Source organism: Catenulispora pinisilvae (assembly GCF_015356865.1).
GTDB classification, from domain to species: Bacteria; Actinomycetota; Actinomycetes; order Streptomycetales; family Catenulisporaceae; genus Catenulispora; species Catenulispora pinisilvae.
Window position 1 is genome coordinate 1 of the sequence record NZ_JAAFZA010000028.1, and the last position, 57671, is coordinate 57671.

The following is a 57671-nucleotide window of genomic DNA, read 5'->3' on the forward strand; positions in this document are numbered from 1 at the left end:
CCGCCCACCCGGCCCGGTCATGAATGCCGCCGACATCCCCGTCAGAACGAGCGAAGGAGAACCGGACCCATGCCAATGGACGCCGTGAGCGTATGGCCGCTGACCGGGCTGCGCCTGGTGACACAGAGCCTTGAGCTGCACTTCCCATCAAATGAGGACCTGCTGTCGCTGGCGGCCATCGCGGCCGGCGGAATCCACGATCCGGCGGTGCAGCCGTTCACCGCCGCCTGGACCGATCAGAACCCAGCGCAGATAGCCCTGGGAAACCTGCAGTTCCACTGGGCCAGGTGGGCATCGTGGACGGCCGAGGATTGGTCGCTGGGCTTCGTCGCCAAGCTGGACGGGAACGTAATCGGAACACAGTCAATTTCGGCAAAGCAATTCGCGGTGCTCCGCGAGGTGCGTAGCGGGTCATACCTGGGCCGGGCCTTCCAGGGCCGGGGTTTGGGGACGGAAATGCGCGCGGCGGTCCTTCACCTGGCCTTCGCCGGGCTGGGCGCGCACTACGCCGTGTCGTCGGCGTACACGGACAACGCGGCGTCGTTGGGGGTATCGCGACGACTCGGCTACCAGAATGACGGCATCGAACGTCACGTCGTACGCGGCCGACCCGCCGTTTCGCAGCGGTTGCGCCTCAGCCGGGACGATTGGGAGCGCTACCGAAACCTTCCGGTGGAGATCTACGGGCTTGAGGCATGCCTACCTCCGATGGGCCTGACTGACGATGGAGTGCCGAAGGATGACGAGCGCCTCGTGCCTTGACCTATCCAGTTCTTGAATTCGCACGATCTATCTCGTCAGTCGATCTTCCCTGCCGGTGGAGGACGCACGCCCCGCGTCCCTCGAGAGCCGAGACGAGGGGGTTCCCGGGCAGCGAACCGCTCCGGAACGGGTGTCGCTGGCCGCGGGATGGTTCCCGTCTAGCCGCAGGGGTGAGGGGCATGTCGTGGGGGCGCCGAGACTGCACCACGGTAGGATGTACCAGTTATGGCCAGGCAGGCCATGGTGATCGATTTTTATGGAAAGATCATCCAGAAGGGGATTCTAATGCTGTCGGCTGAGATCCGCGAGCGCTGGCTTCGCTTTTTCGAGCAGCGTGGTCACACGGTAGTCGAGTCGGCATCGCTCATTGCCGACGATCCGACGCTCCTGCTGATCAACGCCGGCATGGCCCCGTTCAAGCCCTATTTTCTGGGTGAGGTACCGGCACCGTACGCGCGGGCAACCAGCGTGCAGAAGTGCGTGCGGACGACGGACATCGAAGAAGTCGGCAAAACGACCAGGCATGGCTCGTTTTTCCAGATGTGCGGAAACTTCTCGTTTGGCGACTACTTCAAAGAAGAGGCAATTCCCCTCGCCTGGGAACTTCTGACCTCTTCGGTCGAGGACGGCGGCTACGGTCTCGATCCGGAGCGGCTGTGGATCACGGTCTACCTCACAGACGACGAGGCCGCGGACATCTGGCACAACGTCGTCGGTGTTCCGAAGGAGCGCATCCAGCGACTCGGCATGGAGGAGAACTTCTGGTCGATGGGCGTTCCTGGCCCGTGTGGACCGTGCTCCGAAATCAACTACGACCGCGGCCCGGCCTTCGGGCCCGAGGGAGGGCCGGCTGCGGACGTCGCAGGCGACCGGTACCTCGAAATCTGGAACCTCGTATTCATGCAAAACCTCCGAGGCGAAGGGCCCGCCAAGAAGGACTATCCGATCATCGGCGACCTCCCGATGAGGAACATCGACACGGGTCTGGGGCTCGAACGCCTGGCGACGCTGTTGCAGGGCGTCGACAACCTCTACGAGATCGACACCGCGCGGCCGATCCTCAACCGCGCAGCCGAGCTGACCGGGACCCAGTACGGTGCCGACCAGCACAACGACGTCGCGCTTCGTGTCGTTGCCGACCACGTCCGTACGGCCGTGATGCTGATCTCGGACGGTGTCACACCTGGGAACGAAGGCCGCGGGTACGTGTTGCGCCGGATGCTGCGCCGCGCCATCCGCAATCTTCGCCTGCTCGGCGCCGAGGACCCCACTATCCACGAGCTGGTCAAGACGACCATCGCCGTCATGGGCCCCCAGTACGGGGAGCTGGTGACCGACAGCGCACGCATCGACAAGGTCGCGGTCGCTGAGGAGTCTTCGTTCCTGCAGACGTTGCGGAGCGGCACCGCGATGTTCGACGTCGCCGCAGAGGAGACCAAGTCGGCCGGCGGGACAGTGTTGTCCGGAGACAAGGTGTTCCAGCTCCATGACACCTTCGGTTTCCCGGTGGACGTCACGCTGGAGATGGCTGCCGAACAGGGACTCACGGTCGACGAGGACGGGTTCCGTCGTCTCATGAAGGAGCAGCGGGAACGGGCCAAGGCTGACGCCCGGTCGAAGAAGACCGGTTACGTCGACGTCTCGGAATACCGTGCACTACTTGGGGAGGCCGGGGACTCCTCGTTCACCGGCTACGTCGACACGTCATCGGAGGGGACGGTTCGCGGTCTCCTTCGCGGCGGCTCACCTGTGCCAGCGGTGGTCGAGGGCCAGGAGGTCGAGATCGTCCTCGATCGCACGCCCTTCTATGCGGAAGGCGGTGGTCAGCTCGCGGACCACGGCGTCATCCAGCTTGGCAACGGCGCGCTAATCGAGGTCAACGACGTCCAGTCGCCGATCACCGGACTGATCGTCCACCGGGGCCGTGTCGTAAGTGGCGAGGTGTCGGTCGGCGCGCAAGCGCTTTCCAAGATCGACATCGAGCGGCGACAGGCGATCTCACGTGCCCACACCGCGACCCACCTGGTCCACAAGGCGTTCCGTGAGGCACTCGGTGAAAGCGCTGCCCAGGCCGGGAGCGAGAACTCACCGGGTCGGTTCCGGTTCGACTTCACCACGCCCGGTGCTGTCGCGCCATCGGTGCTCGCCGACGTCGAGCAGCGGGTCAACGAAGTCCTCATCGAAGACCTGGAAGTGCGCGCCGAGATCATGGGGATCAAGCAGGCGCGTGAGATCGGCGCGACGGCGATGTTCGGCGAGAAGTACGGCGAACAGGTGCGAGTGGTGTCCGTCGGAGACTTCTCCAAGGAGCTGTGCGGCGGCACCCACACCCGCAGGTCGGGTCAGCTCGGCGTCGTCAAGCTCCTGAGCACGGCGTCTATTGGTTCAGGCGTGCGTCGAGTTGAGGCTCTGGTCGGTGCCGATGCCTACCGTTACCTCGCGCTCGAGCACACGCTGATCTCGCAGCTCTCGGACGCGCTCAAGGTCCGGAGCGACGAACTGCCGGAAAAGGTGCAGTCGATCGTCGCCCGCCTCAAGGAGGTCGAGAAGGAGCTACAGGGGCTGCGTGCTGCTCAGATTCTGATCGTCGCCGGCGAACTGGCTGCTGCGCCAACCAACGTGAACGGCGTCGCGGTCGTAACCCACCACGTGCCGGAGGCGGAAAACGCTGACGACCTCCGAACGCTCGCACTCGATGTTCGCGGCCGCATCACGGGCCGCCCTGTTGTCGTCGCCGTCAGCGGCATCTCCTCCGGTCGCCCTGTCGTCGCGGTCACGGTCAACGACGCGGCCCGGGACCTCGGCATCAAGGCAGGCCAACTCGCCCGTCAGGCCGCGGCGATCCTCGGTGGTGGCGGCGGCGGAAAGGACGACATCGCGCAGGGCGGCGGAACCAACCCGCTGGCCGTGCCGGAGGCCCTTGTCGCGATCGAGCAGTCCGTGAGCGAGGCAGCAAACAGGTAGTGCGCGCGCGGGCCCCTCGTCGAGGGGCCCGCTGGACTTTCCGGCGTGATCAGCGCTTGTACAGCAGGCACTACCCTCGTCCACGTGACGGGGAGTTACAGATCGCCCGGCAGCTCATGATCACCAGTGATGCTTCGCTCCGCGAGGAGACGCCGAGACGGTTGAAATGCATGTGCTGCAGGTCGACTGCAATATCGATCAAGGTTCTGTGCAGCAGTCCCTGCTCCGATGCGGCGCGGAGCCGATCGCCGGCTGCGGCGAGTGCAGCAGTGTGAGGTCTTCCGGCCGTCAAGGCCCGCGTGGCGGACAGGGCGGTGGGCCACCGCTTGGTGAACGACGGCACCTGCTTGTCGGCCGACTGCGCGAGCTCTCGTTCGGTGATCGACATCTCGTTGGCGATCCTGGCGAACCGACGACTGTAGAGGACGTCGACCTCTCCGTCGGTGAGTCCCAGGCTCGACAGAAACCCCCACGCCGATGCGGCCGCAATGACCGGGTCTCGTAAGACGGCGGGGACCAGTTCGAGAGCGGCGATGCTGTCGTGCATGAAGACGTCATGGGCGATCTCCAGCCCATCGGGGCCGCCGTAGCGTTCGGCCTCCGGCTCGTAGTCTGCGGTCACGACAATCGCCGCGGTGTTTTCGGTACCGAATCTTATCGCTTCCAGCCTGGAGCGCAGCTCAGCGAACGCCGAAGCCGTGCACTGCATTCGCAGGCGCACATGTGTTCCTGGGGTGTCCGTGTCTGGCCGGGATGAACTACCCGTGCCGACGTCACGTTCGGCCTCGTCGGAGTAGCGCATGAAGAACCAACGGTCCACCGCTGAGGAAACGGGATCCGCGCTGATTGCGGCCGCTGACTCCTCAAGGAGTTCCGCTTCGCAGTCCTCGTCGAGGTAGATCTTGAGGTACCACCAGCGCCGTTCGTTGCGGTCAGCGATTTCCTGGTCCCCACTTCTCCAGTTCGCTTGCCACGAAGAGCGCGTCGAGGTCTCGGGGCTCGGTCAACGCTGCAAGCAACGGCTCGGGCAGGCCCCCTTCAGGCTCCTGAACGCCGTCGGGGGTGGCCCGCATGACCCGCGCAGTGTGGCGGGTGCAGTCCATGGACAGGTAGGCATAGGGCGGACACAGGCCGGTCATTAGATCATGTATCCCCGTTGCCGTCACCACAGTCCGGAGATCGGCCTCGATACCGTCGCGCTGGGTGAGTGACAGTTCGTCCTGCCCGAAGTCTACCCACCAGCTCGACGGCGCCGGAGCCGCGCCGCTCGCGTTCGGCGGGAGGTAGAGGTCCAGGCGCCATTTCAGACGCCATTCGCGCCAGCGTGACCTAGCCGCGTCGTTCGATTTATGGAGCAGGTCATGGACAAGTTGTTCAGTTATGTAACGGGTTGCGTACTGGCCGGCGGCCTCGGGGTCACTGCCGAGTAGGTTCAGGTCAGCGAAGGCCGGGATGCCGACCGCTGGGTCGTGGTGCCACTGCTGATAGCCGTCGAACGGCATCCGCATGGCGACGAATGGGACCGTCTGCCGGCGCGCAGCCCAGGATTCGCCGTCGCGCTCCAGGACGTCGCCCGGGTCGAGGTGCGTGCTGGTGACGCCCGGCACCGCATGGGCAAGGTCGGCTAGGAACCGTCTCGGAGACACCGGGAAGCCGTAGACGTTCTGCCATGCGGCTTTGTCGAATCTGATGCCGCCGGCGCTGGGGACCACCATCTGGGCCTGCGTGAGTCTCACGGTCTCGAACAGCCAGTCGTACGCACCGGCATCGAGCGTCTTGGAGCCGAGGCCGTCCCGCAGCTCGTATTGCAGGATGGGGCTGTACTGCGCGAGCAGGCAGTCGATCGTGCCCACGTGCTCCCGAAGGGTGCTGATGATCTCCTTGTCGATGACAGTGTCGATCAGGCTCCACAGGGTGGAGACGCCGTCTCGGACGACGAGCCCCAGCTCGGGCCAGCTCACGCACGACGGCGTCGCTATGATCTCGAGCTGCCCGGCTCGGGCCCTGGCCCACGGCACCAGGGGCCGCGTTCTCGTAAACCCCAGTTCGGAGAGCGCATGTTCGATCAGCGGCTCGCAGGCGGGGTGGAATACGACCGTGTCTCGATCAAGGGATGACAGGGTCCGTATGTCAAAGTGGTCGAAGTGTCGGTGGCTGATCACCAGGCAATTAATCGGTGGCAGCTTCGACAGGTCGATGGCGCGTTCGGGGTAGGAATGGCTCACACCGCTCTCGAAGGGGTCGAATGCGACGGGGTCTGTGAGGATCGTGCCGGCTGCGGTTTCGATGAGGAACGACGCGTGGCCCAGCGCTGTGATCTTGATGGCTGACCTCCCGGGTGAACGGAGGATAAGTGCAGATTCGGTCTAGGCGGCCACGGAGCAGGCGTCGTCTGACTCGAACTCGTAGACGGAGACGTGGTGCGTGCTTTGAGAGTTGAAGGGCTCGCGCTGCCAGCCTCCGAAGCGATCGCGAAGCCGCAGGCCCGCCAGCTGGCACATGAGGTCGAGCTCCGAGGGCCAGATGTATCGAAGATCCACCGGTCGGAGTTCGGTGCCGTCGGCGGAGATCCTGATGGACTGCGTCCGAATGACCTGTCGGACCGCGTCGTGCTTGGAGGTAAGGAGCCACACCTCGTCGTCGAGCAGGTGCTCAGTGCGCGTGGCCTGACTGCCGGTGTAGTGCTGGAACTCCGGCACGAACGCTTCGATGACGAGCAGACCACCGGGGCGCAGGTGGGTGGAGGCGTTGCGGACGCACTGCACCTGCTGTCGTTGCTCCAAGACCATGAACAGGGTGTTGAAGGCCAGGTAGACCACCGCGAAGTCGCCCGGGATCCTGTCGTTGACCATGTCTGCGAGCGACGTTGTGACCCGGTCGCCTCCAGGCCGCTCGCTCAGGTGGGTCAGCATCGCCGGCGACACGTCGACGCCGTGGACTTTCGTCCCCAGTGCCGCCAGCGGGATGGCGATTCGCCCGGTACCGACTCCGAGTTCCAGCGCGGCATTCTTTCCGGCCAGGGAGTGGAGGTGTTCTGCTGCGGCCTGAGCGTAGTCGTCAATGGGGTTGCGGCGGTCGTAGACCCCGGCCCACTGCTGCCCGTACTGTGCCGGATCCTTCATGTGTCACCTCGCCGTTCGGCGGCGGCGACCGGTTGTCGCTGCCAAGATGGTGTGTGCTCGTCGGGTCATCGGAGGAAAGGGGCATCGATGCCGGGTCAGGACCTCGGCAGGTCGCCCCGCCGACCCGCACCCGAGGGTTGGACGCACGACGATCTCCACTCGATGACGTTCACGGCCGCCGGCCGGCGACTCACTCTCTCCGAGCTCCTGGTCCAAGCTGCCGCCGCCATCGAGCGCGAGGCAGGGGCCGTTGACGCTGACACCGCGCGACTGATTGATGCGCTGCTGGGAGGCGGTGTTCCCGCGTTGCGGGCGGCCACCGGCGAGCTGGTCTGGCTGCAGTACGGAGTCACGTTCCCGCCCTCCTCCCGCGGCCGGGTCTACAGGGCGGTGCTGGACACGGCGGGGGATCTGCTCAGCGGAGGCGGCGCCGAAGAGTTTTTCTTCATGCACAAGCCCCCCGGCTTGCGCTTGAGATTCCAGGTCCACGTCGATCGGCGTCGCGCGCTCGACGAGCTGATCCGTGAGCGGCTTCTCGCCTGGCGAGAAGCCGACATGGTCACCGCCTGGGCCCCGGCGGTCTACGAGCCGGAAAGCCATCTGTTCGGCGGCCCCGTGTCGATGCGGAGCGTGCACCGCATCTTCACCGCCGACTCGCTCGCCTGGCTCAACTTCCACTGCCAGAGCCATGCGGTCGGCCCGTCGTGGGCGCTGTCGCTGCTCATGATCCGCGCGCTGTTCGACGGCCTGGGGATCTCCGGCTGGGAAGATCTCGACGTGTGGGACCGGCTGCGCTGGCAGGCAGGACGACGCCTTGACGGCGAGGTGCTCGCAGAGGCCGGGAAGCAGCTGGGCCCGAGCATCCACGGTACGTGGAACGACACGACACGGCTGCTGTCGTTGCTGGAGCCGGAGTCCCGCGGAATCGTCGAGACATATCAGGCAGCGGTAGCCGACGTGTGTCGCGGCTGGCAGGCTGAGTACTTCACGAGACCTAGCGCACATGTCGGGCCGCGAGAGGCCGCCGTATTCGTGATCGTCTTCCACTGGAATCGCGCCGATCTGTCCGCTGCGCGTCAAGCAGCTATCGCCGAAGTCCTCGCAGCCCGTCCGGGCACGCCTGCCCACATCTCGGCGCCTCATTGATCGCCGTCTCCGCTGCTGACCCACGTGCTGAGGGCTTCTGCGAGCGCGAGCTCCTGAACGAGGCCGACGGGGAGCGACGAGACCAGCCAGTGGAACTGGAGCCACACCGACTCCGGGAAGAAGAACCTGTCGTCGTCGGCGGACAGCCCAATCCGCAGGCCTGCCCCGGGCCGGGTACTGAGGGCCGCCCGGGCGAAGTCAGCCGCCTCCCTGACCTGCTCGACGCGCCGGGCTCGGACATCTGACGGCGTCGCGGTACTCGAACACTCCAGGTATTGGGAGAGGTATTTGAAGCCGTGGTCGCACAGCCTGCCCTTCTGCTCGCCGTCGAGCTCGAGTGCGTCAACGAGACGGATGAAGCACCCCGCTGCGAGCAGAGGTGCCGCGGTGCCGTCGGGGAACGCCGCGATGAGTGTGTCCGCCGCGTCGACGAGTTCCCGGCACAGCCGCATGCCGTCCGGGGCGAGCCGCTGGTTGAGCGGAGTGTGGCAGTGAAGGTCGAGCGGACTGTCATGGATCGAGACCTCGACCCGCTTGTCGTGGCCATCGTGATAGCGCCGATACCAGGTGTCCAAGCTGGATTCGCCGCCGACGATGAGATCGAGGAACGGACCGCCAGCCAGCGTATGCGTGTCGTCGCTGTGGTTCGAGATCTCGTCGAAGTAGGTGAATCGTGGCGCTTGCAGACGCTCCCGCGTGTAGCGCTCGCCGGCCTGGCTTCGTCGCGCCTGCGCGTGCGCCGCCTCCGTGGCGGCGTCGCCAGCGTCGACCAGGTACGCCCCGCCTGGAACGCTCCGTCCGAGCGCTACGAGATACTGGAACGAGTCGCGATCGCCGAGATACCCGAACCCCCGTACGGGCCGGACTCGCACCCTGACATAGCGCGGATAGCAGGACGGGATCATAGGTTCTCGACGCGCGTGTCTTCACTGTCGACGTAGTACTTCGACGCCCGCCATTCGCGGTCCGCCTCGTAGCCGAGCCTGACTCGCAGCGGTGTCACAGGCTGGCCGAATCGGTCGAGAAGCGACGCCCTGTACTCCTCGTCGAGCGCGAACAGGCGTCGTTGCAGAGGTGTCGGCGACTCGACTATCGCCGTGGGCAAGAACAGTTCGTAGTCGACCAGCATCGTCGTGTCCGCGAGCGGGGCGTAGCTCCACACGTACATGTAGCGGATCTCGTCGGTGGTGTTCTCGAAGGTGCAGTGCCAGATGAACCCGTTGCGGATGAGCAGGTCTCCGGCCCCGAGAGGCAGAGAAATCTCGTCGGGATGCCTGGTCTGGCACGATCGCCAGTGGGTCGCCTGGCCGCGGCCCGCGTTGATCAATTCCTTGACGGTGTCTCTCGTCGGGCGGTTCTGGCTGCCGGGTATGAGGCGCAGGCATCCGTTCTCCGGACTCGTTGGGGTCAGGTACCACGAGACCTCGACCCGACTGCCCAGGGACCGCTGCGGCTCCTGGTAGTCGGTATGCCAGTTGATCAGCGCCTTAATCCCCGGCGTGCGGTTAGCCCAGTTGGCCATCAGCACGCGGAAGTCCGGGCCGCCGAAGATCTCCGTCACGGCCTCGACCAGCGCGGGGCGCTCCAACAGGGCGAGGGTGCGCGCGTGGGAGTCGGCGACCGTGTATCGCGGGTCCAGACGTGAGAGCCGGACCCCGTCGGCATTGGAGAGGTCGACGTTGTTCATCGCGAGGCCCATCAGGTGGTCGCGATCATCGTCGTCGAACGGACACGGCACGACGACGTACCCATGCTCGTGGTAGTGCTTGAGCTGCTCGTCAGTCAGCATGATCGTCCCTTCGAGTCGGATGATATGAGGCATTGGAAGACGGCGGACGCGACACCTGACGGCGAGTCGACGACTTCTCGCCCCGGCTGGGGGAAGCGCTCCTCGACCAGCATCGTGCTGGATCCTCTGCGGACCGCCTGGTCAACCAGCCGGAGGAAGACGTCGGTCCCGAAGGGCGTATCGAAGTCAACGAACGTCGGCCGAGTGTCGCCGGCTGTGTAGACGAAAACCTCGGTCGGCAGTCCGGCGTCGCTGCGTATGGAATGGAGGGCGACGTGCCTCCGAGCGCCTGTCGCGTTCCGGCAGGGAGAGAACGTCTCGATGGGAATCGCCCATCGCTGCGGCGACAGCACCAAGCGGCCGACGGAGGTCCGAGGCATCCTCCCGCCTCGGAGCGCTTCCGAGGCCAGCCACCGCGGCGCCGTGATCACCGGCTCGGCAGCGAGGGCGAGGAACCGCAGGAAGTGCAACCTGCGGCTGAAGCTCGGGCTGAGCGGGCTCGACCAGGAGAACACAACCTCGGGGCCTTCATGGCCTCGGGTGATGACGAGCCGCTGCCTGGCGGAGTCCAGGCGAACGCTCAGTTCGCCGTACCTGATCAGCATCTCCGCAGGCATCGCAGGAGCCGGCTCGGACAGTGCCAACATGGGGCGTCCGTCCACGGCGACACGCGACAAGTTCTGCAACCGGGGCACTGCGTGGGACGCGAGGATCCCCGCCGAGACAACCGAAGTCGAACTGCCCGGCTCCCGGCCGTCGAGACAGTAGCGCTCGGCGGCAGCCCGCGCGTCCGGCCCTAGGCCGCTGACGGCGCGGAGATGCCGCGCGACCAGACGGCCGGAGAACGTCGCGGACTCGACGAAGACGTCCAGATGCCCGTCGTCGCTTCGACCGAGTCGGCAGACGGCGTCCATCACCGACTGGCACTGGCCGAGCACTGCGATGTCGTCGATATCAACTGGCTCGATGTCGAAGCTCGCCCGCCCGGACGCGGCGGCTTCCAGCAGCGAATTGTAGAACGCGCTGTACACAGCGTCGTCGAACGAAGGCTCCGGCCACACCAGATCGCTGTCCGGATGTATCGGCGAGTCTCCGGGATCGAGCAGGAATGACAGCGTCCGGTCAACGACGGTCCAGTCGTCGACGAGCATGGACTCCAGGCTCACCGGACGATCTTCGCCGTATTTTGCGCGGAAGAAGTCGATGAACGCGTGCCGCTTCCGATATGTGGGCGTCATCGGGTAGACCAGCGCCCCGAGGGCGAAGTACTGCTCCACCGCCTGTCGCACGCCTGCGAGATCATCACTTGATATGTCGCCTTGCACGCGGCGATAGGTGTCCACCGACACGCTCGCGCTGGCGATCTTGTCTGGTCCGATCGTCGCGGTGCTGAGTCGCCTGACAGCGGACAGCGCCGTGGCGACTGTCCCCACGGCGCTGTCGGTGATCGGCCGCGGGTACGCGTAGGACCGCCAGAAGCGTTCAGTCTCTCCGACCTGGATTGTCAGATCAGTGATGCTCTCGCTGGCTGCGTCGGCGACGGCTTCAGCCAAGGTGGTCCACGGATCGCCGTCGGCTGGGGTCACCAGGTCCTCTCGCATGAGGATCTGTTCGGCTACCAGCTTGCGCACGACGTCAGCAGCAGGGCCGGCGACGGCGTCGGAGTGCCGTGAGTCTGGATCTAGGATACTGGCAAGCACCTCGACCGCGGCCTGTGGCAGACGTATCCTTGCCAGGCTCTCGTGGACGTAAGAACCCTCGAGCCTCGATCGCCAGATCCGCAGTTGCTGGCCGTCGAGGATGGCGCTGACGTTGAGGTGCAGCCTGCGCTTGCCGTCGACGAGATACCGATCCAGCGGGCGCAGCTTCCGGATGAGCTCGTTGGCTAGCTCCTGATTCGGCAGGGCCGTTAGGTACGGCGTGGCGCCGACCCGAAGTCGGGTCTCATCTCCGCCGTGCAGAAGGAGCACGCCGGTGTCGGCAACGAACGCCAGCGGACAGCTCTTGTACACGCTGCGTGCCAGTAGGGCCCACAGTGTGCGAGCTAGCCGTCGTCGATCCTTCTGGAGGAGGTCGCCGTATGCGGATTTCGAGATCGTGGCGGTGAAGTCGGAACTGGCGTTCGCAATGATCAACTGGACCTGGGGGTCGTCGATCCTTTGGAACGCCGTCTGCTGAAGCTCCTGCTCGCAGGCATGGATCGTCTCGTGGAGCCGAGCGTCCAGAGCTGCCCGGCGCCTGGAGGCGTCGATCAGATTCCGGAATGCGCGGTGAGCAGCATCGTCGGATAGGAGAAGCCGGGGCGTTCCTCCGGCGGAGGTCCGGGCGATTGCTCGCTTCATCCAGGTCCGCAGACTCGCCCAATCCTGGGGCGAAAACGCGGAAGCGTGGACACCAAGGGTCCATTCGGCGTCCGCTTCGTCTGCGGCAAGGCGGCGCCTGTCTTCCATCAAGACCAGAACTTCTTCCGGCCAACGCAGTTCCGACAGCCACTCCGGGCGGCCTGCGGACAGCCTCAGGAACACCACCTCGGAGAGCCGTAGCTTGGTCCCCACGATCCGGCCACCCCCTTCCAGGTGCGGAAAATGACCCTCGGCCCCTGCGCGCAGGGGCCGAGGCCATGGCTCGGAACTAGTGGCAGGCCGTCGTTCCGGCCGCCTTGGTGTCGCGCCCGACCTTGTCGAACCGGGCGAGCACCTCCTCGACCTCCCAGTCGCCGACCTGCGAGGTGCTGGTGGTGTCCTGTGCTTCGGGCGTTACCTCGAGCTCGAGTGCGGTGTCCGCCATAACTCCTCCTTCGTCGAAGTGGTGCCGTGCGTACCGAGTCATTCCGACTCGTGTACCGAGCCCGGCGATCCCCGCCTTGGGCCGTCGTGGTGCGGACGGCATCACCAACGATTCGTAGCTGTTGGTGATCAATCGCGGGCTTTCGGTAGTATCAGTAGCCTGCGTTGTTACACTGTGGCACGCAAGTGCAACTGACAGATAGTTTGCGAAGCCTTTACCTTTTCCGGTGTCAGCCACCTCTCGGGCGGGCATGAGCAGACGGAGTGTAGTCGTGCCAATCAGCTCACGGGTCACGCAGAGGCAACTTGGTACGCGGCTACGCGCTTACCGAACGGAAGCCGGCTTGAGTATGCCGCAGGTAGCGGACGAACTGGGCTGGAACAAGGCGAAGGTCTCCCGGATCGAGCTGGCGAGGACGGGAATCACCCAGCGCGATCTGTTCTTGCTCATGGACCTGTACGACGTGCCTCAGGAGGGCCGCGAAGAGCTACGCCAGATGGCCCATGGTGGGCGAAGCGAACGATGGTGGCTGGCATACGGCGACTTTCTGACTCCGGCCTATGCCGACCAGATTGCCTGGGAGCACGAGGCCCGGCAGATGCTCGAGTACCAGCCCCTGCTGATGCCCAGCCTGGTCCAGACCCCCGAATACGCGCGCTCCGTCACCCTGGGGGGTGCCACGGTCCACGACCCTGACCAAGCCGACGCGCTGGTGGCGATCCGTCTGCGCCGCCAACAGCGGCTTTTCGCCGAGGAGGAGGAACCCCTGAGGCTCACTGCGATCATCACGGAGGCCGCGCTCATGTTCCGGTTCTGCGGCGTGGCCGTGCTCCGAGACCAGATGCAGCACCTCATTGACCTGGCCGTGAGACCGAACGTCACGATACTGGCCATTCCGTTCTCCGCCAAGCAGCGAGGAGCCTACGCCGGCGGCATGATCTGGTACGACTTCCCGAAACCCTCAAGCACTGCGATCGCCTTCCTGGAAACCGTCGGCACGAGCCTAATTCGAGACGGCGATCTTGAACTGCGGCGTGTCGGGCGAATCTTTGATCACCTTCGGGCCGCGGCCATGCCGCCGTCTGAGTCGGTCGAACTCATCGCGAGCAGGATGGAGAAGCTGAGTTGAGCAAGGAAGAGCTCTATGCCGCGTACGAGCTGCTGGAAAGCAGCCTCAAGTTCCAAAAGTCCACCTACAGCAGCGACACGGGGAGTTGTGTTGAGGTCGCCGACCTCCCCGACGGCGCGAAAGCACTACGAGACTCGGTATGCCCAAACCGACCAGCCCTGGTCTTCAGCGCTGACGAATGGGTGGCATTCGTCCACGGGGTCGCAGACGGTCAGTTCGACTAAGGATGGGCTCGGGTGGTGCGACGGAGCGGGCGGGCTGGTGGTTCGGGCCTGTCGAGCCGCCACGCACGCCAAGCGGACAGCACGCAGATCCGCAACCATCAGCACCATCGAACTCCTCATCGCAGACACCACCGGGCCCTTCTTGGAAATCGGCGCCGGCAACGGGGCATTGACCCGGCCGCTGGCCCGACTCGGACGGCAGGGCGGGCTGCCCGTGCGAGCATCGGCGTTGTCCCAAGATCGCGCGAGCGTGCGGGTGACCACTTCGTCGGCACGACCGGGAAGCAGTTGTCGAAATGCGAACGTGCCGTCCATCGCCATGGACCAGGACGCGTCCAGGGGTCCCGGTCATAGCACCGTACGCAACCTCACGTGCCGCGGTCCGCGAGCTTCACGCCGCAGCCGGCTCGCCGTATCTGGAGGCGCACATCGCCACACCACTCGAAGTCTGTGCGGGCCGCGACGTTAAGGGCCTGTACGCCGCCCAGACCGCGGGGCGCCTCACCGGCCTGACCGGCGTCGACGACCCCTACGAGATCCCCATCGAACCGGACCTGCGCACCCCTACGCACGAGCAGACAGTCAGCGAATCTGCGGACGCGCTGGTCGGATTGCTTGTTGAGCGCGGCTTCGCGTGACGATGATCACCATCGTGAACCTGAGCTATTGCTCGCGCAGAACGCGGCGCATCTTGCCGGTTGAGCGTTCCAGACTCTCTGGGGGGATGACGTTTTCGGTGCGCAGCACGATCTCCTCGATCTGGCTGGGAACGAGGTTGACTCCGCGCAGGATGATCATGTCGTCGCTGCGGCCAGTGACCTTTTTAATCCGGCGGAAGGCTGGTCGGGCGGTACCGGGAAGGACGCCGGTGCAGTAGCGGATGACCGCATCGCCTCCTTGGTAAGTGAGGTGAGGACCAGCTCGCCGTGTTTGCCGTCGGGCAGAGTTCTGCCGTGGTCGGGTCCATGATCTCGGGGTAGAAGCGATCGGGCTACCCCAGTAGTTCGCACAGTCGTGCGGCAACGTTCGCTGCATCGCCGGCATGATGGATCGTTGCGATCCCCAGCGCCTCCGCCGGGGGAAGGTTCGCTTCATGGTCGTCCACGAACACGCAGTCAGGGCCGGCGAGCCCGAGCAGCTCTAGCGTGCGCTCGTAGATCTGCGGAGCTGGCTTGCGGACTCCCTCGGTTTCCGACAGCACCACCACGTCGAAGAGGCCAAGCACGCCAAGCTCAGCGTATACATTGAACGGCTCAAGACCGAAGCTGTTGGACAACAGGGCGGTCTTCACCCCAGCTGCGCGGGCCTTCTCCGCTGCGGCCACCATGGCTGGCTCCACTGTCAGGTTTGCCAGCGCCCGGCGCATCAAGTCGGTCGGATCGATGCTGAGGAGTCGGCCGATCACCTGGTTCCAGTACTCCTGGGTAACGTCGCCGACTTCTAGTGCCGCGTACACGGCGACGCCTTCGGGGTGTTCGTTTAGCGCGTGGAAATACGCACCGGGCTCCAGCCCTTCCGAGCGCTCGAATGCCTCACCGTTACGGCGCATCGGCGTGGTCAAAACGCCGCCGAAGTCGAGTATGAGCCCGCGCTGTGCCACGATCGCAAACCCCAGTCTGAAGGTACGGTTGGAAACTCAAGTATCGCCCAGGTGGCCCGGAGGCGAGTTACGCTGAGGGCAGACACTGGTCCCGCCACGAAGAGGTCTGATGATGGCACCGCCGAGAGAGTTCACCGTCGGCGAGCGAATCGCCTACTTCCGCTTGAGAACTGGCCTGTCGCAGAAGGCGCTGGGTGAGCTGGTTGGTCGCACTGAAAACTGGATGTACAAGGTCGAGGCCGGCCTGATCCCGGTTGACAGCGTGAAGATGCTCATCTCGCTGGCCACTGCCTTGCATGTGGACCTGGCGGATCTGACCGGGGGGTTCTTGCAGGGGGGCGGTGGCTCGTTGACTGAACATCCGCAAGTTCCTGCAGTCCGACGGATCCTTAGCCTGCCCACATCGCTGCTCGGGCAGTTCGGGACCGCTATGGAGACCGGGGATTACATCACGGCGGTTGCGGGGGCCCGCGCCGTCTATGACACCAAGCGGATGCGGTATAGCGAGGTCGGTACGCAGCTGCCTGCGCTGCTCGAAAACGGTTACGCCACGCTGCGAGCCGCCGGCGATGATGTCGATCAGCTTGAGGCCATTCGAGGCCTGATCTCGCTATACAGCCTGATGGAGGTGTGGTTGCGCCGTGTCGGGCAATTCGATCTCGCCCGGCAGGCGGCTGATCGAGGCATGTTGCTGGCCGATGAGACGGGGGATCCGGAGTTCCGGGCAGCGGCTGCCTGGAAGATCGCGTGCGCCTTGACATCGTCGGGATTGGTCGACGACAGCCTGGACCTGGTACAGAGGATGATCGCCCACTGTGAGCCGGGTGAGGGAGCCTCGCAGGGGCACATCGCGGCGTTCGGTGCACTGCATCTGCAAGGTGCGGTGGCGGCGGTCCGTTTCAACAAGGCACCGCTCGGGTGGGATTTGCTACGCCGGGCAGAGCGGGTCGCCCGTCGACTCGATGGCGAGGCCAACCTGTGGAATACGTGCTTTGGTATCACGAATGTCGCGATGCACAGCGTCCATCTCGCAGCAGAGGAGGGCAACGCCGCTGAAGCGCTGCGCTTCGCCGACGATGTTGTGATCGGCGAGGGTCAGCCGTTGGAGCGGGTGGCACGCTACTGGCTGGAGATCGTCAACTGCAATCGGATCGTCAACGACGACTACGGCACAGTCCACATGCTTGGGAAGGTGAAGGATCTGTCTCCCGAGGAGATCTACTACTCGCCTCTGGCGCGCCAGGCCGTCTTGGACCTCATGGGGCGCGAGAAGCCCACGTGGGGCCCTGACCTGCGTGCTATCGCCAGACATATGGAGATCGTTCAGTAACCGTTTCGCTACTGCCTGATTTCAGCTCAGGTCAGTACCCTGAATTTAAATCAGGGTACTGACCCCTGAATCGGATTCAGGGGCCGCGGCCCAGATCGCCTCTACCGTCGATGATGTGACGGACACTACTGCCAGCACTCAGTTTGGAACTCTCCGCGTAGAGCGGGATCTGCGACGCGCGATTCACCACACCGAAGCTGGCCGCGTTGCCCTCCCCATTCTCGTCTCCTTCGCTAGCGACGCGCCGGCGATCGATGCTGAGCTGATCCTTCCCGGCGGCGACGCCGAAACCATGTGTAACGAGATCAACGCGCTCCTGCACGGCGGGACCGCCGAAGCGGCGACCGGCTCCAGGCGTGCAACGGGCACGCGTAGCAGGCGAGCCTCTCTGCAGGACACAACCTTCGACGCCCCAGGCGCGTAGGGGGTGACCGGGGATGGCCACCGCTTTGCTCGAAGCCCCGCGACCGCTATTCGTCGATTTCGCGGTCCCGACCAAGCGTGCCGAGTCCGTCCCGCTGAGCAGGCGTATCGCCAGGACGACCCTCAGCCTCTGGGGAATCGACCTTAAACACGCCGTCATCGATGACACCATCGTGGTCCTCTCCGAACTGGTCACCAACGCGCACCGGCATGCCTCATGTTCTGGAGATGCCGAGGTTCGCATCGACCTAACCGCGGAGTCACTGCTTCGGATCGCCGTTCACGACCACCACCCTGACAAGCCGAAGGCGTTGGCGGCGCCATACGACGATGACAGCGGGGGTTGGGGGCTGTTCGTGGTCAAACAGCTAGTCGAGCGTTCAGGCGGCACCATCGTCATCCCCCTCGACGAGAACGGCCATGGCAAGACCATCTGTGTGGAGATCCCCCTGGTTGCTGAGGCTTTCCTGACGTCATCAACAACCGGGTCGGTCGAGGCGCTGGCAGTCCGATGAGCTCGACGACTTCTGTTCTGGGCCCTGCGTCGCACAGCAACGCGCGCTATAAGCGGATCAGCCTGCGTGGATGGCAGCCGAGCCTACGGTCGGCGTCCGAGGATCGCGGGCGCGGGCAGGAACGTTGCGACTCGACACCCGAGCTGCGGTCTGGTTAGCGGTAATCACCGAAGCTGCACTCCCAGCGGCCCGGCCTGCCGCGCATCGCCCCCCGGTGCGCGATGTGAGCCCCGAGGCCGGGTCGTCGACCACACGAATGCTGATTTGCGAATCTCTTGAGGAAGGGCGCGCGATCCTGTGAACGTCTCCGAGCTAAAGGCATTCACAGTCAAGGTAATGATCATGCCCACCGACGCCGGCAAACACCTAGCCGCACCTGCTGGTCCTGACGGGCTACGAGCCGAGGAGATCTGTGGGGTCTGTTGTGACGCAGCGGAACCCTGTGTCGTCGTCGAGCATGGCGAGGTTGGCGTCATTGAACGCCGACGGCAGAGCTCGGCTGAATGGGCTGGTGAACGCCGAGCCTTTCAGCTCATAGCGGTCGGTGGTAGTGGATGTCGAGCACCATTCCCACGTGTTTCCGCACAGGTCATAGACGCCGTATGGGCTGACACCGCTGTGATACCGGGTTACAGGCGTGGTGTGCCTGATCTGGGATTCCCGGACGTTGCACTTGAACGGAGTTGCCTGGTCGCCCCAGGGGTAGAGGGCGCCTCGGGCGCCGCGAGCCGACTTCTCCCATTGGTGTGCGGTCGGGAGTTGTTTTCCGGCCCAGGTGGCGTAGTCGCTGGCGTCGTGCCAAGTGACGAACACGACGGGGTGGTCAGCGAGCTGCTCCGGGAACCGGCCGTCGGTCCAGTGTGCTGGCAGCGTGCGGCCGGTGGCGGTGGTGAATCGTTCGTAGTCAGCGTTGGTGACCGGATGGATGTCGATCCAGAATGCCGAGAGCCATACGGGCTGTGCGGTGGATCCGGCCAAGAACACTCCCTGCTCGATGAGTGTCATTGGCCGACCGTCGAGATGGTGCCGGCGGACTGGGCGTTCTGCGGTTGCGGCGATCAGATCGGTATCGGCGTCGTCATAAACGATCGAGTTCATGCCCATAGTCGCTTGGATGAACCGGCGTCGCGTGTCGGGCTGGGCTTGGGCAAGCAGGGTGTCCAGGGCCTGCTGATTGACGGGGCGGGGCGTGATGTCAGCTCCGCCGGCAACCCACTTGCCGATCATGCGGTTAGAAATGCCCATCTGGTGAGCCATGCCCTCGTAAGTCAAGCGTGCAGCCTGCATAAGCGCCCGGACTTCTATCCCGGTCCAGCGATTGACCGCGACCACGCGACGACCCTCCCGATGACAGCGCGAACGCGAATCATCGTACTGTCACCGCGGAGTCGCGGACGGCGATCAGATTTGGTCGGGTTCGATGGCCAGGTACTTCTCGGACAGCTCGGCGAGCAGCGGGTGGCTGGTGTCGAACTGGTGGCCGTCGATCGCCCCGATCGGGCGAACACCGTAGGAGACGTTTGTGGCGAACGCAGCCTGCATCCCGTGGATCTCGGCTGCGTTGACTCGGGCGCTCACCGACGGCTGGTGGAGGCGGGCGATCAGAGCTGCGGTGATGCCAGGCAGCACATTCCCGGAGGGCCAGATGATCTGATCGGCGTCGATGAAGGCAACGTTCCAGGTCACGCCTTCGGTGACATCACCGTTTGTCTCGGTGAACAAGGCGTCGTCGAATCCAGCCTGCTGGGCTACGCGCCTCTGGTAGAGCGAGGCCATCAAGCCGGCATGTTTGACATGCGGAAGCTCCCTGCTGAAAGCCACAGTGGCCACTTTCAGTGCTGGCAGCGGGAGGGTCGCTGCAGGCCGGGTGGTCACCAGAACGTCGGGGTTGGCCTTGGCGCCAGTACGGCCCATCTCCAGCCCGGGGTCGAAGACGGTGACTCGAACCGTTGTCGGGGTTTGGAGCTGTTCCACCGCCTGGGCGACAAGCGTACGGACGTTCTCGGTGTCGAGTTGGGTTCCGAACACTGTCATGCAGTCCCGCGCCAGGCGCTGCATATGCAGGTCCCAACCGCGGACGCGGCAGCCAGCTTCAATGCGCATGGACGTGAAGTGCGCGTAGTTCACCAGCGCCAAGGATTTCAGGTCTTCGCCGTCTATCGGCGATCCGTTGAGCTCAGCCACGTTGGCAGTCTTACACGGGGCGCAGGATGCGGCGAAGAGCCAATCTTCACAAGTTCCGTGGAAGTTCCGTGCTGGGGCCATGGCGGTGCGTTCACTGGCACGCGGTTCAGCGGGATCGTTGGAGCGGACACGGAAGGTGACCAAGTGGACCGTAAGCGTCAGTCAATGCGGCGAGGGGGGTGCGTTGTGGAGCGTGCATCGACGCCTGGCGAGAATTTGGCGGGCATGGCAGCACCCTTCTCTCGGGCCGAGCACCGTATGGGCTTTCCTGCGGTCCTCGATACGGTGACAACGTCGTCGCCCGTTGGCCTCGCCGGTCCTGAGGTCGTGGGAAAGGCCTTGAGCCTTGCGCGCGATGGTGGGACAACCCTGGCCCGGTTGAGCTGGTCTGTGGCTGGCGTGGGGAGTGGTCCGGCGATGCTGGCAGCTGGACAAGCGGCGCGGCACCGCACTCTGCCGCCGGTGAGGCTTCGTGTGTTTCTTGCCTGCCGGGGGTGGCGGCGATGAGCCTGCGAGAGGCGGGGCAACGCTCGTTCAAGCCGCTGGTGCATCCTGCCGGCTCGGACACTGCGCTGGCTGCCGTGCTCGGCGAGGTGGCTGCCGGGCGGTGGCGTGCGATGGCCGATCTGCTGAGTACCACTGATCCCGCCGATCATCAGCTGAGGTGCACTCGGACGCTTCTGCTGGCCCGGGTAGCGGCGCCGACTGATGCGGTGGCTTCCTGGCGTCGTGATTGCCCGCGGGACCACGACGCCTTGGCGATGAGCGTTCGGGTCGGTGCTGAGCGGGTGTGCGCGCTGACCGGCGCCGCCCTGGCGCGGGCGGCCCACCCGATGGGTGATGCGGTGCTGTCTTGCCGGGAGGTGCAAGAGCTATTCCCGCACGACCCGGTCGCGTACCTCTCGGAGTTCGCGCTTGCTTGCGTCCGCGGGACTGCCGAGCCTGGACCACCAGATTGTCCGGTTCGGGGACCGTGGCGTGCGTTCACGAGTTGCTGGCGGACGAGCCCGTGGAACCGTGAAACGGTCCACCGGATGCATGACGCGATCGTTTCCGCTTCGGGTGGTCGGCTGCGGCCGGGCGATGGCCAATTGTTCGCCCGTTCCCTGTCCTCGTCGCCTGGTACCCCGGCTGCCACGCCGCTGCGGGTGCTGCCACTGGTTTCCCTTGCCAGCATCTGGCACACACGGAAAGAAAGCCGGTGGGCGGTGCCTGCAGAGCAGGATGGGGAGGCCGTCGGAGACGTCGAGAGAGCCTGGATCTGGTTCTGCTCGGCCCGGCCAGAAACGCGGCTGGTCGCGGACCTGTCCTTTCTCGCCCACGCGTTGTGGGAAGCGCGCGACATGGAGCGTGCAGCGATGGTGTTCGAAGCCCTCGGCCCATACGGCGCGCCCCGGCCCTGGGAGCAGGTTGCCGGGGTCGGCAGGGGAACGGAGCTGCTGGTGCAGGCCCGTGCCGAGGCGCTCGCCGCCGTTTCGTCCCGCACAAGCTCACGTCCAGCTCGTCCGCGTCCCCACCCAAAATCAGCACATTGATGTATCGGCCTATGGTGGCCGCCTCCTTCCCGTCCGCGCTACCAAGTATCGAAGGGTTCACCATGTCCATGCCGTCTTCCGCGAGCGCATCCCCACCGCGCCGTTCTGCTGCACAGCACGATGAGGACCTGCTGCGCCGGATCGGCGTTCAGCCGGTGCTGGCACGTCGGATGACCGGGTTCGGGAACTTCGCGATCTCGTTCTCCATCATCTCGATCCTGTCCGGCTGCATGACGCTGTTCGGCTATGGCATGGGCACCGGCGGCCCGGCCGTGATGATCTGGGGCTGGATCGGCGTTGGAGCCCTGGTGCTGCTGGTCGGGCTGGGCCTGGCGGAGGTCACCAGCGCCTACCCGACGGCCGGCGCGCTGTTCTTCATGGCTGAGAAACTCGGCGGGACCAGGGGCCGGGCCTGGAGCTGGGTGACCGGCTGGCTGAACCTGCTGGGCCTGCTGGGCGCGATCGCCGGGATAGACTACGGCGCCGCGCAGTTCACCGGCGCCCTGATCGCGCTGCGCAGCACCTTCACCCCGACCAAGTACTCCACCCTCGGCATCTACGCCGTGATCCTGCTGCTGCATGCACTACTGAACCTATTCGGGGTGCGGGTTCTGGACTTGTTCAACCGGGTCTCGGTGATCTGGCACCTGGCCGGCGTCACGCTGATCGCGGCTGTTCTGGTCCTGGTGCCGAAGCAGCACCAGAGCGTGTCATTCGTGTTCACCCACTACGTGAACACGACCGGGTTCCACAGCTCGCTGTATGTCTCGGCGATCGGGCTGCTGCTGGCCGGCTACACCTTTTGCGGCTACGACGCCTCCGCGCATCTGTCGGAGGAGACCGAACACGCCGCGGTCGCCGCGCCCAGGGGCATCATCCGCGCGATCTGGATGTCCTGGATCGCCGGAGCGGTGTTGATCGCCGGGATGCTGTACGCGGTCCGGTACTACGCCGATGAGGCCGGCGCGCCCGTGCCACCAGCGGCGATCTTCAACGATGCTCTCGGGTCGAGCTGGGCGCAGGCTCTGCTCGCTGTGGTGATCATCGCGCAGCTGTGCTGCGGTCTGGCCGCGACCGGCTCAGCCTCCCGGATGGTGTTCGCCTTCTCCCGTAACGGCTCGATGCCCGGCTCGGGCCTGTGGCGCCGCACCAACCGGCACAAGGTACCGGTGAACGCGGTCTGGCTGGCGATCATCGCCGCGTTCGTGCTGGCACTGCCGTCGCTATGGAACCCCACCGCCTACAACGCGGTGGTGGCGATCAACATCATCGGGATCACCCCCGCCTACGCCATCCCGATCTGGCTGCGAGTCCGCGCCGGGAGTTCCTTCACCCCTGGGGAGTGGAGCCTGGGGCGCTTCGGGCGGCCGATCGGCATCGCCGCGGTCAGCTGGGTCGCGATCGAGACGGTCCTGTTCTGTCTGCCGCAGTCCCAGCCGATGTGGTCCTGGACCCACTTCAACTACGCTCCCGTCGCGCTGATCGCCGTGCTGCTGCTGGCCGCGGCACTGTGGCCGCGCTGGGGACGAGGAGCTGGGGATGCGACCACCGCAGCGCTGGAAGCCGACAAATTCTCCGACATCCCGGTGATCTGACATGACGGCCGACATGACCACCGCACCGACCATTGGGCACCGGTGGAACGCCGACAAGCTGCGTGCCGCCATCGCTGACGGCACGATTCACACCGTCACTTTGGCCTTGGTCGACTCGCACGGCCGGCTGGCCGGCAAGCACCACGCCGCTGGCCACTTCGCCACCAGGATCATGGAGCACGGCGAGCACGCGTGCTCCTACCTGCTCGCTTCCGACATCGACCTGACTCCCGGAGACGGGTCGGGACTGTCGGGCTGGGAGTCCGGCTACGCCGACATGCTCCTGCTGCCAGACCTGGAAGCGATCTACCAGCTGCCAACCCAACCTGGCGAGGCGCTGGTGTTCGCCAACGCCGTCGACGATGCCGCGCCGCTGGCGGTCTCACCCCGACGGATACTCGCCGAGCAGGTCGAGCGGCTGGCCGGCCGCGGCTACAACGCGATGATCGGCGTCGAGGCCGAATACACCCTCATCCACGCCCCAGACGCCGAACCCGGCCCTGCACAGCCTTGGCCGAGTCTGGCGCCGGTGGGACGCATGAACGCCGATTATGCCACCCGCCATCCCCGACCGGTTGCCGAGCACCTACGCGCCGTGCTCAGCGCAGCGCAGCAGGCCTGCCTGCCGCTGGAGGCGATGAAGACCGAGTCAGGGCCCGGGCAGATCGAAGCCACTTTCGCCCCCACCGGGCCGGTGCGTGCCGCCGATGACTACACCGTCTTCAAAGCACTGTCACGGGCCGTGGCTGGCGAGCAGGGCCTTGACGCGCTGTTCATGGCCGCCCCCGACATCGACTCCGGCAATGGCTTGCACTTGCATGTTTCGCTGCACTGCGACGGTGCCTCAGTGATGAGCACGCAGGCCGGCGACCTGAGCCAGACCGCGAAGCAGGCGACCGCAGGAATGCTGGGCGGGCTGCCTCATCTGCTGCCGTTGCTGGCGCCGACCGTGAACGCATACCGCCGCTTCCGCCCCTACAGTTTCGCGCCCACCACCTGGTGTTGGGGCTATGACAACCGGACCTGCGCGGTGCGGGTGACCGGCGGTGAGCACAACGTGCACGTGGAGATCCGCGTGGCCGGCGCCGACGCCAACATCTATCTGGCCCTGGCCGCGATTCTCGGCACGATCGTCGAAGGCATCGACACCGACGCTTCACCAGGCAAGGAGACGATCGGCAACGCCTATGCCGCCCACGACGCTGTGCCGATCGCTACCAGTCTGACCGAGGCGCTGGCCGACTTTCGCCGCTCGGACTTGGCTGCGCGGATCTTCGGGTCCGTGGTCGCCGACCACCTGGCGCGTACAGCAGACCAGGAAGCGGCTGCCTTCCGCGAGCAGGTCACCGCCAGCGAAATCCACCGCGCAATGCGCGCCTGAACACGGGAAGGAACAGACATGAGCGCGCTCCAGATCCCGGTTGCCCGGCCGCCCGAGACCACCACCGCTGGGATTCACGCGGTGCGTGGCAGCGCCGCCGACACCGCGATGATCGAGGGCTGGGCTGGAGGAACAGGCCGGAGTCTCGGGCGCGGCGACATGGCCCTGCTTATCCGACACCACCCCGGCGCACTGCTGATCGGCATCCTCGATGGCCGACCTGTCTCGGCCACCGCAACCGCCGGCTACGACGGGTTCTGCTTCACCGGTGCGCCGATCGTCGACCCGGCGTTCCGCGGCCGAGGTATCGAGGAACCGACAGTCGAGCTGGTCCTGAGCAACATCCCAGACTGCCCGGTCGCCCTGGAGGCCCCACCGGGCATGCGAGACTTCTTCGCAGCCCGCGGCTTCTACACCCGATGGAGAACCATCTCCTTCGCCGGGCCTGTCCCCGCACCTCGGGCTACCGATGCGCGCGTGGCGCCGCTACACGCCAAGCTTTACGGCCAGGCCGCAGTCTTGGACGCCCGCTGCTTCCCGGCCGATCGAACCGCGCTGGCCGTCGACTGGTCCCAGGGGCCCGGCCGGTACGCGCTGGGCTTTGTGGAGGGCAACCGGCTACGGGGCTATGGCGTCATCCGCCCAGGCATCGGGGCTGCGCGCATCGGTCCGATATGCGCAGCCGACCCGCGCGTAGCCGCCGCGCTATTCGACGCGCTGGCTGAGCACGCCGGGCAGCACGGCGCCCGCGCGATCGCCATCGACGTCCCCGAGCCGAACCGGGCGGCCATGGCACTGTGCGAGACCCGCGGACTGTCCTACGACAGCGAGACCCTGCGCATGGTCCGGTCCTGCCCCGGCAACGCAGAACGAGCCGTGGACCTGACGATGCTATACGGGCTCACCAGCCGGGAACTGGGATGAGCGCTATCGAAGCTGTGGCGCTTTCCCGGGGCTGTGTTTCGGCGTCCAAATTCGGGATGTGCCCGTTGTGTGCCCATAGGTGGCGTGCGAGACCTCAGCTCAACTGCGTTAGGACGGAGGACGGCTGCCCGACCGAAGGAAACGGAGGGGGACCCGCTGGCGGACCCTGGTGGCCACTTCCGCAGATCCGCACGGAGCCGCAGCCCACAACACTCCTGGACACGGGACCCCGGAGCCTGCGGCGACTCACGAATTGCAGCAAAAGCGGAGTTCGTAGGCGTCAGCGTCGCAGCTCAACGAGCCGCACTCCATCCTGCTCAAGCCGACTGACCGACACGACTGTTTGCCGTGGCCAGCGCCGAACTGGGCTCACCCACCATCCACGGAGCCACCCATGACCCACTCCGAAGCCAGCGCCGACGCTAGAAGGGATCTGCAGCATGTGGACACCACTGCCGCGCCCGCCGCGCTGCAAGCGAGGATCCCGCTCGGTATGTACTTGGTCCGCGCCACCTCCGCGCATGCTGCACAGATCGACTCCTGGGCAGCCGCCGAAGGGTGGAACCTCGGCCAAAGCGACGCAGCATTGTTCCGAAGTATCGATCCGACGGGGCATTTCGCCGGATTTCTCGGCCAGCGCCACGTGTCATCAGTAAGCGTCGTCAACTACGCCGATGACTTCGCCTTCTGCGGAATGCTGCTGGTCGACCCCGAGATGCGACGCAGAGGAATCGGCGCGGTCACCTGGGCGGCGGCAATCGGGCACGCCGGCGAGCGCACCATCGCCGCCGACGTGCCGCCACACCTGACCGAGCACGCCACACGGCTCGGTTTCACCGACGGGTTCCGCATTATCCGATTCGCCGGACAGCTTCCAGCAGCCCGCCCGGTGGATCCACACGTGGGTGTGTTCAAAGCCAAGGAACACGCCAGGCAGATCACCGCAATCGACGCCGCCTGCTTTCCGGCCCGCCGCCCGCAGTTCGCCGCCGCCTTCGCCACGGCAGCGGGCCACCACTCGCTGGTCTACGCCGATGCGAACGGCAACGTGCGCGGCTACGGCGTGCTGCGAATGGCGCGGTCGATCGCCGGTATCGGGCCCTTGTACGCCGAGCGCTCGTACCAGGCAGCGACGATCTTCGACTCCCTGTGTGCGCTGGCCGGGCGTGACGGAGCCGCCGCTGTAAGCATCGACGTGCCCGCCCACAGCAAGGCCGGGGTAGCGGTCGCCGAGAGCCGCGGCCTGTCTCCAGTCGGCGACGCGTACCGGATGTATCGGCTCGGAACCGCCGCGGTGCGAGCGATCGCTTTCGACCAGCTGCATGCCCTGACCTGTCTGGGGCTTGCATGACAGTGCCCGATCGCGGAGCACCAGGATGAAGGAGACGGCCGCCATCATCGCAGCTATCGCGCTGCTGGTGCTGTTGTTTCTGGCCCAACCGCACAGCGGTGGCCAGCCGCCGACCCAGCAGGTGCCGACGGCTGGCTCATCCTGACCATCGTCAGCACAGGGCACGTATCAATGTCCATGTAAACGCGCGTCACTGCCAAGGAGACGGATGAACATCATCACTGAGGGCAGCCAGCCCATCGACGCCCACCCCGCCTTGCGACGCCTCACGGTCGGCGACGTCAGGCTGCGGGATCCAGACGGCTAGCTCAAGCACCGCTCGACGAGCACCGAACTGAGCGCGCTGACTGTGCTCTGCGTGCCATTGACCTCGCCCCTTGAGCGCTAACCCCCAGTGCGCTCGGGGCGGGAACGGCCCGGACCGTACCGGCATATCCCCGTGTGCCGCCGGGCCGTGCGGCCGGCCTGGCGACTGCCCAGCCCCGGGCCGGCCGCAAATCCGCCGTCGAATCCGAATAGACAACCGTCCTTCAGGAGAGCTTTGCCATGACATCCCGCTTCACGCCCGAGCAGGCTGAGGCCGCTGCCGAGGTTTTGGAGTACCTGCGTTCCACGGACAGTGGATCGCGAACGGGCGTCATGACCGGACCAGCCCGGCAGGTATTGGAGGCTCTGGTCGGCAGGTATGCCAGCACCGTCCGTGCCGTACGCCGTGTCTCGCCGATTCTGCTACCGGTGCTCCCCGGCGATGACGAGCTCGGCGACGCGCCAGTGTTCGCCAACTTCGCCGACGCAGAGGGGTGGTACTCGGCCAACGCGGACGGCATCCTGGACGCGTTGGTCCTGGCCAGCCAGCACAAGGCCGACGAACAGAGCAGCCGGGTGGTGCGCGGCCTGGAATGCGTGCTGACCTCCCTGCACGATACAGACCGGCGGCGGATACTATCCGATCTCGCACTAGCCTCAGCGCGCCGGCACGGCGACAAGCCCGCCGAGGCACATGCGCTGCTGAACCGCGGTGGAGGCTACAAGATGGCCAACAAGCCGACGCTAGCGATCGAGGACTTTAAGCAGGCGGCGCGGCTGTTCGCCGACCTCAACGACACGGCCGGGACGGTGGCCGCCCTTAGCCGGCTTGGTGTGGCTCACGCAGCCGCCCGGCATCTGGAAGACGCCGATGCTGCTCTCGTCCAGCTGCTTGGCATGGCCGAATGCGACGACGTTCACCGCGCGATGGCGCGTGTCAATCGGGCCTGGGTGGCCACCAACCGCGGCGAGGTGTCGGCTGCGATTGAGCACGGACTCGCAGGCTTGGAGCTACTTCGAGCCTGCGACGCGGACATGCTTTGGCTCATTGAGGCCCATCTGGAGCTCACCGCGGCTTACACCCGCAACGGTGACATCGAGGAGGCCGGGCGTCATCTGGATGAGGTGTACGGGCTCTTCGCCAGCGGATTCGAGACGTTCCCGGTGCGCATCAGCGCCGCGCTCGCGAGCGGCGAGCTGCTGATAGCTCGGGGACGCCACCTCGAAGCCATGGCGGCGTTTCAGGGTGTCTTGCTGTTGCAAGCTGCCGGCCCCGCCCCCTTCCGAATGGCCGACACCCTAGATGGCACGGGCAGGGTCCTGTTCGAGATCGGCGAGTACGGACCGGCCGCTGACGAGCACAACGCCGCACTTGTCGAGCGCAACCAGGTCGGGGAACAGTTCGCTACTGCCCGCACCGGTTTTTACCTGGCTAGGGCGAACTTCGCATCCGGACGTGTGGACGAGGCCGCTCTTCTGCGCGACCAGGCTCTGTCGGAGCTGGCCGGGATCGTCGACCCTGCAGCCGACGCCCTGCGCGCAGAGTTGAGCCTGTTGTCAGGCTGATGTCTTTCAGGGGCGCTGAGCAATTCGAGCACGGATGAAGGCCGCAGCCTGCCGATCGAACCGGAGGTGCACGGCACTGTGACATCCCGAGCACGGCTCGTGCCGACGGTCATATACCTAAGCGTTACACCGTAAGGAGAATGATGATCAGCAGCTTTGCTGAGGACCGCTGGGCCCGCCGAGGTTTACCTCGAACTGCGACGCCTCGCAGTTGGCGACGTCGCGCTGCGTTCCCCAGACGGGTAGTGCTGCCGCTCGCAGCACTGAACTGAGCCCGCGAACCGCGCGCTGTGCGCGCTACTGACCTCGCCCCTTGAGCGCTTGCCCCCCAGTGCGCTCGGGGCGGGAACGGCTCGTTGCGGCATATCCCCGTGTGCCGCCGGGCCGTGCGGCCGGCCTGGCCACACTGCCCAAACCCAGGCCGGCCGCTTATCCGCCGTCGAATCCGATTAGGCAACCCGTCGTTCAGGAGAGCTTTGCCATGACATTCCGCTTCACCGCCGAGCAGTCCGATGCCGCCGCGCGCGTGCGCTCGGCGTTGGTTCCCGGGGCCGTTGCGGTGCCGTCCGATGACCGCCTATTCCTGCGGTTCGCCGCCGCTGTGGTGAACCAGCTGCTGGTCTTCGCCGATGCTGCCTGGCGCTGCTGCGGGGAGATGCTGGGCCCGACGCTGCCGCCACCGATGCTCGCAGGCGTGGCCTGGCCAGGCGATGAGATGGATGCGCAGGCAGCCGTCGCATTCGCCTCTCAGTGGATCGGCAGTTCTGGCGATGGCACTACCGGCCCGGACCGCGGTGAGGCTGCGCTGTGGTTCCGCACCCGGCTCCGGGTGATCCCCACAGTGATGGCGTTGGCTGACCAGGCCGGATGGGATCAGCAGTGCTGGCAGCTGGCCGCACGCTGCCACGAGGCACTGGTCGCCGAGGGAGCACTGGCCGAGGCCAGCGAGACCGGAGCTGTCGGCCTGGCCGCCGCCGAGCGCAGCGGCGATGTGCAAGGCGTCGCGATCATGCACCTGGCCTGCGGTGCCGCGGCGAAGATGAGCGGCCGGTTGCAGGAGGCGATGGTCCACTACGACCAGGCCATGCCGATCCTGGAGCAGGCCGGCGACATAGCCGGGCAGGCCAAGGTCATGCTGTGCCGGGGCGCGGTGCACATGGTGCGCCGGGAGCTGCCTGCGGCCCGGGACTGCCAGCTTGCTGTGTTGCAGATTACCGACGCCCCGCGGCTGACCGCGCTGGCCACCGGCAACCTGGGCCGGATCGCCCTGGACAGCGGCGAGATCAGTCAGGCGATCCACTGCGGAACCGCAGCGCTGCGAATCATCGACGGCGCGGGGCTTCCCGCGATCCGGCAGGTGATGGAAGTCCACCACGACCTGGCCGAGGCGCACCTGATGCTGGGCGAGCTGCCAGCGGCCCGTGAACACCTGGCCGCGGCTCGACGCGCCGCCGAGGCTACCGCGCAGGATTTGACCTTCGCCTCGGTGCACGTGGCGGTGTATCTGACCGCCGGGCAGCTCGCACTGGCTGAGGAAGATCCCCAGACCGCTTTGCGTGAGTTCACCCGGGCGTTGGCGGTGCGCTCGGGCTCTACGTTCCACCTGGCCGACCTGCTGGAGGGTATCGGGCGGGCGATTTTGGCCTGCGGCGACCGGATCGGCGCCCTGGCTGTGCTGACCGCCGCGCTGGTGCAGCGCAGGGCCGACCGCCTCGACTTGAATACCGCCGGCACGCTGGCTCACCTGGCTGCCGCGTGCCAGGACTCCGATTCGGAGCAGGCCGCAACGCTGCGCGCTGAAGCCTTGGCACAACTGAAACCGTTCAGCGACCGCCCGGCGGTGAGACTTCGCGAGATGTTAACAGCATGCTGATAACCGTCACGCGCCAGAACGTCCAGTGCGGTGCTGCGGCCGACGGGCGTCTTCAGGGGGCCTATACGACGTCGTACGCGACATCCAGCCGGACCTACAGCTAAGTCAGCCCAGAAGGAAAGGACAGCGGCGAGATGAACGAAACAACCGCAACGAACGGCAGGCGCGAGCAGGCCACATTCACCGCATGGCGTGACCTGCAAGTCGACGGTCGCTTGCAGCCCGACCAGCACGCCCGCATAATCCGCAGCGAGCGCGCCGCCAGGCTGCGGATCATGAGCACGACCTGCGTACCGGGTCTGGTCCAGGCCCGCGGCTGGGCCATGGCGATGGCCGGCGCGCTGCCGGCGCTGGGCGAGTATCAGCCCAGGGACGGTGAGGCCGCTGCACAGGCCCGGCTAGCTCGGCAGCGCATCCTGACCGAACCGGGCCGCGACATCCACATCCTGATGCACCTCGCGGCGCTGCGGACGCGCAGGCCCCAGCCGGTGTTCGACGAGCAGATCGACCACCTGATGCGCGCCACCAACGCCGAGCATTTCCGCTTCGGGGTGATTCCGGACTTCGTGGACACCGGAATCGACTTGGCGAGCGACTTCTTCCTGTACGACGAGGCCGTGGTCGAGATCGGCACCGTGGCCGGGGAGGTGCGCTCGACGGCTCGGGAGGACGTCGAGCTGTGCGAGCGGGTTTTCGACGCGTTCGCGGCGACCGCCTGCTACGGGCCGACCGCGCGGGAGCTGCTGGCGGCATTCGCAGCCGAGGCCACCGCAGCCAGGCGGATGCCAGCTGCTTCGCCCACGACCGGAAGTGAGCGTTGACATGCCATACCGTCTGGACCTGGCCGACACCACCCCCGCCGGCGGCGTCGCCTACTACCGCCACACCGACCTGCTGGCCGACGGGCTGCGCGCCAGGCAGCAGAGCGCCGGCGAGGCGGTGGACACCGCCGCATGCATCCGGCAGTTCGAGCCGCTGTTCGTGCCCGGATATGTGCAGAGCCCGGCCTGGATCCGGGCGATCTTCAGCTTCAACCGCGACAACGCCACCGGTCAGCCGCCTGCCGACATCGAGCAGGCCGTCACCACCCGGCTCCAGCGACAGCAGACGCTGCTGAACCAGGGCACCACCCGGCTGCACGTCGTGATGGCCGAGACGGCACTGCGGGTCTGGGGACTCCCCGGCGACGTCCTGACCGAGCAGATCGACCTCCTGCGCCAAGCGGTACACGATCAGCGCCTCCAACTGGGGATCCTGCAGCAGCGCGCCGCGCTGCCGGCGCCGCCGAGCAACCAGATCACCCTGTACGACGACGAGCAGCTCCGGATCGAGCTGGAAGCGGGGCTGCTGGTGATGGACGACCCCGACGTTATCGCCGCCTACCGCCGCAGCTTCGACGACATCGCCGCCGCCGCACTGTACGGCGCCGCAGCCGCCGAACACCTGGCCAGGCTACGCACGGAACTCCTCGACTCCGCCGAACAAGGGCCCTGATGTCGATCGCCTGTCCGCAGCGCCAAGGCCGGTCTGCACCGGCGCCACAGCCCGACCCTGGCCTGGAGAGCAACATCCCCAGGCAACAGGCCCAACACCCCGGGTCGCCCCGGACTGTACTGACCGCATCGGCGCTCGAAGCCCGCCCTGAACTCCCATCACCGATGCCGTTGCCAATCGCGCACGGCGCGCCCGAGAAAGGGATCACGCAATGACCGTCACCACACCCGCGACCAGCGGGGTGACCTATCAGCCGTTCCACCGGCACCTGGCCGACGGCCTGGCGCCGCAGCAGCGCATGTACGCCCAACTGTCCGAGGACGCCGCGCTCGTGCAGAGCCTGTCGCCATGGGAGATCCCGGGCCAGTTGCAGACCGAGCCATGGGCCCGGGAGGTGTTCTCTTACAACCCCGGCTTCGCCGACGACGAGCAGCGCACCGACATCGAGGAGGCGGTCGCGGCCCGAACCGCTCGCGCCGCCCAGCTGACCGCCGGAACCTCACAGTTTCACCTGCTGACCACGTCCTTTCCACTGCGGTTCCGTCGCAAATGGCCGCAGCTGCCGGCCCAGATCGACCGGCTGATCAAGGCCGCGCTGGAGGACCGGTACCGGTTCGGCCTGATCCCGGAGGGCATCGCGGCCCGCCAGCCCCCGTACACCTCGGTATGCATCTACGACCGGAACCTGGCCGAGGTGGAGACCTACTCCGGGATGCTGTTTCTCGCCGACGCCCCGGACGTGGCGGCGAACCTGCGGGCGTTCGAGGAGTTCGCCCGGCTGGCGCTGTACGGCGAGGCCGCGGTCGCCGAGCTGCGGCGGCTGCGCGCCGAACTGGTCGGCGACTGACAACGCGTCCACCACCAGCGGGTGCGGCGCGGGCCGCACCTGCTGCGCGGTCAGCACTTTGATCATTGAGTCCGTGGTCGGCAACCGGATGAGGGCGTGGTCGTGGGTGTGGGCGTGGCATCAGGTGCGGGCGGCGGGGCCCAAAGTCGCAGGCAGAACCACCGGCAACGCCGACGTCGCCGCTGCGCCGCCGGTTACCAGCAGCTTCGCGGAGATGCTGGCCGGCCTCCCCAGCTCGGACCTGCCGACCAGGATCTTCAGTTCTGCAGTGGCCGAAGCAACTTCGAATCCGGAAGGCAGTGATGGCGATGAACGAGTACCCCGAGATGGGCCCCAGCCTGACCTATCAGCGGTCCCGCGAGTGCCTGGCCGACGGGCTAGCCGGGCAGCACCGCAAGTACGCACAGCTGTCGGCGAGCGCCGCAATGGTCCAGGCGCTGTCGCCGATGCAGGTCTGCGGGCCGTTGCAGACCGAGCAGTGGGCGCGCCGGGTGATGTCCTACGCGCCGGCCTTCGGCGACGACGAGCAACGCGTCGACGTCGAGGCCGCGGTGGCCGAGCGGATGGCGCGAGGCGAACAGCTGACCGCCGGGGCCACGGACTTTCACCTCATCAGCACGTCCTTCCCGCTGCGGTTCCGTGCCAGGCACTGGCCATGGGAGGTGGTCGCTGACCAGTTTGAGCGTCTTATCCACGCGGCCTTGGACACCCGGTTCCGGTTCGGGCTGCTGCCCGATGCCGCACCGGCCAGAATGATGCCTTCCCCGCCCGTGTGGATCTACGACGGGCGGCTGGTCGAGTACGAGACCTACAGCGGCGTCCTGTATCTATCCGGCGCCGAGGAGGCGGCGTGCGCGCTGCGCGCTTTCCGGGAGCTCGCCGACCTGGCGCTGTACGGACAGGACGCCGCCGCCGAGCTGCGGCGGATGCGCGTGGAACTGCTCGGTCGCTGATCCGCCAGTTAGCGGTTGCCCAGTTCAGTCATGTCTTGCCTTGCTCCCCACCTGATCTTTGAAAGGGAAACGGTCCATGATCGACGCGATTCTTACTCCGGCGTGTCCGCACCGGGACCCGGGCCGGCGCCACCATCTGACCGGCCACCTGACCGCGCTGCGCGCGCCGATGGTGTGGCTGGCCCCTTCGGAGGGGGACGTGTGCTGTGGTGCCGATGGGCTGTATTGCGCAGACCGGCGGCTGCTGTCGCAGTGGCGGGTAAGCCTGGATGACAGAACCCTGTTGCCGCTCGAAGCTCAGTCGTTCAGCTCGGACGGGATGCGGGTCGTCTCCTACACCCCGCTGCCGGATGGCCGCTCTCGCGATCCGCAGTTGACGATCACACGCATCCGCGCGGTCCGCAGCACACGGGCGATCGAACAGATCAAGATCGAGAACGCCGGAGACACCGCATTCAGCTGCGTCCTGCGCCTGTCGGCATCCAGCGACCTGGCAACCCCCGGCGACGTGCGCGCGGGCGAACCTGGGAATTCCTTGCCGTGGGGCATCGAGGCGGGATGGGCGACTGCACGGGCCGACGACGGTGCCGGCGTCACCGTACAGGTGCCACCTGGTGCTGCTGTCGCCAGGCCTAACGACGACTGCGTGCTACAGCTGTGCTGGGAACTGACCATCGGGCCCGGCGCAGAGTGGCACACCGAGATCACGATCAGAACGATCCCAGCACCCCGATACACGGACCGGCCGGACTTTCCGCCGACCCCAGCCCCGCTTGGCGCGGCGTGGCCGGCGCGGCCGAGTGTACGGGCCGCGGATCAGCGGGTGCCGCTGCTGTTGACGCAGTCCCTCGGAGACCTTGCGGCGCTGCGGATGGCCGATCCGGACGGCCCCGGCGGCGACATCTTTGCCGCGGCCGGTGTTCCTTGGTACCTCAGCTTGTTCGGTCGCGATTCGCTGTGGACCGCTCGGCTCACGCTGGCCCTCGGCACGGAGTTGGCCGGTGGGACTCTGCGCACGCTGGCCCGCCGTCAGGGCACCCGGTTTGATGCCGAGACCGGTGAGGGGCCCGGTCGCATCCTGCACGAGGCCCGGCCGGCACGGGTGGCAGCGCACTGGCCGCCCATCTATTACGGCTCCATCGACGCCACCCCGCTGTGGGTGTGCACTCTGGTGGATGCCTGGCGGTGGGGCCTACCGACTGAGCAGGTGGAGAACCTCCTCGATCCGCTTGAACGCGCACTCGCGTGGATCATCGAGTACGGGGACCCGGGGAAGGGGTTCCAGGCCTACGTCGGTGATCCCGGAACGCTCGTAAACCAGGGGTGGAAGGACAGCGCTGGGGCTGTCCGTCACGCTGATGGCCGTTGCCCGGTCGGTCCGATCGCCCTGTGCGAAGTTCAGGGCTACGCCTACGAGGCCGCTGTCGGCGCAGCGCAGGTCCTGAAGGCGCTCGGCCGTGATGGCACCGAGTATCAGGCCTGGGCTGATGCTTTGTCGCAGCGGTTTCGAGATCGGTTTTGGATCGCGGACGATGTCGGCCGGTTCCCGGCGATCGCGCTCGACGGCGACGGCGCCCCTGTGACCGGTGCCGCCTCCAATGTCGCTCACCTGATCGGCACCGGGATCCTCACCGAGGCCGAGGAAGACCTCGTCGTCGCCCGGCTGAGCGCACCGGACCTGTCCGACGGTAACGGGCTGCGGGCGGTCTCATCGACGGTAACCGGGTACAACCCCCTGAGCTACCACGGCGGCAGTATCTGGACACACGACACCGCTATTGCTATCCGTGCGCTGACCCGGGCCCGCCGCACGACGCACGATGCGCTGGCCGCGCAGCTGGCGGCGGGGCTACTCGCCGCCGGCGGCGCCTTCCGGTACAGGATGCCGGAGCTGTTCGGCGGGCACCGCGCGGTGCCGGGGCGTCCGGTGGTGCCTTACCCGGCGGCCTGCCCAGTCCAAGCCTGGGCCGCCGCGTTCGGACCTCTGCTCGTCACGGCGGCCCTGGGCCTGCGGGTCGACGTGCCTGCCGGGGTGGTCCAAGCGGAGCCGCCGACAGCACCGCTCCTCGGTGGGTTCACCATCGACGGTCTGTGTGTCGCGGGCCAGAGGGTGTCCGGCGAGATCGGCGCCGACGGGGGCCTAATCCGATTCGATGTTCGTTGACGTTGCGGGGCCGGGGGATCGCAATATCAGAGCACGTAGCCAGGTTGGCGGGAAGGCCGGTAGTCTGCGTCTATGGGGATCACGAAGCGCCGCGCAGTACTGATTGCGGGCCGCGCACTCCATCTTGGAGGAGTTCTGGGAATCCTCTGCGCGATGTATTTCGGCGGCGTGTGGCCGACCCTTTCCGTCGTTGTCCCCGTGTACGTGGCAACCACTCTAACCGCCTGGGTGCTGCGCGATGACGCCCCTGAGTGGTTCGACCTAGTTATGGAAAAGCGGTACGCGAGACGTGTATGGGTGGCCTCGATATTCGTCTTGGGGTTCCTCCAGACAGGCTATACGGTCGTCAAAGGCGACGGAATTCCGGCGACGGTCGTTATTGCGGCGCTTTCGCTCGCCGGTATGGCAGTGACCTGCTGGGACATGCGCGGCAGGAAGAACCCCCAGGAGTCAGCCGCATGACGGCTCCATTGGAGGCCGCGCCGTCGCTAGTCACAACGGCCGAGAACGGCTCAATCCGCGTGGTCGGTGCGCCATGGCGTGCCGCTACCGATGACCATTACGGCCATACTGTGCTGATTCACCGGCCGCACGTCCCGAAAGGCACATTCGCCAACGATCAGCAATTCCGCGACGGACTCACCGACGAGCAGGTGTACGAGCTGGCCGCTGTGCATGAGGCAGGGCATGCGGTGCTGTATGCTCTCGCCGGCGTCCCGATTGACGAAGTGTGCGTGTACCAAGACAATCCGCAGAGACACCGTGATGATGGTCGCCCGTCATCGGGTCACACGCTTTTGGCCGATCCGCTGCCGACTCTGACTGTCGCCGAGTATGCAATACCCGTATTGGCGGGCCAGGTGGCGGTCGAACTGTGGCTGGAACGCTGCAATCTCGAAACGCCTTGGCGTCGGCTCATGGCCCAGGTGCGCGCTTCCGGCGATCACGAATTGCTCCTTTTCATGACCACCGCCAGGTGTGTGGCTTGGTTGTATGGGGATGCTGAGCCGCCCGAAGGTTGGTCAGGCACAATTGGACGAGTTGACCTGCTTATCGATGAGACTCGGAGCCGTCTGGAGGCGTCCTGGGACTCAGTCGATGCGCTTGCGAAACATCTGGTCATGCACGCCAGGGCGGACGCGAACACCGTTAAATCCCTGATGTAGCAGAACGCTGACATACCCTGTGCGTGTGCCGACGCGACAAGCAGGCCGGGGCGGCGGCATGTGGCCCGCGGCTGGTAGCCGTAGCCGCGGGTCTGCGAAGTCGTCATTTCGTCCCGGGCATTGACTGCGGAGCCGCCGACGACATCGCTATGGCTGAGATCGCCGCTGATGGCAGACTCGTACAATTCGACGTCGGGTGCTGACACGAAATGCGTGCAGCAGGCTGTCAGACCGAAGGAGAACCCGGTGGATGCGCCGCTGAGGCAGAGGCGCATCTATTCACCACGAGTGTTGGGGGTGCGTTGTGAGCGATGGGCCGAAAGCTGTCTCCGAAGGGGCCGAAGACAGCGGCGAGGTAGAACAGGAAGCGCTGTGGATCAACGCTCACATCGCCCGGCTGGGGCAGGGACCAGCGCGGCGGGCATTCGCGATCGCCACGGTGCTGCTGGCCGACGGGCACGCGCGCTGGGACCACGAACTGTCGCTGCTGGGTTGGCTGGCTGAGAGCGACATAGGCTGCCTGCACCAGGTCGCCAACGCCCTGTATATGACGGCCTGGCGTCAGCGGGCCGTCGTCGACGACGTGGTGTTCTGCGACGTCGTGGCCGGCGCGGACAAGGACCTGCACCCGTTCATCCGGCGCAGCTTCGCCTGTGTGCATCCGGCCGACCCGCGCGACGGTACGTCGGATGAGCAGCATCGCTGCCAGGACGGCGCTGGGACGAGCGTTGCCCGGCGGTACGAGGCGATCCTCGGCGCCCCGCCGCCGACGTCGGCCAATTTGGTCCTGCTACCCCCGGCCGAGCTGCTGGACCTCGGCGACGATGGCGTGGCTGAAGTCTGGTGCCCTGGCTGCGGAAATCGCTCGTTCGTCAAAGCCTTCGCCGAACACGCCGACCCGTTGGCCGGTACCTGGCGGCTGTGCCCGTGCGGCGACGTGCGCAAGACCGGCTGGGTCGCCCGCGACGCCTTGTCGATGCGCGGGGCGATGAGCGTCGCCCCTGACCAGATCGTCGAAGCCCTCGGTACGATCGGGATCGGCCCGCTGTTTCTGCCGCGCTCCCGCCGACCGGACGGCCCTGTCCGGCGCCTGATCGGTATCGCCACGCTGGCTCTTCCGGACGCGATGTGGGGTGGCGACCGCGACTGGCGGTCGATGATCCGGCTGGCAGCGATCGACATGGACGCCACGCCACGTACCGCCGGGGCCGACCCGGAGGCATTCATTGCGGCCTGGTCGTTGGCCGGGCTGCTCAAAGGCGCACTGGCTGGTCTGCACAACCGGCCCGTGATGCGTCAGGACATGGCCGAGGCCCTGACCGCCGGGCCGCATGCGGTTCACGACCTGCTCGCCGGTGACCTGCCGACCGGGTCCAGGCTTGAGGAATACTTCACCGACCAGCGCTGGGAGCTTCGACTGCGCGGGTGGCCCTACCCGGCCGAAAAACGCGGGGTAGATGCTCAGGATGCCGTAGTCGACCCGAGGATCCTGGCCTGGGCCTATGTCACTGGTCTTCGACCCGGTCGTCCCGGCGACGGCGAGCGTGGCTGGCGATCGGAGCCGTTCAACGCCGGGTTCAACCTGTTGCAAAGTACCGTCTACGCCACCTGAATACGCCGGTGGCGTCCCTCGAGAGCGGCTTCATCCGAGCCCAGAGGCACGTCCAGCAAAGCCTGACACCGGACCGCAGCAGGCGGCTCTGGCCGCATCAAATGGGCTTCGCTCAGGCTGTCTCCACGGACCTGCCCGACGCTGCCCTGATCAGGTTTCGCCACGCGCGTACTCGTATGCAGTTCACCGACAGCTCGTGCGATGCAACGCTCGTCCTGTCTTTCGCAGAGCCCGTGGCGCATACCCCCACGTCGGCGTGGTCATGGAACCCATGTCTCCCTCGATCGAGGGCACAACCTCCGAGCAGGCCGCCGAGTTGGACCGGCAGATCAAGACCCGGCTGACCGCGGCCCTGAGCACCACCGAACAGCGGCGACCGCGCCCGGAACCCTCCGGCGACCTGCACGTCCCGGGGCAGCGGGCACAGCCCAAACGTAAGAAGCCCAAGGGCCGACGCTAGAAGCGCACAGGCGGGGTGACCGGCCCGGGGCGGTGCTACCCGTGCTCGGCCTCGAAAGCGGCGATCGACTGCCCCATCGCCAGCCCGACCGACACCGCCAACTGCCAGGCCAGCAACGGCTCCTCATCGGCAGTCAGACGGCCCATCCTGGCCCAGACCGACCGGCGCGCCTTCGCCTCGCCGTCCAGCGCGGCAGCGACCAGGTCCCGGGCCAGCGCGGCGGTACGCAGCAGCGGATCGGCTGAGTGCCGGGCATCGGCAGCCCGGTGCGCCTGTGAGGGGATGCCGTCGCTGTCGAACACCATGAGCATGTCCGAGACACGGCCCTGAACCCCGTCGGACCGGCTGAGCGCGCCCATCGCCGAGACCATCATCGGGATGATGCCATCGGACAGGATTCGCGCCGCGCTGTCCGGCCCGGAGGCCTGGACCAGGTCGGCCATCAGATCCCGGGCCTGGTCGCCGTGGCCGACTGAGACCGCCGCGACGATGAGCGAGGCCTGCGGCAAGACCGCCACCGAGGCCGCGCGACCCTGGCATGCCGGGTGCAGGAACTCGGTGGCCGCCACGAGCCGGTCGCGCCCGCCGGCCATTTCCTCGACCTCGGCGACGATCGTCGCCAGAACGTAGACGAGCTGATACAGGCCCTCATCGTCGACCTCGGCATAGATCGCGTCGACCGCGACCTCGGCGGCTGCGACGTCCATGCCGCCCCCCGCATCCACGAGGTCGACCATGTACCCCATCCACGGCCAGTCCTCACCCAGCACGGCGGCGAACCGCGGCCGGAGCCTGGCCCCCGACAGCGCCCTCCTGATCGGGGTGAACGACCAGAGCAGCAGGACCCGGCGCAGCACTCCTTGCAGCGGGGTGATGCGGGAGTACACGACGTTGAACTCCTCGACGTCCCCCACGATGTCCACCAGCCGGTTCGCATGCGGAGCGATCCGCTCGACCATGGACTGCAGGCTCTGAGACGGCTGATGGGGTTCTGACACGCCGGAAGTCTGCCAGCAGCGCCGACACCGACGCAACGATGATCCCTCAAGCATCGGGGCCGATGCCCATCGCCAGCAGACCCAGATCGATGGGCTTGGAGAACGGCAGCCGGTAGCAGACCTCACCGAAGATCTGCGGTCGTCCATCGACACGGCCTCCGCACCGGTGCCGGTCGAGACCCGCGGGGTGGCGGTCATATACAGCCGGCGTGCGGCCGGGATCGCCGCGTCGTGATGCACCGCCCTTCCACGGCCCGTCGGCTTTCCCGGTCGTGTGATGGGCCTCATCGACGACCACCAAGTCCCAGCCGGCGGCCACGTGCGCGCCGGCGCCGCGGCCACGACCGGCAGCGAGGCATACGTCGACAGCACGATGACCCGGGCGCGACCGCCACCGCGCCGGCCAGCACCTCGGCGGTCGTGATGACCACCGTGTCGGGCTGTCCGACCAACAATTCCAGGTCCGCGATCGTCGGATCGCTGCACACCGCGACCGCGCCGGCGGTCAGACCACCGCGCACCGCCCGGTACGCCTCCAGGGTCTGCACCAGTAGCTCGATCGTCGGCACCACCACCAGGACGCGCCCCGGCCCAGCCGGGCAGCCACCGCCCCGCCTACGCGGGTCTTGCCGGCCCCACAAGCCGCAATCAGCGTGGTCCGGCGACCGCGCCCGATCACGCCAGCGTCGCCTCGACTCCCTCGCTCTGGTGCGACCACAGCTGCTCTTCCGCCACGCAATCCTCGACGCCAAGTCAACGTATACCGCCGGCACAGCTCCCCAAGCGCGGCAGCCACTGCCGGGGGCCGAGGCATCCGTTGGCACCTGGCGCTCGCGAGGACGGGCACAACGAGGCCGCAGACACAGCCGAGCCGGAACGCGAACAGCGACCCAAGCCACCGCCGTAACCTGGTCGAAGAGGTCTGGTTCAACTGTGACACCGTGCTCCATCTGGTGATGGCACGCCGCGCTCCCTACAGTGGATCGGGTGCCCCACCTCCCACCACCTCCCGCGCCGCCGGAGGTTGCGCCACTGGACCTGATGGACGCCGTTTCCCGCCTGTCAGCGGCACTGTGGAACGGCGTATGGCCACCGCAGCCGCACGACCCAGGCTATGCCAGGGAACTGCTGCGCGCCTCGGGCTGGCGGCATCGGAATCGGCAGGCGGTGAACCGGGCAAACGGCGTGCTCGTCCCGACCGCGGACAGCGACGAGCCACGTCTGCTGCAGCAGGCGTTGGACGTCGAGGCTGCTGGCACTGGACTACGCCGGGAGATCAGCCGCTACCACCAGGCCGTCAACAACGTTGGCATTCGGCAGGACAATCAGGCGCTGCCCTCGAGGCTGGACGGCGGGCCACTGGCGTTCCTGATGGACGCCATCCTGGCAATCGGCGCCGTCGCCGGGCCGCTCGAGCCGCACCGCGCCTGGCGGGCGTATGGCGGCCCCACACCGAGCCGACGCCAGGCCGACGTCTTCGAGCACGACCACCTGCATCCGCACCGGGACAGCATCACCACAGCGGCCACATATCTGACCGGCATCCAGACGCTTCTGGACCAGGTCACGAAAGCGCCGCCAGGCCCCTGGCTGGACATGGCCGAACGCGAGCGGCTCCTTGCCAGGCTCGGTCTGCCGCACCGCGGCTGGAGACAAGATCAGCGCGAGGTATGGGCCGAAGGATTCGTCATACCCGGCGCGCCGCCGCCTCGACGGCGGCACTATGACCACCTGACCGCGCATGGCGCTGATTTGCAAGACGGCGGACCAGGAGCCAGCCTCGATGTCGACGGCGAGCAGATCGCGACGCGGCTCACAGCCGACCTCGTGGCCGGCGCCTGGGTGCCCACCCCGTGGGAGCAGGACCGGGCGAGCCAGCTCAGGACGCTCATCGAGGAAAGCCAGAACACGCCGACCCCCGCCATAAGACTGATGAGCGATCGGACGCCGGACGAGGACGACTGGCTGATGCGGGCCGCAGCACTGTGGTGCGTGTCCCAGGAGTGCGAGAATCTCACGAGCTGGTGGACTGACAGCCAGCAGCAGGCCCTACCGCTGCTTGAAGCCGTCTATGCCATTCGCGCGGCGATTCCGCGCCGCGTCAACCTCGCGGTCGTCGAAGCCCAGCTGGGCCAAAAAACGGGCCTGTGGAAGTCGAACGTCGACAAGGACTTCCCGCCCGCGCTACGAACGACGATGGAATCGGCGGAGCGGACACTCGCGGCCATGAGCGCGATGCTGGCCCGCGTCGGCACCCAGGGGCCACAGGACCGCCCAAACTGAACAACAGGGTGCCAATCAGCAACATCGATCTTTGCTGGACGTGTGCCCTGACCTGCTCGACACGATCCGCGGCTGCCGACCAGCGCCTACCTGTTCGACACCCCCCGACCGGACGCCGACCGCACTTCCTGAAGGACCGCACCGGAGCGAACGCCTGGCAGTACCAGCGGGCACTCGAAACCCTGGCTGAATGGCTCGACGCATAGCCGACTTCCCCAAACCCGGTGAATTTACCACCCGGCCGACGCGCTGCCCGCTACCACGGGTCAGCTTCACAGTCCGCTTCTACGGACTTGTGCAGCTGGGATGGCGAAGTGCGAAGTGCCCGTGCGGCTTCGGCCGCGGGGCGTAGTGAACCCGTCCGTGTATCGGTACTCTCGGGTGTCGCAGCAGATTGCGACCGGAGTCGGTACGAACAGTGGCGGGGAGTGACCTGATGACGGAGAGCTGGGACGGCGTCAGCCGCGGGTGGGTGGCCCGGCTCGCGGAGTCGGTGGATCATGCCGGTGCTACTGCGGGCAGAGCACGATCGGAGCACCTGCGAGACGCTTTGCAGACAATCAGCACCCTGGCCGATGGCCCAGCTTCCGATCCGCTTCCCGACGCTCTGGTCCTGGCCGAGATCGCCGCCACGTTGCCCGCTTCGGACGAGGATGACCTGCGCGTAGAGCTGCTGCTGGCACAGGCCCGGCTGGTGCTGCGGGTTGAAGGACAGCGCGCGGCGGAGAAGACGCTGGAGGAGGCCGTGCGCGCCGCCGGCCGCGCTTCTGCAGGCCTGCGATTGATCGCGATAGTCGAATACGGTCGGGCTGTCGGCAAACACAGCCTGGCTAGAGGTCTGGAGATCCTGACCGAGGCCCAAGACCTGGCTCGGGAGATCGGCGTCGAGACCGACCAGGACCGCACAAGCCGCTTGCTCGCCGACCTCACCGGCAGCGACCGGCCTTTGAGGGAACACGACCTGGACCCGCGCATCGGGCACGCCGCCGCACGCGCCGACGTGCTGGTCGCGATGAACCTGATGGACCTGGGTCGGCTCGGCGAGGCGTTCACCGCCTACGAGCGCCGGGTGCTGAACCTTTCCGAGCAGCACCATCCGATCGAAGCGGCTATGGGTCGGAACCTGATCGCCCAGATGATCTTGGCCTGTCACTTGGTCGGCAAGATCGATTATCAGATGACCTTGGTCCAGGTCGTCGAGCTTCCTTTCCTGGAAGAGATCAGAGCGCGATCGCAGACTACGGGCGCGGACCGGGCTCTCGCGTTCTGGCATGCCCACACCTGTGCCTTGACCGCGCTGCTGGCCCTGCGCTACGTCCCCGACATTGAAACGCAGGACGCTTTGAACCTTGCCGAGGTTCTGCGCGAGGAGGCACATCGCGACGCTGCAGCAGCCCCGACCCTGGTCCCCATGGCGGCCGTACTCCGCGCCGAGATCCTGCTTGAGGTCGCCTCGAACACAGCCGAGCCCCGTCGGACCGGTGCTTACCGGCGTGCTGTGGACGCCGCCACCGAAGCGCTGTCGGCCGCCGACGCCGCTGATGCCCAGCGCAGCCGCGCCGGGGCGCTGACTGCACGTAGCCGCGCAGCCCTGGCGCTTGGCGAGGTTGACGTTGCCGTAGCCGACGCCGAGACCGCCGTCGCGATCCTCAACGAAACCGGGACCATGCCCGCGCTGCGCTCGGAAGAAGTACTGATCGCCGCCGCCGAAGCACATAACGTTATCGGCAGCCACGAGCGCGCCGGCGAATTGGTGGCACAGGCCGCCGACGTCGTCGCCCAGCACCGCGCGAGCCTGCCGGGGCCGATGCGGATTGACTTCGACAGCGAGGCCGTCAATAGCCGCATCACAGCACTTGCTGTCCCCGCTACTTAGCCCTCGGCAGGCGGCTTCCGCGCGGAGCTGGTGCCCGAGTGCGACTTTTCGAGATAGTGGTCACCTGGCCGCTCAAACTGTCACCACGAGGCGGCTCGGCGTCGTGGTTTCCGCCCGATCGACTCTGATCAGCAGTGACGTCTCCCGGTCCGGTGACAGTCGGCGCGCAAACTGCGAGCAGGTGACAACAATCTCGACCATCTGGTGACAGACGGTGCGAACAAATCGGGACGCGACCCCAGGTCACACCACGAGCCTGGTGACAACTATCTCGAGAACGCGCACCGAGGGACCATGCTGCCGGCACCGCCTTACGAAACGCTGCAAACCTGCGAGCGCATATGCCGCGCCGCTGTTCGGTAGCGCTTGCTACCGTGTCCCTACTCGCCTGCCGCCGACCGTTCGCGGCTGTCCCGGTCGCGTGCCCATGTCACAAGACTATGGAGAAGTCCCTGCTGGTCTGGGTCGACGTCGTCGGGGTCTGACACCACGAAGATGTTGGGCCCATCGGGGCGCGTCGGCTCGGCAGTAGGCGGCTCCTGGTAGCTGCTTACCCAGGCGAGAAGACTTCGGCGGCGGCCTCCCAGCCGCGGGACCACCGGTCCGTCGACGGGGACTTCGACCTCGCCGGCCTTGGTGTTGGCCCAGACCATGTCGAATGCCAAGGACATGGCCGCGTTCACGACCCCGGCCACCTGCGGCTCGTCGCGCAGCGTGATGAGTGCCAGCAGTGCGGTGGCCTGGCGGCGTAGATCTTCGCGGGTTGGCGGCATGGACTGCCGGGCGGCTTCAAGCATTTCGTCGATGTCCTTCGCCCGGGCCGGCTTGATGGCGCTCAACAGGCTGTCAAAGCTGACCTGTTCGACGGATCCGCCGGTGGCCACGGTGCCGTGGTGGATCGCGGCAGCCGTAAGGGCCACGACCGAGCGCTCCAGCATCTCGGCGGTGGCGGCAGGGCTGTCAGCTTCGGTGACCGCTTCGCTCCAGCGCTCCGGCTCGGCCGCCCGGTGCCATTTCGTCATGGCCGTGGCCCAGACGTCGATCTGCTCCCACAATGCTGCTTGCTGTGTTGGCGTGCCTGCGCCGTTGGCGGTTCCGGTCATCGCGCACCCGCTCCTATCTCAGGCCGCAGGCGGCGGCCCAGTTGTGTGTAGTGCACTACTACTTCCTCTCTCGCTTGCGCCTGGGCTGGACTGGTTGGCCGGGCTGGCGAGGCTGTGCCTCAGCCACGCGCCGGTGCGGAGTTCTGGCCGAGGCCTTGAGTCGTGACAGGATCCGGTCCCGCAGCTGGTGGACCTGCTCCGGGGTGGCGGGGCCAGACCGGGCTATCAGCAGGTGCTGCTTGCACATCCCAATGATGTCCAGGTCGGTCACCGTCCAGGCTGCCCGGTGCGCCAGCGTGAGCGCGGCGATGTCCGGCCCGGCGACCCGCTCCCGCAGGTCCAGGACGTCGTCGTCGCTGGTGTCCGCGAACAGTTCGCCCTGCGGGAGTTTGCCGATGATGGCTTCGGCCTGGTCGATCCCCGCGATGAAGATGCTGTGTAGCTCTGCGCGGGAGTCGAATACCTGCGGCGCCATGGCATACCATGCGGCGATAGTGGCCAGGGCGAGGGACACCACCGGCCCGCGGGGCGTCCCGCGCAGGTCGAACGGCCCGGTGCCGCCCCGGAACAGGGTGACCGCCGCGTCCCGGTGGGCCGGCGGGGATAGGTCGGACAGCAGGGCGAGGATCCCGGTTATCGCATCGACGATGTCGGGTGCGCCGCGGAGTTCGCTGATCGTCGTGAACAGCTGCGTGTTCTTCTGCAGGTGCCTGCAGGTGATGTCCCAGCTGTATGTGCTGCCGAAATCCGCTTCCGGCCCCGCAGGCCCCGGCTCGTAGGCCTCGGTCTCGTGCATCACCGCGGCGAGGGTGTCGGCTTGGCCGTCGATGAAGGCACAGGACCGCGCGGTCAGCCCACGTGGTCATCCGGTGCGTCAGATGCTGCACGAGCAGGAATGCGAAGCGGTCGTCGGGGCCTATTCCGGCGGTCATCGGCTGATCCCGGCGCTGTCGGCGCACACAGTGTCCATGCTGCCCTTCGCACCCGCCGCTGAACATGCCGCCGCCCTCGCAAGGGGCTGCGACCAAGGCGAGGCAGTGCGGCTCCGGATCATGTCAGCGCCGCCGGATCCACGTCGACCACTACGGCCAGATGATCGGATAGGCCGCGCACGGCGTCGGAGTCGACCACTCGGTACTCGGCCAGCGCCGTTCGCGCCGGCTCGGTGAGAAGGATCCTGTCGACGCGGCGCGGCCCGTGCGGGTCGCCGTCCCAGTGTCCTGAGGTGGGCTGCCACGGTGCGTCCAGTGCGCACGCGGCGTCGATCAGGCCGGCACGGCGCAGCCGCTCGGCAGCCCGGCGGCTGGTGCGTGCCACGGCGTCCGGGTCGTCGTCCCATTCGACCTGGAAGATGGCCTCGGGGTACCAGCCGCGCTCAGCCAGCGGGTCCGGGTCGTAGAACGAGCCGTCGGCCCGCCGGTCGGAGGACAGGCCGTTGAAGTCTCCTGTCACGACGGCGGTCCTGCCGATGGCCAGGGACGCGATGCGCGCCGCCTCACTGAACCGCACCTCGGGCCGGAACGGGTCCAGGTGACAAGTGACCATGGTCAACGGGACCGGGCCGCCGACGTCCAGGCCGATGGTGCCGGCGGCGTGCCACAGGCCACCCTCGGCCCGTCCGATCTGCCGCCAGCTGCCCGGGACCGAGGTGATGCCCGGCCTCCACATCAGGCCCAAGTGGAAATCAGCGTCGCCGGTGGCGATAGCCACCACGTCCTCGGTGATGTCGCCGTCGTCGCTCCACCGGTAGTCCCCGGGAACCGCCCGGCAGTCCATACCGGCGGCGTCAGCCAGCTCCCTCAGCGAGCGCTGAGGGCCGTACCCGCGGATCTCCTGAACGCACAGCACGTCCGGATCGACGTCCCGAATCACCGCGGCGACCGCCTCGACCCGCCTCTCGCGTCCGCCACGCAGGAACAGATCCTGGACGTTCCACGACATGACCTTGATCATTCGGCGGTCCCTGCGACCTTGGCCGGGTCCAGCAGGCACCACACCGGCCGGTGGTCGCTGACCGCGATCCGCTTGCCGTCCGCCACCTGACCAGCCTCGGACATCCGCGCCACCGTGGTGTTGTCGCCGACGCTGTAGCCGGCCAGAGCCGGGGCCAGCGCCCGGGATACCAAGATCCAATCAATCCGGATATGGGATCCGGTGGGAGTTAGATCGCCGGACCCGGCGCAGGCGTCGGTGAAGCCGACATTCGCCATGTTCCAGGCCACCCGCCGATCCCCGACCGGGGTTTCGCCGGGACGGTGCGGCAGTGTGCGGGCTACGACGTTCCCGGCTCTGGTCTCGGACCAGTTCGGCTCCAGGTCGATGTGCTCCGGCCCCAGGCCGTTGAAATCACCGGCCACGATATACAGCTGCCCGCGGTCGGCTTTCATGTGGAACTGCGAAGCCTCGTCGATCCGCTTGTTCCCGGAGTGCGGGTGCAGGTGCACCGAGGCCACCGACAACGGCCGGCCCAGGCCAGCAACTTCGAACGACGCGATTCCCGCGCCGTGGTAAAACAGGTCCGCGTAACTGTCGTCCCAGCTGAGGAGCTCGGCGCGGTGCGGGTTCCACATCACCGCCACCGGCAGCGACTTCTTGCGGCTGGCGACCGCCCACCGCTGTTGCATGCCCAGCGCCGCAGCCAGGGAGTGCAACTCGGCGGCGTAGGCGTCCTGCGGGCCAGCAACCTCCTGAAGACACACCAGGTCCGGGGCCGCCGCGGCGATCACCTCCGTGATCCCTGCTGCCCGCCGTATCGAGATCGGCTCGCCGTTGCCATATCCGACGTTCCATGTGAGGACTTTGATGGTCACCGCCAGTTCCCCGCCGTGTCAGACATGGAACATACCGTAGCGGAAGAGGCGGCGCTCGCGACGGCTTCTTGCGCTGTACGGCCAGCGACCGCAACACGCCCGTGCCCAGCAGTCCCAGGCCGACCCCGAGGGGCACGCCTGCGAGCAAGACCCCAGCGTGACTCATCGTCTGCGACAACACTCCGGCCACCATCAGAAGCACGCCAAAGACCATAAGCCCGGCCGCCGTAACCGCGCGGTCGCTGCTGGCCGACTGGCTGTCCAGCAGGACCTGGACGCCGTGGCTGATCACAGTGGACTCAGTTGAGATCGTCAAGGCGGTCCGCCAGTTGCTCGGCGCGCGGGCCGGCCGCGCTCCGGGCAAGCTCTCCTGCCGCGATCTGACGCAGAAACGCCACCACCTCACCGGTCAGGTCATCATCGGACGCCGAGACGCGCGCAGAGTCCACCTGGATGACCGGCGGTGGCCCGTCGCCTATCCAGATCCCGCCGTGGACGTCCGGGCAGTCGGTGATCCAGGCCCTGACCCGTGTGCCGGTCATCACCACGGCGGGGTGGGGCGATCAGCACCTGGTCGGTGACGCTTCGTCATCGAGCGCGGTTCTGCGGCGCTGAAGTCAGCGCTGGACCGGTTGTCGCAGATCGATCCGGCGGCGTGCCGTGCCAGCGTCGCCGCGCACACCGCGAAGCCGATGGTCGGCGACCACCTGGATCTCTACCGGCGTATGGCTAGGACGGCTCGAAAACGGTTCTGGCCGCGATCTTGTGGAGGACTCGGCGCGTGACATGATCGAACACTGAGATACTCGGTGATCGTGCGATCATTCTCTTGGTGGGACACTTTTCCCGCAGCTTGACGGGCTCGTGGTCGAGCGACTCGACTCTCGCGGGGACCTGGTCTCGTTCTTCCTGCGCGGTGCTGCTCTTGCTGCCGACTGCCCGGCCTGCGGAATCCGGTCGGCAGTCGTCCACGGCCGCTATCAACGGCGGCTGATCGACCAGGCGCTGTGCGGGCGGCGCGTGGAGCTGCGGCTGACCGTGCGGCGGTTCCGCTGTCGGGAGCCTTCATGCTCCTCGGTGACGTTCGCCGAGCGTTTTGAGGACTTGACCCGCCCGTACTCCCGATTCACCACGACCGCCCGGGTGGCGTTGACCGAGATCGGCCTCGCGCTGGCCGGCCGGGCCGGAGCCCGGTTATCCGCACTGCTCGGGCTTCCGGTCGGGCGCACTGTGCTGCTGGACCTGGTTCGCGCGGTCCCGGAGCCCTTGAACACGACGTCTCCGGCGTTGCTGGGCATCGACGAATTCGCTCTACGACGCGGCAGGGTCTACGGCAGTGTCCTGGTCGACGTCACCACTCACCGGCCTGTCGACCTACTGCCGGACCGTGAGGTCGGAACGGTCGCCGCGTGGCTGCAAGCCCACCCGGGGACGACGGCGATATGCCGTGACCGCGCTGGTGGATTCGCCGAAGCCGGACGGATCGGCGCACGGGAAGCGATCCATATAGCTGATCGTTGGCACCTGTGGCACAACCTCGGCGAGGCCGTCGAGCGATGCGTAGCCGCGCACAGCGGCTGCCTGCGCGGCCCCTGACCAGACCGATCCCACGAGCGCGGCCAGCACGAGCACTCGCCCACCCAGCATGTCACCCCACCGATTCACCGACCGCGTCCAGGCCCGCCACGCCGCGGTCCACGCTCTGCTGGCCCAGGGCCGCTCGCTGCGCGCAATCGCCGCCGACCTGGGCCTGGCCCGCGGCACCGTCCGCCGCTACCCGCGCCGACACCCCCGAGCAACTCCTCCACGACCAGTGGCAGAACCTTCCCAGCCACCTCGACCCGTTCAAGCCCTACCTGCAACAACGCATCGCCGACGGCCACGACAACGCCCGGATCCTCCACGAAGAACTTCGGGAACGCGGATTCACCGGATCCTACGGAACCGTCCGTGACTGGGTCGCACAACTCCAGCGACCGCGAGCCACGTCACCGACCAAGCCGCCGAGCGCCCGAGCCGTCACCGCCTTGATCACCCGGCATCCCGACACCCTCGACCAGGACGAACAACTCCAGCTCAAAACGCTCCTCGGCCGCTGCCCCGAACTCGACACCCTGGCCGACCACGTCCGCGACTTCGCCGCCATGATGGTCAACCTCGACGGACACCTACTCGACGACTGGATCACCGCAGCCCAGGGCACGGATCTGGCACCACTGCGGTCCTTCGCCCGCAGCCTGCTGTCCGACTGCGACGCCGTCCGCAACGGCCTGAGCCTCCCGTACAGCTCCGGAGTCGTCGAAGGCCACGTCAACCGCATCTAAGATGCTGAAAAGACAGATGTACGGCCGGGCCAACTTCGACCTCCTCCGAAAGCGCGTCCTCCACACCCGCTGACCAGGACCGGAACCGGACCTCCACAAGATCACGGCCAGAACCATTTTCAGGCCGTCCTAGCCAGCGTACCGTGCAGCCGAGGTAGCTCCCCATCTGATGCCTCCGTGTGGCATCGGACGCGGTGGCGCCGTACTGCCGAACCGCGGGCGTTCGTAGGGCTGAGCGACAGCCCGCGGCGCGCGTGCCCCGGCGCCATTGAGCGCCGCCACCGGTGTCGGTAGCGTTGCCTGATCGTGCCTGGGAGTGGCCGGGCACTCGTGTCGAGGGGGATGGTGTCGTGTCGTCGGGTTCCAGCGCTGTGCCGATCGCCGAGGGCGAGCCCTTCGACCTCGGTGTCCTATACGCGAAGAACTACCTGACTGCCCACCCTGAGGCGGCCACCACTCCTTTGTCGCTGGGCATGGAGGCGAACCTGATGTCCGCCGCCTTCAGCGCCGCGCTCGCAGTTTTGGAGGGCGCGTTGGTCGGCGACGAACCACAGACGCTGACCCGTGAACAGCTCGTGCAGTATTTCCACGGCTTCGGCGTCACCGTCGGCAAGGCGCGGGAGCAGAACCTCGGCCCGGACCGAACCCGGTCTTACCGGTCCGCAAAGACGGAGCGGCACCCGAAGAACTGACCCACGGAGCCACATCCACGAGCTCGCCCACGTGATGAGGCACTCGGAGTCAGCGCTTGCGCTTCTTGCCCTTGGCACCCCGCCCGGTCCCTCGCCGCTTTTGCATCGGCGGCGACCGACTCGCCGGGCGCGGTGCCTGAACCTGAGCTAGAAACGACCCCAGGTCCTGCGAGTCCGTCCATACGGTGCCGGTAACCTCGCCGGCCCCGCGTCGGTCACGCGCTGGCGCAGCGAGGAGGCGAACTGCCCGGTCAGCCCTGACGGCGGACGCGACTTCCTCATGGCGGTTGACACCCCAGAGCCGTAGGCTCTGGCATTGGAGCCTCGGCCAGGCGGGCGAAATGCAACACTCGTGGGGTTAGCGCGGTCGCGGGGGCGGGTATCGCGCGAGTCCATGGCTTCCCGCGTGTCCGGACCCGCTTGGCAGCGTCAAACGGATCCTGGAACTACGGGATTGCCCGTCGGTTGACCCGCCGTGATGCCGACGTGCAGGGAGTTTCTCAAGTGCAGAGGAGCTGCACGCGAAGTGGTTCTCTGGCCTGGCCGTTTGGTGTGGGGCCAGCGTCCAGCGTGACTGCGCGCAGGATCCTCAGCGGCGAAGGTCAAACGAACCCGTGCTGCGGGCGAAGCCGATGGCTTGCTAGGTGGGGCCTCCGGGGCTCGAACCCGGGACCGACGGATTATGAGTCCGCTGCTCTGACCAGCTGAGCTAAGGCCCCCTACGGTTGACTCCGTCCGAAGACGGCGTCGGCGAGGATCTACCCGAGCGCGCGATCCATGAACCCGCCCCAAGCATGCCTCTGGTGAGAAACGACACTCAAGTGGCTTACCACCAGTGTCGGATCACCCGCCCACTCCCGCAATGAAACCCGAACTTACCCCATGAGCTGCGACCGCGTCGAACCCACGTGCGTTCATCGCGGTCCGGCTCGCACCACCGGCGTGCCCCCGTCTTGGCGACAACGCGCTTGCCGGCTCCTGACAGGGCCAGCTCGCCCTCCTGAGGCGCACCGACGCGAAGGGTCGTATTCTCCCCAACGTGCGTCGGCCAAAACCTGCGCGTTGATCGAGGACTGGCGGTACTGGGACCGGCGCGTGCACCGACGTGCTGCGGAAGTGCCGTAGAGGCTCGTGTCGGACGCCGAAAGCTTGGTGTCCGACACGTGGCTAGGACGGCTTGGGTTGGATTCAGATCCAACCCAAGCCGTCCTAGCCAACACGGCCCCGCCTCGGCCGCTACCGCGCGGTTCCGGTCTGGTGAAGGGCTGTAGGTTCCGGATTTCGGTGTCCCATGGCGACGCTGTGAGCTGCGGCAACGTTCGGTTCCGAGTCGAGTGACACCTTGATCGTTCCGGGTTCGGTGTCACTCCCGACAGCTTTACCGGCCCGGGGCCGCCGCTGCTCGCGTGAGCGAGGGGCCTGACCTGGGCGTTCCGTAAATGCGCGTTCTCGAGATAGTTGTCACCAGGCTCGTGGTGTGACCTGGGGTCGCGTCCCGATTTGTTCGCACCGTCTGTCACCAGATGGTCGAGATTGTTGTCACCTGCTCGCAGTTTGCGCGCCGACTGTCACCGGACCGGGAGACGTCACTGCTGATCAGAGTCGATCGGGCGGAAACCACGACGCCGAGCCGCCTCGTGGTGACAGTTTGAGCGGCCAGGTGACCACTATCTCGAAAAGTCGCAGCAACTCCTGTCCCATGGGACACGCAGGGGACATCGGGATCCGGAAAGGGACACCGAAATCAGGAACCTACAAGGGCGTTTCCAGCATTGATGATTGAGGCGATGGCCTCGGCGGCGGCGTGCTGTGATTCGGAGACCACCGAGGTGTAGGTGTCGCGGGTGATCGCGGAGTTAGAGTGACCGAGCATCTCCTGGACGATCTTGATGTCAACGCCTGCGGACAGGGCGTGGGTGGCCGCGCCATGACGCATGTCGTGGAGCCGGATCGGTGGCAGGTCGGCCTCGCGGACCAGCAGTTCGAACTGGCGGGAGATCCATCCCGGGTGCAGAGGCGACCCGTCCGGGGCGGTGAAGACCAGTCCGGTGTCGATCCAGCCGGGACCGTGGGCCAGGCGCTGTTTTCCTTGGCGCGTGCGGTGGGACTTGAGCCGGGAGGCGGTGGCGGTGTCCAGGGCGATGACTCGCTCTCCGGCGTCGGACTTCGGGGAGGTGAGGGCTGTATCCCAGCCGAGCTGGACGATTTGCTGGGTCACGGTCATCTCTGATGCCGTCAGGTCCAGGTCTACCCAGCGCAGCCCGCAGGCCTCGCCCCGGCGGAGCCCGGTGAAGGCGATCAGGTGGAACAGGACGCCGTGTTCGTGGCCGACTGCGCGGTTCAGGAACGCGGCGGTCTGCTCGGCGGTCCAGACCATGACGGCTGAGGGCTTGTCTCCGGTGCGCCGCCACTCGGCCACGCGGTTCGGCGTCCAGACCTTGGCCTTGGGTCTTTTGCCGGAGGGCAGGGTGGCGAGTTTGGCGACGTTGAGGGTGAGCAGCTGCTCGGAGCAGGCCGCCGAGAGCGCGGATCGCAGTGTGGCCAGGATCCGCTGTCGGGTCGCAGGGCCGGTCGGGCGGCGGTAGGGCGGCATCTCGGCGAGTTTGGCTCGGGCCGCGTTGGCGGCGGCGCGGTCGCCATTGGAGCGGGCCTGTTTCATGGCGTTCTCCACCGCTCGGCGTGCCGCGTTCTCGGCTGGCAGGATGTCGGCTCGCTCGGCGATCGCGGCGAACATGGCGTGGACGTGCGCGGTGCGTAGCCCGTCCAGGAGAACGTCGCCGAGGTGAGGTTTCAGATGGACGTCGATATGGATGCCGTAGGAGCGGGCGGTGCCGGGAGCGAGGTCTCCCTTGGAGACCAGCCACTGGGTCAGCCACTCGCCGGTGGTCATCTTGTCGATGATGGGCTGGCCGGTTCTCAGGTTCTTGCGGATCTCGTCGTAGTTGGGCAGCGCCTTCTTGTCCTTCAGCGTCGTCCGGATCCGCTCGACGATCGCCAGACGGTTCTTTACAGCCGTCGCCGGATCGTCGGCGTGGTCGTCGGCCAACGCGAGCAGTCGCCGGATGTCGGTGACTGCGGTTTCGGCGTCCTCAGAGGTGGCGATCCCACCCTGGGACAGGTGCTGGCGGGGCCGGTCCTTGCCGACGTTGACCTCGATCTGGAAGTACCAGGTGCCATGCTTGGGGTTCCAACTGCTGCCTCGCCGTAGCTGAGGGCAGTCGGCGCCCAGACGCCGCATCTTGGGCTTGCCATCGGGCCCGATAACGGCGTCGCCGTTGTCGTCGGTTACCGCGATGCGACAGCCGCACTTCTTGAAGACTGGATTCTTGGCCATATGAGAGTCCCTGTTTTGTGGTGCTTCGGTGGTCACTGCGGTGTCCGTCGGTGCGGCACGGCGCACTGCCACGCTTGGCCGCACCGATGGACAGAATCCGCTGCTGGTGGTCGATGGACGCTCTAGTCGGCCCGCGGCGTCAAGTCGCTGACAAGCCTTGGCAATCGGGCTCGACTCGTGCCAGACGCAGTGGCCGGTGTTCTGACTGGTCGTCCGGATCCGCTTCGCCGGTGGCCCCGGCCGCGGTCTCGATCAGGACTGGGGCGGCCAGACCCAGGAAGGCGAGCAGATCGGCGGTCGGAACCCGCACGGTGGTTCCGAAACGCAGTACCCGGCACGGGAAACGGTCTTTGCGCAGCAGCCCGAACGCTGTGGTACGTCCTATGCCCAGGAGCCGAGCGGCGGTGACGATATCGAGGGTTGGCGGCAGAGCGGCGAGGTCGCCGAGGGCGATCGGCGTCCCGCTCATCGTCCTGCTCCTGCCTGCGAACCGCCGATGTATGTCGCAGCGGTCGTGGACTGTCCGCGGCGGGCGCGGCGAGTCGACTTGGCTTTTGGATGGCAGTGTCGGGCGGAAGCGGTCAATGATTCTCCGATCGGGCGAGGTGGTTGCGGTGTGAGGTGGCTATGGGTGCTCGTCAGCCTGACGGACGCCAGGGCGGCAGGTTCGACGTCCGACGGCCGCGCCTCCGCTGGCTGGGACGGCGAAGACGTTCGCCTTGCGGCGCTCAGCGCTCCTCCCCCAGGGGGCTTCCCCATCGGTGGGGGAGCGCCCGGCGGGCAAGTTCGCGGAAGGCGGTCTCAGCGTGCTGCGGGACGACGCCGTTGCCGGCCAGCCGTAGTGCGGCGATCCGTGAGACGTCGGGGACCCCGGCCAGGTAGTCGTCGGTCGGTAGTCCCATCGCCCAGGCGGTGAACTCCGGGCGCAGGCGCGGGCGTCCGTTGCGTCCAGGCTCGGTGGGGTCAGGCGCAGTGCGGCCGAGGACGTGCTCCCAACGCCGGACCGCGTCGGTGTAGACGCCCCACGGGTAGGTGGAATGTGTGGTCAGGCCGCCTCCGGCAGGCGCTCTGCGGGCACGGCCGGATGCCGGGCCAGCCTGGCGATCGCCGAGGTGAGCATCAGGTCTCCCTTGGACCCGTGCTGGTTCGGCGAGCCCTTCGTGCCGTCCGACGCCCTCGGCGTCGGGAACAGCACCACCTCCGAGCGCTTCCCCGCCAGGACCGACACCGCGTCGTCCAGTCCCACCGAGTGACCCCCGGCCCGGCGCGCAACGGGGTCGGAGGCTCCCCGCCCGTCGCCGTCGCGGGCCTGGGGAGTGGGCAGCAGTTTCGAGGAGCCGGGTCGCGTCTTCGCCGGGTTGCCAGGCGAGGATGAACATGCGGGCTCGTCGGTGCGGGGCGCCAACTTCGGCTGCTCGTAGGCTGAGCCATTCCGTGTGGTACCCGCTGCCGGCCAGGTCGGCTTGGACGCGGTCGAGGCCGCGTCCGCGGAGCTGAGCAACGTTTTCCAGGAGCACGAGATGGGGTCGTAGATCGCGAACGGCGGCTGCGACGGTGAACCAGAGGCCACTCCTATTTCCCTTCTTCAAGCCCTCGCCGCGTCCGGCGATGGATATGTCTTGGCACGGCCATCCGGCCGTGAGGATGTCGACGCCCTGCACCGCGTTGCGGTCGGCGAAGTCCAGGGCAGTGATGTCTCCGAGGTTCGGCACCCGGCGGTGGTGGTGTTTGAGGACCCGGATTGCGTCGGGGTCGTTGTCGGCGAACCAGGCAGGCTTGGCGCCGAACACCTTCCGGGCGGCGAGGTCGAGGCCGCCGTACCCGGTACACAGGCTTCCGAGTCGCGGCGCGCTGCTCGCGCGCGCCGGGCTCAAGCAGCCACCTCCGAGAACTCCGGCGGCTGTTCGGGGCGGCCGGAGCGGCAGGCCCATGGGGAGCAGCCGTCGGGGTCGCCGTTCTCCCAGTTGTCGGCCTCGTCGGTGCCGACCAGGCGCAGGTGCTGACGCTTGGGCGGGGCGTCGATCGGCGCGGAGTCCAGCGGCAACAGCGAAGGGTGCAAGAACGCCTCGCCCAGCAGGGGTCGGCCGTTGGCGTTGGCGCGGGCGTTGCCGGCGCGGATGGCGCGGTCGAACTCCACGGCCTCGTCCCACTGCTGCGGGTGGTTGTCCCTCAGGTTCCTCCAGCCGGCATTGGACGTGTACGGGCAACCGATACAGGCGCTTTTGGACACGGCAGCGAAGCCGTGGGCGTCGAGGTATGCCTGGGTATCGGCGCGGGTGAGGCCGAGTTGCAGCAGCGGAAACTCGTTGACCGCGTATTTCACACCGGAGTCCTTGGCCCGGTGGAATTCATCTGAGCTGATTCCGACCCACATCGACAGGTGTTGGCCGCGTTTGACGCGGCCGACGCGCCCGTCCTCGAAGACCTCTGCTCCCAGACGGCGGCGCGCCTCGGCAAGCAATATCTTGATCTTGTATGTAGATGTGCACTGCCTGCGCAGCATGCCCTTGGATCCGTTGGGGTTGCGGATGAACATCGGCATGGTGGAGAAGCGGCTGTTGGGGTCGAGGGCGTCGCGACGGATGTCCCCGGCGCGCAGCCGGACGACTTCGATGCCGGCGGGGCGGGCGACTTCGTTCTCCAGGCGGTCCAGGGCGGCGTAGGTCTCCGGGCGTTCCCAGCCGGTGTCGGCGAAGGCGGCGTAGTCGAGCTTGGGGAGCAGGCCGTGCGCGGACATCAGCAGCAGAGCGGAGCTTTGGACCCCGGCGCCCAGGCTGAGCGCGGTGATGGTTGGTGTCATAGGCGTCCTTAAGGAGTCGAGGCGTTGGTCATGAGGTGGTGGTGGAGCGGAAGCACCCGCAGATCTCTTCAGGACTGCTGCAGCCGACGGTCCAGTGCAGGTTCTGCGTCCAGAGGAACAGGTCGAGGAAGTGGTTGGGGACGCCGAGGCGGTAGGCGTGGTGGGCGAGTTCGCTGATCTCATCGCCCAGCGGCTGGTCGTCCGCGTCGGCACCGTGGATCGCCAGCAGCTGGTCGGTGTATTCGGCGA

52 protein-coding genes, 1 tRNA gene and 3 pseudogenes (1 of these 56 running past the window's edge) are annotated in these 57671 nt (G+C 66.9%); 29 read left to right on the forward strand and 27 right to left on the reverse strand.

Features of this window, described 5'->3' with window-relative positions:
- The first annotated feature begins 69 nt into the window (after positions 1–69).
- Together IZR01_RS10420 and alaS are read left to right on the forward strand one after the other, a co-directional pair.
- A complete protein-coding gene (locus tag IZR01_RS10420; RefSeq protein WP_228559167.1) occupies positions 70–762 on the forward strand; it encodes a GNAT family N-acetyltransferase in 693 nt (230 codons plus the stop codon).
- 285 nt (positions 763–1047) lie between these two features.
- Entirely contained in the window at positions 1048–3726 is a 2679-nt protein-coding gene (gene alaS, locus IZR01_RS10425; protein ID WP_194892110.1) for an alanine--tRNA ligase, read from the forward strand.
- A gap of 70 nt (positions 3727–3796) precedes the next feature.
- Here the strand turns inward: alaS and IZR01_RS10430 are convergent, their stop codons facing one another.
- The 3 genes from IZR01_RS10430 to IZR01_RS10440 are packed head-to-tail and all read right to left on the reverse strand — an operon-like array spanning position 3797 to position 6848.
- Positions 3797–4666: a thiopeptide-type bacteriocin biosynthesis protein gene (locus IZR01_RS10430; protein ID WP_323746136.1), complete on the reverse strand. Its 870-nt coding sequence runs from the start codon at positions 4664–4666 to the stop codon at positions 3797–3799.
- A complete protein-coding gene (locus IZR01_RS10435; protein WP_323746138.1) occupies positions 4659–6077 on the reverse strand; it encodes an MBL fold metallo-hydrolase in 1419 nt (472 codons plus the stop codon). The genes IZR01_RS10430 and IZR01_RS10435 overlap by 8 nt, the downstream gene beginning before the upstream one ends.
- Positions 6078–6092: 15 nt before the next feature.
- Positions 6093–6848, reverse strand: coding sequence for a class I SAM-dependent methyltransferase (locus IZR01_RS10440; protein WP_194892059.1), 756 nt, complete (start codon positions 6846–6848; stop codon positions 6093–6095).
- A gap of 162 nt (positions 6849–7010) precedes the next feature.
- On the opposite strand from IZR01_RS10440, the gene IZR01_RS10445 reads away from it, so the two are divergent.
- A complete protein-coding gene (locus IZR01_RS10445; RefSeq protein WP_194892060.1) occupies positions 7011–7994 on the forward strand; it encodes a thiopeptide-type bacteriocin biosynthesis protein in 984 nt (327 codons plus the stop codon).
- On the opposite strand, the gene IZR01_RS10450 is transcribed toward IZR01_RS10445, so the two are convergent.
- The 4 genes from IZR01_RS10450 to IZR01_RS10465 form a co-directional block, all read right to left on the reverse strand.
- Positions 7988–8866: a hypothetical protein gene (locus tag IZR01_RS10450; RefSeq protein ID WP_194892061.1), complete on the reverse strand. Its 879-nt coding sequence runs from the start codon at positions 8864–8866 to the stop codon at positions 7988–7990. The two genes, IZR01_RS10445 and IZR01_RS10450, sit on opposite strands and share 7 nt — an antisense overlap.
- Before the next feature lie 29 nt (positions 8867–8895).
- Complete coding sequence (locus IZR01_RS10455) at positions 8896–9783, reverse strand: phytanoyl-CoA dioxygenase family protein (RefSeq protein ID WP_194892062.1); 888 nt, start codon at positions 9781–9783, stop codon at positions 8896–8898.
- A complete protein-coding gene (locus IZR01_RS10460; RefSeq protein ID WP_194892063.1) occupies positions 9777–12338 on the reverse strand; it encodes a lantibiotic dehydratase family protein in 2562 nt (853 codons plus the stop codon). Before IZR01_RS10460 ends, IZR01_RS10455 begins: the two co-directional genes overlap by 7 nt.
- 76 nt (positions 12339–12414) lie before the next feature.
- A complete protein-coding gene (locus IZR01_RS10465; RefSeq protein WP_194892064.1) occupies positions 12415–12570 on the reverse strand; it encodes a hypothetical protein in 156 nt (51 codons plus the stop codon).
- 250 nt (positions 12571–12820) lie between these two features.
- Here IZR01_RS10465 and IZR01_RS10470 point away from each other — a divergent pair, with 250 nt between their 5' ends.
- The 3 genes and pseudogenes from IZR01_RS10470 to IZR01_RS10480 all read left to right on the forward strand — a co-directional run.
- Positions 12821–13699: a helix-turn-helix domain-containing protein gene (locus tag IZR01_RS10470; protein WP_228553947.1), complete on the forward strand. Its 879-nt coding sequence runs from the start codon at positions 12821–12823 to the stop codon at positions 13697–13699.
- A complete protein-coding gene (locus IZR01_RS10475; RefSeq protein WP_228553948.1) occupies positions 13696–13923 on the forward strand; it encodes a DUF397 domain-containing protein in 228 nt (75 codons plus the stop codon). Before IZR01_RS10470 ends, IZR01_RS10475 begins: the two co-directional genes overlap by 4 nt.
- A 341-nt stretch (positions 13924–14264) precedes the next feature.
- A pseudogene (locus IZR01_RS10480) lies at positions 14265–14561 on the forward strand (adenylyl-sulfate kinase); the annotation flags it as partial.
- An 82-nt stretch (positions 14562–14643) separates the two neighbouring features.
- On the opposite strand, the pseudogene IZR01_RS54150 reads toward IZR01_RS10480, so the two are convergent.
- Both IZR01_RS54150 and IZR01_RS53120 read right to left on the reverse strand, forming a co-directional pair.
- Positions 14644–14911: pseudogene (locus IZR01_RS54150) on the reverse strand (phenylacetate--CoA ligase); the annotation flags it as partial.
- Between the two features lie 3 nt (positions 14912–14914).
- Positions 14915–15523, reverse strand: a complete 609-nt coding sequence (locus IZR01_RS53120; RefSeq protein WP_323746133.1) for an HAD-IA family hydrolase — start codon at positions 15521–15523, stop codon at positions 14915–14917.
- 109 nt (positions 15524–15632) lie between these two features.
- On the opposite strand from IZR01_RS53120, the gene IZR01_RS10495 reads away from it, so the two are divergent.
- Both IZR01_RS10495 and IZR01_RS10500 read left to right on the forward strand, forming a co-directional pair.
- The gene (locus IZR01_RS10495; protein ID WP_228553949.1) at positions 15633–16853 is read left to right on the forward strand and encodes a helix-turn-helix domain-containing protein; all 1221 of its coding nucleotides are present in this window, start codon (positions 15633–15635) and stop codon (positions 16851–16853) included.
- A gap of 437 nt (positions 16854–17290) precedes the next feature.
- Positions 17291–17791 (forward strand): ATP-binding protein, encoded by a 501-nt coding sequence (locus IZR01_RS10500; RefSeq protein WP_194892067.1) that lies wholly within the window; start codon positions 17291–17293, stop codon positions 17789–17791.
- A 393-nt stretch (positions 17792–18184) separates the two neighbouring features.
- Here the strand turns inward: IZR01_RS10500 and IZR01_RS10505 are convergent, their stop codons facing one another.
- A complete protein-coding gene (locus IZR01_RS10505; protein WP_323746134.1) occupies positions 18185–19123 on the reverse strand; it encodes an SUMF1/EgtB/PvdO family nonheme iron enzyme in 939 nt (312 codons plus the stop codon).
- 69 nt (positions 19124–19192) lie between these two features.
- Positions 19193–19975, reverse strand: coding sequence for an aminotransferase class IV (locus tag IZR01_RS10510; RefSeq protein ID WP_194892068.1), 783 nt, complete (start codon positions 19973–19975; stop codon positions 19193–19195).
- 503 nt (positions 19976–20478) lie between these two features.
- Between IZR01_RS10510 and IZR01_RS10515 the strand changes: the two genes are divergently transcribed.
- The 16 genes from IZR01_RS10515 (at position 20479) to IZR01_RS10590 (ending at position 39202) form a co-directional block, all read left to right on the forward strand.
- Positions 20479–21510, forward strand: a complete 1032-nt coding sequence (locus IZR01_RS10515; protein WP_194892069.1) for a hypothetical protein — start codon at positions 20479–20481, stop codon at positions 21508–21510.
- 62 nt (positions 21511–21572) lie between these two features.
- A complete protein-coding gene (locus IZR01_RS10520; protein ID WP_194892070.1) occupies positions 21573–23105 on the forward strand; it encodes an amino acid permease in 1533 nt (510 codons plus the stop codon).
- A gap of 172 nt (positions 23106–23277) precedes the next feature.
- Positions 23278–24486, forward strand: coding sequence for a type I glutamate--ammonia ligase (locus IZR01_RS10525; protein ID WP_194923717.1), 1209 nt, complete (start codon positions 23278–23280; stop codon positions 24484–24486).
- A gap of 18 nt (positions 24487–24504) precedes the next feature.
- Positions 24505–25410: a GNAT family N-acetyltransferase gene (locus IZR01_RS10530; RefSeq protein ID WP_228553950.1), complete on the forward strand. Its 906-nt coding sequence runs from the start codon at positions 24505–24507 to the stop codon at positions 25408–25410.
- Positions 25411–25804: 394 nt separating this feature from the next.
- On the forward strand, positions 25805–26761 hold the full coding sequence (locus IZR01_RS10535) for a GNAT family N-acetyltransferase (protein WP_194892072.1): 957 nt from the start codon (positions 25805–25807) through the stop codon (positions 26759–26761).
- A gap of 546 nt (positions 26762–27307) precedes the next feature.
- On the forward strand, positions 27308–28633 hold the full coding sequence (locus IZR01_RS10540) for a tetratricopeptide repeat protein (protein ID WP_194892073.1): 1326 nt from the start codon (positions 27308–27310) through the stop codon (positions 28631–28633).
- Between the two features lie 481 nt (positions 28634–29114).
- Positions 29115–30506, forward strand: a complete 1392-nt coding sequence (locus IZR01_RS10545; protein ID WP_194892074.1) for a tetratricopeptide repeat protein — start codon at positions 29115–29117, stop codon at positions 30504–30506.
- Between the two features lie 134 nt (positions 30507–30640).
- The gene (locus IZR01_RS10550) at positions 30641–31327 is read left to right on the forward strand and encodes a Scr1 family TA system antitoxin-like transcriptional regulator (protein ID WP_194892075.1); all 687 of its coding nucleotides are present in this window, start codon (positions 30641–30643) and stop codon (positions 31325–31327) included.
- A 1-nt stretch (position 31328) separates the two neighbouring features.
- Entirely contained in the window at positions 31329–32000 is a 672-nt protein-coding gene (locus tag IZR01_RS10555; protein WP_194892076.1) for a Scr1 family TA system antitoxin-like transcriptional regulator, read from the forward strand.
- 211 nt (positions 32001–32211) lie between these two features.
- Positions 32212–32847, forward strand: coding sequence for a Scr1 family TA system antitoxin-like transcriptional regulator (locus IZR01_RS10560; RefSeq protein WP_194892077.1), 636 nt, complete (start codon positions 32212–32214; stop codon positions 32845–32847).
- A gap of 308 nt (positions 32848–33155) precedes the next feature.
- Positions 33156–33800: a Scr1 family TA system antitoxin-like transcriptional regulator gene (locus IZR01_RS10565; RefSeq protein ID WP_194892078.1), complete on the forward strand. Its 645-nt coding sequence runs from the start codon at positions 33156–33158 to the stop codon at positions 33798–33800.
- Between the two features lie 76 nt (positions 33801–33876).
- Positions 33877–35964, forward strand: coding sequence for a glycogen debranching N-terminal domain-containing protein (locus IZR01_RS10570; RefSeq protein WP_194892079.1), 2088 nt, complete (start codon positions 33877–33879; stop codon positions 35962–35964).
- 72 nt (positions 35965–36036) lie between these two features.
- Complete coding sequence (locus IZR01_RS10575) at positions 36037–36426, forward strand: hypothetical protein (RefSeq protein ID WP_194892080.1); 390 nt, start codon at positions 36037–36039, stop codon at positions 36424–36426.
- Complete coding sequence (locus tag IZR01_RS10580; RefSeq protein ID WP_194892081.1) at positions 36423–37130, forward strand: hypothetical protein; 708 nt, start codon at positions 36423–36425, stop codon at positions 37128–37130. Before IZR01_RS10575 ends, IZR01_RS10580 begins: the two co-directional genes overlap by 4 nt.
- 439 nt (positions 37131–37569) lie before the next feature.
- Complete coding sequence (locus IZR01_RS10585) at positions 37570–38742, forward strand: hypothetical protein (protein WP_194892082.1); 1173 nt, start codon at positions 37570–37572, stop codon at positions 38740–38742.
- 262 nt (positions 38743–39004) lie between these two features.
- Positions 39005–39202 carry a hypothetical protein gene (locus IZR01_RS10590; RefSeq protein ID WP_194892083.1) on the forward strand — a complete coding sequence of 66 codons (198 nt, stop codon included), beginning with the start codon at positions 39005–39007 and terminating at the stop codon, positions 39200–39202.
- Positions 39203–39237: 35 nt separating this feature from the next.
- On the opposite strand, the gene IZR01_RS10595 is transcribed toward IZR01_RS10590, so the two are convergent.
- Entirely contained in the window at positions 39238–40200 is a 963-nt protein-coding gene (locus tag IZR01_RS10595) for a hypothetical protein (RefSeq protein WP_194923718.1), read from the reverse strand.
- 46 nt (positions 40201–40246) lie between these two features.
- On the reverse strand, positions 40247–40519 hold the full coding sequence (locus IZR01_RS10600) for a hypothetical protein (RefSeq protein WP_194923719.1): 273 nt from the start codon (positions 40517–40519) through the stop codon (positions 40247–40249).
- A gap of 722 nt (positions 40520–41241) precedes the next feature.
- Between IZR01_RS10600 and IZR01_RS10605 the strand changes: the two genes are divergently transcribed.
- Positions 41242–42483 (forward strand): hypothetical protein, encoded by a 1242-nt coding sequence (locus IZR01_RS10605; protein ID WP_194923720.1) that lies wholly within the window; start codon positions 41242–41244, stop codon positions 42481–42483.
- A 436-nt stretch (positions 42484–42919) separates the two neighbouring features.
- On the forward strand, positions 42920–44359 hold the full coding sequence (locus tag IZR01_RS10610) for a hypothetical protein (protein ID WP_194892088.1): 1440 nt from the start codon (positions 42920–42922) through the stop codon (positions 44357–44359).
- Positions 44360–44739: 380 nt separating this feature from the next.
- Here IZR01_RS10610 and IZR01_RS10615 read toward each other — a convergent pair whose 3' ends face one another.
- From IZR01_RS10615 to IZR01_RS10635, 5 genes are all read right to left on the reverse strand, one after another.
- Positions 44740–45462 carry a hypothetical protein gene (locus IZR01_RS10615; protein WP_194892089.1) on the reverse strand — a complete coding sequence of 241 codons (723 nt, stop codon included), beginning with the start codon at positions 45460–45462 and terminating at the stop codon, positions 44740–44742.
- A 58-nt stretch (positions 45463–45520) separates the two neighbouring features.
- The gene (locus IZR01_RS10620; RefSeq protein ID WP_194892090.1) at positions 45521–46261 is read right to left on the reverse strand and encodes a hypothetical protein; all 741 of its coding nucleotides are present in this window, start codon (positions 46259–46261) and stop codon (positions 45521–45523) included.
- 251 nt (positions 46262–46512) lie between these two features.
- Positions 46513–47415 carry an endonuclease/exonuclease/phosphatase family protein gene (locus IZR01_RS10625; RefSeq protein WP_194892091.1) on the reverse strand — a complete coding sequence of 301 codons (903 nt, stop codon included), beginning with the start codon at positions 47413–47415 and terminating at the stop codon, positions 46513–46515.
- The gene (locus IZR01_RS10630; protein WP_194892092.1) at positions 47412–48272 is read right to left on the reverse strand and encodes an endonuclease/exonuclease/phosphatase family protein; all 861 of its coding nucleotides are present in this window, start codon (positions 48270–48272) and stop codon (positions 47412–47414) included. The genes IZR01_RS10625 and IZR01_RS10630 overlap by 4 nt, the downstream gene beginning before the upstream one ends.
- Positions 48273–48571: 299 nt before the next feature.
- Complete coding sequence (locus tag IZR01_RS10635) at positions 48572–48817, reverse strand: hypothetical protein (protein ID WP_194892093.1); 246 nt, start codon at positions 48815–48817, stop codon at positions 48572–48574.
- Between the two features lie 319 nt (positions 48818–49136).
- Here IZR01_RS10635 and IZR01_RS50300 point away from each other — a divergent pair, with 319 nt between their 5' ends.
- Positions 49137–49868, forward strand: coding sequence for an ISL3 family transposase (locus tag IZR01_RS50300; RefSeq protein ID WP_323746135.1), 732 nt, complete (start codon positions 49137–49139; stop codon positions 49866–49868).
- 52 nt (positions 49869–49920) lie between these two features.
- Here the strand turns inward: IZR01_RS50300 and IZR01_RS50305 are convergent, their stop codons facing one another.
- On the reverse strand, positions 49921–50061 hold the full coding sequence (locus IZR01_RS50305) for a hypothetical protein (protein WP_228553951.1): 141 nt from the start codon (positions 50059–50061) through the stop codon (positions 49921–49923).
- 238 nt (positions 50062–50299) lie between these two features.
- Here IZR01_RS50305 and IZR01_RS50310 point away from each other — a divergent pair, with 238 nt between their 5' ends.
- Together IZR01_RS50310 and IZR01_RS10645 are read left to right on the forward strand one after the other, a co-directional pair.
- Positions 50300–50596: a transposase gene (locus IZR01_RS50310; protein WP_228553952.1), complete on the forward strand. Its 297-nt coding sequence runs from the start codon at positions 50300–50302 to the stop codon at positions 50594–50596.
- A gap of 350 nt (positions 50597–50946) precedes the next feature.
- On the forward strand, positions 50947–51288 hold the full coding sequence (locus tag IZR01_RS10645) for a hypothetical protein (RefSeq protein ID WP_194892094.1): 342 nt from the start codon (positions 50947–50949) through the stop codon (positions 51286–51288).
- 645 nt (positions 51289–51933) lie between these two features.
- Here the strand turns inward: IZR01_RS10645 and IZR01_RS10650 are convergent.
- The 8 genes and pseudogenes from IZR01_RS10650 to IZR01_RS10675 all read right to left on the reverse strand — a co-directional run.
- Positions 51934–52007 (reverse strand) — tRNA-Ile (locus IZR01_RS10650).
- A gap of 1025 nt (positions 52008–53032) precedes the next feature.
- On the reverse strand, positions 53033–54622 hold the full coding sequence (locus IZR01_RS10655) for a tyrosine-type recombinase/integrase (protein WP_194923721.1): 1590 nt from the start codon (positions 54620–54622) through the stop codon (positions 53033–53035).
- Positions 54623–54761: 139 nt separating this feature from the next.
- Positions 54762–55091, reverse strand: a complete 330-nt coding sequence (locus tag IZR01_RS10660; protein ID WP_194892096.1) for a helix-turn-helix domain-containing protein — start codon at positions 55089–55091, stop codon at positions 54762–54764.
- Between the two features lie 259 nt (positions 55092–55350).
- The gene (locus IZR01_RS50315) at positions 55351–55524 is read right to left on the reverse strand and encodes a hypothetical protein (protein ID WP_228553953.1); all 174 of its coding nucleotides are present in this window, start codon (positions 55522–55524) and stop codon (positions 55351–55353) included.
- 143 nt (positions 55525–55667) lie between these two features.
- Entirely contained in the window at positions 55668–55868 is a 201-nt protein-coding gene (locus IZR01_RS50320; RefSeq protein WP_228553954.1) for a hypothetical protein, read from the reverse strand.
- Between the two features lie 109 nt (positions 55869–55977).
- Positions 55978–56553, reverse strand: a pseudogene (locus tag IZR01_RS54155) (DNA cytosine methyltransferase); the annotation flags it as partial.
- A complete protein-coding gene (locus tag IZR01_RS10670) occupies positions 56493–57422 on the reverse strand; it encodes an adenine nucleotide alpha hydrolase family protein (protein ID WP_194892098.1) in 930 nt (309 codons plus the stop codon). The pseudogene IZR01_RS54155 and the gene IZR01_RS10670, both read right to left, overlap by 61 nt.
- A gap of 28 nt (positions 57423–57450) precedes the next feature.
- Positions 57451–57671 carry the 3' portion of a hypothetical protein gene (locus IZR01_RS10675; RefSeq protein WP_194892099.1) on the reverse strand. The gene runs 13 nt beyond the window's last position, so 221 of the gene's 234 nt are visible here — the last part of the coding sequence; the start codon falls outside the window, past its right edge; the stop codon is at positions 57451–57453.

Coding starts and splice junctions, on each gene's coding strand:
- IZR01_RS10420 (WP_228559167.1), top strand. CDS start 70: ATGCCAATGGACGCCGTGAGCGTATGGCCGCTGACCGGGCTGCGCCTG.
- alaS (WP_194892110.1), top strand. CDS start 1,048: ATGCTGTCGGCTGAGATCCGCGAGCGCTGGCTTCGCTTTTTCGAGCAG.
- IZR01_RS10440 (WP_194892059.1), bottom strand. CDS start 6,848: ATGAAGGATCCGGCACAGTACGGGCAGCAGTGGGCCGGGGTCTACGAC.
- IZR01_RS10445 (WP_194892060.1), top strand. CDS start 7,011: ATGACGTTCACGGCCGCCGGCCGGCGACTCACTCTCTCCGAGCTCCTG.
- IZR01_RS10455 (WP_194892062.1), bottom strand. CDS start 9,783: ATGCTGACTGACGAGCAGCTCAAGCACTACCACGAGCATGGGTACGTC.
- IZR01_RS10465 (WP_194892064.1), bottom strand. CDS start 12,570: ATGGCGGACACCGCACTCGAGCTCGAGGTAACGCCCGAAGCACAGGAC.
- IZR01_RS10470 (WP_228553947.1), top strand. CDS start 12,821: ATGAGCAGACGGAGTGTAGTCGTGCCAATCAGCTCACGGGTCACGCAG.
- IZR01_RS10495 (WP_228553949.1), top strand. CDS start 15,633: ATGATGGCACCGCCGAGAGAGTTCACCGTCGGCGAGCGAATCGCCTAC.
- IZR01_RS10500 (WP_194892067.1), top strand. CDS start 17,291: ATGGCCACCGCTTTGCTCGAAGCCCCGCGACCGCTATTCGTCGATTTC.
- IZR01_RS10515 (WP_194892069.1), top strand. CDS start 20,479: ATGAGCCTGCGAGAGGCGGGGCAACGCTCGTTCAAGCCGCTGGTGCAT.
- IZR01_RS10520 (WP_194892070.1), top strand. CDS start 21,573: ATGTCCATGCCGTCTTCCGCGAGCGCATCCCCACCGCGCCGTTCTGCT.
- IZR01_RS10525 (WP_194923717.1), top strand. CDS start 23,278: ATGGAGCACGGCGAGCACGCGTGCTCCTACCTGCTCGCTTCCGACATC.
- IZR01_RS10530 (WP_228553950.1), top strand. CDS start 24,505: ATGAGCGCGCTCCAGATCCCGGTTGCCCGGCCGCCCGAGACCACCACC.
- IZR01_RS10535 (WP_194892072.1), top strand. CDS start 25,805: ATGACCCACTCCGAAGCCAGCGCCGACGCTAGAAGGGATCTGCAGCAT.
- IZR01_RS10540 (WP_194892073.1), top strand. CDS start 27,308: ATGACATCCCGCTTCACGCCCGAGCAGGCTGAGGCCGCTGCCGAGGTT.
- IZR01_RS10545 (WP_194892074.1), top strand. CDS start 29,115: ATGACATTCCGCTTCACCGCCGAGCAGTCCGATGCCGCCGCGCGCGTG.
- IZR01_RS10550 (WP_194892075.1), top strand. CDS start 30,641: ATGAACGAAACAACCGCAACGAACGGCAGGCGCGAGCAGGCCACATTC.
- IZR01_RS10555 (WP_194892076.1), top strand. CDS start 31,329: ATGCCATACCGTCTGGACCTGGCCGACACCACCCCCGCCGGCGGCGTC.
- IZR01_RS10560 (WP_194892077.1), top strand. CDS start 32,212: ATGACCGTCACCACACCCGCGACCAGCGGGGTGACCTATCAGCCGTTC.
- IZR01_RS10565 (WP_194892078.1), top strand. CDS start 33,156: ATGAACGAGTACCCCGAGATGGGCCCCAGCCTGACCTATCAGCGGTCC.
- IZR01_RS10570 (WP_194892079.1), top strand. CDS start 33,877: ATGATCGACGCGATTCTTACTCCGGCGTGTCCGCACCGGGACCCGGGC.
- IZR01_RS10575 (WP_194892080.1), top strand. CDS start 36,037: ATGGGGATCACGAAGCGCCGCGCAGTACTGATTGCGGGCCGCGCACTC.
- IZR01_RS10580 (WP_194892081.1), top strand. CDS start 36,423: ATGACGGCTCCATTGGAGGCCGCGCCGTCGCTAGTCACAACGGCCGAG.
- IZR01_RS10590 (WP_194892083.1), top strand. CDS start 39,005: ATGGAACCCATGTCTCCCTCGATCGAGGGCACAACCTCCGAGCAGGCC.
- IZR01_RS10605 (WP_194923720.1), top strand. CDS start 41,242: ATGGACGCCGTTTCCCGCCTGTCAGCGGCACTGTGGAACGGCGTATGG.
- IZR01_RS10610 (WP_194892088.1), top strand. CDS start 42,920: ATGACGGAGAGCTGGGACGGCGTCAGCCGCGGGTGGGTGGCCCGGCTC.
- IZR01_RS10615 (WP_194892089.1), bottom strand. CDS start 45,462: ATGACCGGAACCGCCAACGGCGCAGGCACGCCAACACAGCAAGCAGCA.
- IZR01_RS10625 (WP_194892091.1), bottom strand. CDS start 47,415: ATGATCAAGGTCATGTCGTGGAACGTCCAGGATCTGTTCCTGCGTGGC.
- IZR01_RS10655 (WP_194923721.1), bottom strand. CDS start 54,622: ATGGCCAAGAATCCAGTCTTCAAGAAGTGCGGCTGTCGCATCGCGGTA.
- IZR01_RS10660 (WP_194892096.1), bottom strand. CDS start 55,091: ATGAGCGGGACGCCGATCGCCCTCGGCGACCTCGCCGCTCTGCCGCCA.
- IZR01_RS50315 (WP_228553953.1), bottom strand. CDS start 55,524: ATGGGACTACCGACCGACGACTACCTGGCCGGGGTCCCCGACGTCTCA.
- IZR01_RS10670 (WP_194892098.1), bottom strand. CDS start 57,422: ATGACACCAACCATCACCGCGCTCAGCCTGGGCGCCGGGGTCCAAAGC.